54 protein-coding genes, 1 tRNA gene and 1 riboswitch (1 of these 56 only partly in view) are annotated in these 56,269 nt (G+C 63.7%); of the genes, 29 read left to right on the top strand and 26 right to left on the bottom strand.

Features of this window, described 5'->3' with window-relative positions; translation table 11 throughout:
- Positions 1 to 79 precede the first annotated feature (79 nt).
- From BLT09_RS15265 to BLT09_RS15230, 8 genes are all read left to right on the top strand, one after another.
- On the top strand, positions 80 to 1,279 hold the full coding sequence (locus BLT09_RS15265) for a winged helix-turn-helix domain-containing protein (RefSeq protein WP_091594315.1): 1,200 nt from the start codon (positions 80 to 82) through the stop codon (positions 1,277 to 1,279).
- A gap of 29 nt (positions 1,280 to 1,308) precedes the next feature.
- A riboswitch (cobalamin riboswitch) is annotated at positions 1,309 to 1,512 on the top strand.
- Positions 1,513 to 1,550: 38 nt separating this feature from the next.
- A complete protein-coding gene (locus tag BLT09_RS15260; protein WP_091594314.1) occupies positions 1,551 to 1,985 on the top strand; it encodes a DUF1636 family protein in 435 nt (144 codons plus the stop codon).
- A complete protein-coding gene (gene cobW / locus BLT09_RS15255; protein ID WP_091594313.1) occupies positions 1,982 to 3,019 on the top strand; it encodes a cobalamin biosynthesis protein CobW in 1,038 nt (345 codons plus the stop codon). Before BLT09_RS15260 ends, cobW begins: the two co-directional genes overlap by 4 nt.
- Positions 3,020 to 3,037: 18 nt before the next feature.
- Positions 3,038 to 6,724, top strand: coding sequence for a cobaltochelatase subunit CobN (locus BLT09_RS15250; RefSeq protein WP_091594312.1), 3,687 nt, complete (start codon positions 3,038 to 3,040; stop codon positions 6,722 to 6,724).
- Positions 6,721 to 8,205 (top strand): precorrin-3B synthase, encoded by a 1,485-nt coding sequence (cobG, locus tag BLT09_RS15245; RefSeq protein WP_091594311.1) that lies wholly within the window; start codon positions 6,721 to 6,723, stop codon positions 8,203 to 8,205. The genes BLT09_RS15250 and cobG overlap by 4 nt, the downstream gene beginning before the upstream one ends.
- On the top strand, positions 8,202 to 8,843 hold the full coding sequence (locus tag BLT09_RS15240) for a precorrin-8X methylmutase (RefSeq protein ID WP_413468428.1): 642 nt from the start codon (positions 8,202 to 8,204) through the stop codon (positions 8,841 to 8,843). The genes cobG and BLT09_RS15240 overlap by 4 nt, the downstream gene beginning before the upstream one ends.
- Positions 8,840 to 9,598 (top strand): precorrin-2 C(20)-methyltransferase, encoded by a 759-nt coding sequence (locus BLT09_RS15235; protein WP_091594310.1) that lies wholly within the window; start codon positions 8,840 to 8,842, stop codon positions 9,596 to 9,598. Before BLT09_RS15240 ends, BLT09_RS15235 begins: the two co-directional genes overlap by 4 nt.
- Positions 9,595 to 10,359: a precorrin-3B C(17)-methyltransferase gene (locus BLT09_RS15230; protein WP_091594309.1), complete on the top strand. Its 765-nt coding sequence runs from the start codon at positions 9,595 to 9,597 to the stop codon at positions 10,357 to 10,359. The genes BLT09_RS15235 and BLT09_RS15230 overlap by 4 nt, the downstream gene beginning before the upstream one ends.
- On the opposite strand, the gene BLT09_RS15225 is transcribed toward BLT09_RS15230, so the two are convergent.
- Positions 10,323 to 11,090, bottom strand: coding sequence for a cobalt-precorrin-6A reductase (locus BLT09_RS15225; RefSeq protein WP_091594509.1), 768 nt, complete (start codon positions 11,088 to 11,090; stop codon positions 10,323 to 10,325). The two genes, BLT09_RS15230 and BLT09_RS15225, sit on opposite strands and share 37 nt — an antisense overlap.
- 1 nt (position 11,091) lies before the next feature.
- Here BLT09_RS15225 and cbiE point away from each other — a divergent pair, with 1 nt between their 5' ends.
- The 9 genes from cbiE (at position 11,092) to BLT09_RS15175 (ending at position 18,786) form a co-directional block, all read left to right on the top strand.
- The gene (gene cbiE, locus BLT09_RS15220) at positions 11,092 to 12,333 is read left to right on the top strand and encodes a precorrin-6y C5,15-methyltransferase (decarboxylating) subunit CbiE (protein ID WP_091594507.1); all 1,242 of its coding nucleotides are present in this window, start codon (positions 11,092 to 11,094) and stop codon (positions 12,331 to 12,333) included.
- Positions 12,330 to 12,839 carry a cobalamin biosynthesis protein gene (locus BLT09_RS34910; RefSeq protein ID WP_236473677.1) on the top strand — a complete coding sequence of 170 codons (510 nt, stop codon included), beginning with the start codon at positions 12,330 to 12,332 and terminating at the stop codon, positions 12,837 to 12,839. The genes cbiE and BLT09_RS34910 overlap by 4 nt, the downstream gene beginning before the upstream one ends.
- Positions 12,836 to 13,600, top strand: coding sequence for a precorrin-4 C(11)-methyltransferase (cobM, locus tag BLT09_RS15205; protein ID WP_091594308.1), 765 nt, complete (start codon positions 12,836 to 12,838; stop codon positions 13,598 to 13,600). The genes BLT09_RS34910 and cobM overlap by 4 nt, the downstream gene beginning before the upstream one ends.
- Entirely contained in the window at positions 13,597 to 14,415 is an 819-nt protein-coding gene (cobA, locus tag BLT09_RS15200; RefSeq protein ID WP_091594307.1) for a uroporphyrinogen-III C-methyltransferase, read from the top strand. The genes cobM and cobA overlap by 4 nt, the downstream gene beginning before the upstream one ends.
- Positions 14,412 to 15,722: a cobyrinic acid a,c-diamide synthase CobB gene (locus BLT09_RS15195; protein WP_091594306.1), complete on the top strand. Its 1,311-nt coding sequence runs from the start codon at positions 14,412 to 14,414 to the stop codon at positions 15,720 to 15,722. The genes cobA and BLT09_RS15195 overlap by 4 nt, the downstream gene beginning before the upstream one ends.
- Before the next feature lie 41 nt (positions 15,723 to 15,763).
- Entirely contained in the window at positions 15,764 to 16,543 is a 780-nt protein-coding gene (gene cobS, locus BLT09_RS15190; protein ID WP_091594304.1) for an adenosylcobinamide-GDP ribazoletransferase, read from the top strand.
- 24 nt (positions 16,544 to 16,567) lie between these two features.
- The gene (cobT, locus tag BLT09_RS15185) at positions 16,568 to 17,578 is read left to right on the top strand and encodes a nicotinate-nucleotide--dimethylbenzimidazole phosphoribosyltransferase (RefSeq protein WP_091594301.1); all 1,011 of its coding nucleotides are present in this window, start codon (positions 16,568 to 16,570) and stop codon (positions 17,576 to 17,578) included.
- An 81-nt stretch (positions 17,579 to 17,659) separates the two neighbouring features.
- Complete coding sequence (locus tag BLT09_RS15180) at positions 17,660 to 18,196, top strand: MgtC/SapB family protein (protein WP_091594300.1); 537 nt, start codon at positions 17,660 to 17,662, stop codon at positions 18,194 to 18,196.
- A 350-nt stretch (positions 18,197 to 18,546) separates the two neighbouring features.
- Positions 18,547 to 18,786 (top strand): hypothetical protein, encoded by a 240-nt coding sequence (locus BLT09_RS15175; protein WP_091594298.1) that lies wholly within the window; start codon positions 18,547 to 18,549, stop codon positions 18,784 to 18,786.
- Between the two features lie 507 nt (positions 18,787 to 19,293).
- Here BLT09_RS15175 and BLT09_RS15170 read toward each other — a convergent pair.
- From BLT09_RS15170 to BLT09_RS15155, 4 genes are all read right to left on the bottom strand, one after another.
- Positions 19,294 to 20,529 carry a hypothetical protein gene (locus BLT09_RS15170; RefSeq protein WP_244529093.1) on the bottom strand — a complete coding sequence of 412 codons (1,236 nt, stop codon included), beginning with the start codon at positions 20,527 to 20,529 and terminating at the stop codon, positions 19,294 to 19,296.
- Positions 20,530 to 20,661: 132 nt separating this feature from the next.
- Entirely contained in the window at positions 20,662 to 21,123 is a 462-nt protein-coding gene (locus BLT09_RS15165) for a hypothetical protein (protein ID WP_091594296.1), read from the bottom strand.
- 174 nt (positions 21,124 to 21,297) lie between these two features.
- Positions 21,298 to 21,373: transfer RNA gene (locus BLT09_RS15160), tRNA-Lys, on the bottom strand.
- Between the two features lie 105 nt (positions 21,374 to 21,478).
- The gene (locus BLT09_RS15155) at positions 21,479 to 22,390 is read right to left on the bottom strand and encodes a PhzF family phenazine biosynthesis protein (protein ID WP_091594294.1); all 912 of its coding nucleotides are present in this window, start codon (positions 22,388 to 22,390) and stop codon (positions 21,479 to 21,481) included.
- Between the two features lie 126 nt (positions 22,391 to 22,516).
- Between BLT09_RS15155 and BLT09_RS15150 the strand changes: the two genes are divergently transcribed.
- From BLT09_RS15150 to BLT09_RS15135, 4 genes are all read left to right on the top strand, one after another.
- The gene (locus tag BLT09_RS15150) at positions 22,517 to 23,809 is read left to right on the top strand and encodes an efflux RND transporter periplasmic adaptor subunit (RefSeq protein ID WP_091594289.1); all 1,293 of its coding nucleotides are present in this window, start codon (positions 22,517 to 22,519) and stop codon (positions 23,807 to 23,809) included.
- Between the two features lie 4 nt (positions 23,810 to 23,813).
- Positions 23,814 to 24,518, top strand: coding sequence for an ABC transporter ATP-binding protein (locus BLT09_RS15145; protein ID WP_091594287.1), 705 nt, complete (start codon positions 23,814 to 23,816; stop codon positions 24,516 to 24,518).
- Positions 24,519 to 24,520: 2 nt separating this feature from the next.
- Positions 24,521 to 25,738, top strand: coding sequence for an ABC transporter permease (locus BLT09_RS15140; RefSeq protein ID WP_091594285.1), 1,218 nt, complete (start codon positions 24,521 to 24,523; stop codon positions 25,736 to 25,738).
- Positions 25,739 to 25,860: 122 nt separating this feature from the next.
- On the top strand, positions 25,861 to 26,103 hold the full coding sequence (locus BLT09_RS15135; protein WP_091594283.1) for a hypothetical protein: 243 nt from the start codon (positions 25,861 to 25,863) through the stop codon (positions 26,101 to 26,103).
- Between the two features lie 149 nt (positions 26,104 to 26,252).
- Here BLT09_RS15135 and BLT09_RS15130 read toward each other — a convergent pair whose 3' ends face one another.
- Together BLT09_RS15130 and BLT09_RS15125 are read right to left on the bottom strand one after the other, a co-directional pair.
- Positions 26,253 to 26,969 (bottom strand): hypothetical protein, encoded by a 717-nt coding sequence (locus tag BLT09_RS15130; RefSeq protein WP_091594281.1) that lies wholly within the window; start codon positions 26,967 to 26,969, stop codon positions 26,253 to 26,255.
- A 12-nt stretch (positions 26,970 to 26,981) separates the two neighbouring features.
- Positions 26,982 to 28,094, bottom strand: coding sequence for an endonuclease/exonuclease/phosphatase family protein (locus BLT09_RS15125; RefSeq protein ID WP_091594279.1), 1,113 nt, complete (start codon positions 28,092 to 28,094; stop codon positions 26,982 to 26,984).
- A gap of 159 nt (positions 28,095 to 28,253) precedes the next feature.
- Here BLT09_RS15125 and BLT09_RS15120 point away from each other — a divergent pair, with 159 nt between their 5' ends.
- Positions 28,254 to 28,820 (top strand): BA14K family protein, encoded by a 567-nt coding sequence (locus BLT09_RS15120; protein ID WP_091594277.1) that lies wholly within the window; start codon positions 28,254 to 28,256, stop codon positions 28,818 to 28,820.
- A 160-nt stretch (positions 28,821 to 28,980) separates the two neighbouring features.
- Positions 28,981 to 29,265: a PilZ domain-containing protein gene (locus tag BLT09_RS15115; protein ID WP_091594275.1), complete on the top strand. Its 285-nt coding sequence runs from the start codon at positions 28,981 to 28,983 to the stop codon at positions 29,263 to 29,265.
- Positions 29,266 to 29,375: 110 nt separating this feature from the next.
- Here BLT09_RS15115 and ilvC read toward each other — a convergent pair whose 3' ends face one another.
- Entirely contained in the window at positions 29,376 to 30,395 is a 1,020-nt protein-coding gene (gene ilvC / locus BLT09_RS15110) for a ketol-acid reductoisomerase (RefSeq protein ID WP_091594273.1), read from the bottom strand.
- A gap of 138 nt (positions 30,396 to 30,533) precedes the next feature.
- A complete protein-coding gene (locus BLT09_RS15105) occupies positions 30,534 to 31,184 on the bottom strand; it encodes a TetR/AcrR family transcriptional regulator (protein WP_413468430.1) in 651 nt (216 codons plus the stop codon).
- A 181-nt stretch (positions 31,185 to 31,365) separates the two neighbouring features.
- On the opposite strand from BLT09_RS15105, the gene BLT09_RS15100 reads away from it, so the two are divergent.
- Positions 31,366 to 31,794 carry an anthrone oxygenase family protein gene (locus tag BLT09_RS15100; protein ID WP_091594269.1) on the top strand — a complete coding sequence of 143 codons (429 nt, stop codon included), beginning with the start codon at positions 31,366 to 31,368 and terminating at the stop codon, positions 31,792 to 31,794.
- 36 nt (positions 31,795 to 31,830) lie between these two features.
- On the opposite strand, the gene BLT09_RS15095 is transcribed toward BLT09_RS15100, so the two are convergent.
- The gene (locus BLT09_RS15095) at positions 31,831 to 32,283 is read right to left on the bottom strand and encodes a MarR family winged helix-turn-helix transcriptional regulator (RefSeq protein ID WP_091594267.1); all 453 of its coding nucleotides are present in this window, start codon (positions 32,281 to 32,283) and stop codon (positions 31,831 to 31,833) included.
- Between the two features lie 98 nt (positions 32,284 to 32,381).
- On the opposite strand from BLT09_RS15095, the gene BLT09_RS15090 reads away from it, so the two are divergent.
- Positions 32,382 to 33,143 (top strand): glutathione S-transferase family protein, encoded by a 762-nt coding sequence (locus BLT09_RS15090; RefSeq protein ID WP_091594265.1) that lies wholly within the window; start codon positions 32,382 to 32,384, stop codon positions 33,141 to 33,143.
- Here BLT09_RS15090 and BLT09_RS15085 read toward each other — a convergent pair.
- Positions 33,127 to 34,344, bottom strand: coding sequence for an FAD-dependent oxidoreductase (locus tag BLT09_RS15085; protein WP_091594263.1), 1,218 nt, complete (start codon positions 34,342 to 34,344; stop codon positions 33,127 to 33,129). The genes BLT09_RS15090 and BLT09_RS15085 overlap by 17 nt on opposite strands.
- A gap of 81 nt (positions 34,345 to 34,425) precedes the next feature.
- Positions 34,426 to 34,836, bottom strand: coding sequence for a winged helix-turn-helix transcriptional regulator (locus tag BLT09_RS15080; protein ID WP_023798817.1), 411 nt, complete (start codon positions 34,834 to 34,836; stop codon positions 34,426 to 34,428).
- Positions 34,837 to 34,972: 136 nt separating this feature from the next.
- On the opposite strand from BLT09_RS15080, the gene BLT09_RS15075 reads away from it, so the two are divergent.
- Positions 34,973 to 35,863: an SDR family oxidoreductase gene (locus BLT09_RS15075; protein WP_091594261.1), complete on the top strand. Its 891-nt coding sequence runs from the start codon at positions 34,973 to 34,975 to the stop codon at positions 35,861 to 35,863.
- A gap of 109 nt (positions 35,864 to 35,972) precedes the next feature.
- Here BLT09_RS15075 and BLT09_RS15070 read toward each other — a convergent pair whose 3' ends face one another.
- Both BLT09_RS15070 and BLT09_RS15065 read right to left on the bottom strand, forming a co-directional pair.
- A complete protein-coding gene (locus BLT09_RS15070) occupies positions 35,973 to 37,886 on the bottom strand; it encodes a potassium transporter Kup (protein ID WP_091594259.1) in 1,914 nt (637 codons plus the stop codon).
- Between the two features lie 103 nt (positions 37,887 to 37,989).
- Positions 37,990 to 38,730, bottom strand: coding sequence for a pyridoxine 5'-phosphate synthase (locus BLT09_RS15065; RefSeq protein ID WP_091594257.1), 741 nt, complete (start codon positions 38,728 to 38,730; stop codon positions 37,990 to 37,992).
- Positions 38,731 to 38,842: 112 nt separating this feature from the next.
- Between BLT09_RS15065 and BLT09_RS15060 the strand changes: the two genes are divergently transcribed.
- Positions 38,843 to 39,247: a SpoIIAA family protein gene (locus BLT09_RS15060; protein ID WP_091594255.1), complete on the top strand. Its 405-nt coding sequence runs from the start codon at positions 38,843 to 38,845 to the stop codon at positions 39,245 to 39,247.
- A 58-nt stretch (positions 39,248 to 39,305) separates the two neighbouring features.
- On the opposite strand, the gene BLT09_RS15055 is transcribed toward BLT09_RS15060, so the two are convergent.
- The 10 genes from BLT09_RS15055 to BLT09_RS15010 all read right to left on the bottom strand — a co-directional run bounded on the left by BLT09_RS15055 (position 39,306) and on the right by BLT09_RS15010 (position 50,272).
- On the bottom strand, positions 39,306 to 40,433 hold the full coding sequence (locus tag BLT09_RS15055) for an ATP-dependent DNA helicase (RefSeq protein WP_091594503.1): 1,128 nt from the start codon (positions 40,431 to 40,433) through the stop codon (positions 39,306 to 39,308).
- A 136-nt stretch (positions 40,434 to 40,569) separates the two neighbouring features.
- Complete coding sequence (locus BLT09_RS15050; protein WP_167366439.1) at positions 40,570 to 40,971, bottom strand: nitrile hydratase accessory protein; 402 nt, start codon at positions 40,969 to 40,971, stop codon at positions 40,570 to 40,572.
- Positions 40,958 to 41,617 carry a nitrile hydratase subunit beta gene (gene nthB / locus BLT09_RS15045; RefSeq protein WP_091594253.1) on the bottom strand — a complete coding sequence of 220 codons (660 nt, stop codon included), beginning with the start codon at positions 41,615 to 41,617 and terminating at the stop codon, positions 40,958 to 40,960. The genes BLT09_RS15050 and nthB overlap by 14 nt, the downstream gene beginning before the upstream one ends.
- On the bottom strand, positions 41,614 to 42,219 hold the full coding sequence (gene nthA, locus BLT09_RS15040; protein WP_091594251.1) for a nitrile hydratase subunit alpha: 606 nt from the start codon (positions 42,217 to 42,219) through the stop codon (positions 41,614 to 41,616). Before nthA ends, nthB begins: the two co-directional genes overlap by 4 nt.
- Before the next feature lie 65 nt (positions 42,220 to 42,284).
- Positions 42,285 to 45,449 (bottom strand): efflux RND transporter permease subunit, encoded by a 3,165-nt coding sequence (locus BLT09_RS15035; RefSeq protein WP_091594249.1) that lies wholly within the window; start codon positions 45,447 to 45,449, stop codon positions 42,285 to 42,287.
- The gene (locus BLT09_RS15030; RefSeq protein ID WP_091594247.1) at positions 45,446 to 46,675 is read right to left on the bottom strand and encodes an efflux RND transporter periplasmic adaptor subunit; all 1,230 of its coding nucleotides are present in this window, start codon (positions 46,673 to 46,675) and stop codon (positions 45,446 to 45,448) included. Before BLT09_RS15030 ends, BLT09_RS15035 begins: the two co-directional genes overlap by 4 nt.
- Before the next feature lie 167 nt (positions 46,676 to 46,842).
- Positions 46,843 to 47,439: a LysE family translocator gene (locus BLT09_RS15025; RefSeq protein ID WP_091594246.1), complete on the bottom strand. Its 597-nt coding sequence runs from the start codon at positions 47,437 to 47,439 to the stop codon at positions 46,843 to 46,845.
- Between the two features lie 65 nt (positions 47,440 to 47,504).
- Positions 47,505 to 48,080: an acetolactate synthase small subunit gene (ilvN, locus tag BLT09_RS15020; protein WP_091594244.1), complete on the bottom strand. Its 576-nt coding sequence runs from the start codon at positions 48,078 to 48,080 to the stop codon at positions 47,505 to 47,507.
- 89 nt (positions 48,081 to 48,169) lie between these two features.
- On the bottom strand, positions 48,170 to 49,951 hold the full coding sequence (locus BLT09_RS15015) for an acetolactate synthase 3 large subunit (RefSeq protein WP_091594242.1): 1,782 nt from the start codon (positions 49,949 to 49,951) through the stop codon (positions 48,170 to 48,172).
- A 120-nt stretch (positions 49,952 to 50,071) separates the two neighbouring features.
- Complete coding sequence (locus tag BLT09_RS15010) at positions 50,072 to 50,272, bottom strand: hypothetical protein (protein ID WP_091594240.1); 201 nt, start codon at positions 50,270 to 50,272, stop codon at positions 50,072 to 50,074.
- A 138-nt stretch (positions 50,273 to 50,410) separates the two neighbouring features.
- On the opposite strand from BLT09_RS15010, the gene BLT09_RS15005 reads away from it, so the two are divergent.
- Entirely contained in the window at positions 50,411 to 52,213 is a 1,803-nt protein-coding gene (locus BLT09_RS15005) for an NAD(P)/FAD-dependent oxidoreductase (protein ID WP_091594238.1), read from the top strand.
- 160 nt (positions 52,214 to 52,373) lie between these two features.
- A complete protein-coding gene (locus BLT09_RS15000; RefSeq protein ID WP_091594499.1) occupies positions 52,374 to 54,212 on the top strand; it encodes an ATP-binding protein in 1,839 nt (612 codons plus the stop codon).
- A gap of 216 nt (positions 54,213 to 54,428) precedes the next feature.
- Here BLT09_RS15000 and BLT09_RS14995 read toward each other — a convergent pair whose 3' ends face one another.
- The gene (locus BLT09_RS14995; protein ID WP_027154966.1) at positions 54,429 to 55,220 is read right to left on the bottom strand and encodes a GGDEF domain-containing protein; all 792 of its coding nucleotides are present in this window, start codon (positions 55,218 to 55,220) and stop codon (positions 54,429 to 54,431) included.
- Positions 55,221 to 55,323: 103 nt separating this feature from the next.
- On the bottom strand, positions 55,324 to 56,269 hold the 3' portion of the coding sequence (gene miaA / locus BLT09_RS14990) for a tRNA (adenosine(37)-N6)-dimethylallyltransferase MiaA (protein WP_091594497.1). The gene runs 47 nt beyond the window's last position; the window shows 946 of its 993 coding nt (coding positions 48–993); its start codon lies beyond the right edge, outside the window; its stop codon occupies positions 55,324 to 55,326.

Genomic DNA, 56,269 nt, shown 5'->3' with positions numbered 1-56,269 from the left:
GATGCCGCCAGAACCCTGCTAGCATGGTGCGGAATCATCTCTCCCACCTTTGGTCGAACGCCGACAGAGTGCCGTCTGTATGAAGGAAAAAATCTCGCTCGCCATGGCCCGGCGCATCGCGCTTGCCGCACAGGGGTTTGCCGATCCTCGCCCTAACGGCACGCCCGATCGCCGCCATCTGGCCCGTGTGCTTGGCCGGACCGGTCTGCTGCAGATCGATTCCGTCAGCGCGGTGGTGCGTGCCCATTATATGCCGCTCTATTCGCGGCTTGGCCCCTACCCGCTCGCCCTGCTCGACAACGCCGCCGTGACGCGCAAGCGCAAAGTCTTCGAATATTGGGCGCACGAAGCCTCCTTTCTGCCGGTCGAGACCTATCCGCTGATGCGCTGGCGCATGGAACGGGCCGAACGTGGCGAGGAAATGTATAACGGGCTGGCCAAGTGGGGCCGCGAGCGCGCCGCCTACATTGAAGACATCTTTCGCGAGGTCGTCGAACGCGGCCCGATCGCCGCTTCCGCCCTGGAAGGCCAGAAAGGCTCAGGCGGCTGGTGGGGCTGGAGCGACGCCAAGCACGCTTTCGAATGGCTGTTCTGGGCCGGCCGCATCACCACGGCGTCGCGTCGTGGCTTCGAGCGGCTCTACGATCTGCCGGAGCGCGTGCTGCCGCCGGCGATACTTGCCCTGCCGGTGCCCTCGCCTGAGGATGCGCACCGCGAATTGCTGCGCATCTCAGCCCGCGCCCACGGCGTCGCGACAGCAGGCGACCTGCGCGACTATTTCCGCCTCTCTCCCACCGACATCAAAGGCCGCATCGAGGAACTGGTCGAGGCCGGCGATCTTTTGCCGGTGACCGTCGAAGGCTGGAGCAAGCCAGCTTATCTTCACAAGAACGCTCGTTTTCCGCGCAAAATCGAGGCGCGCGCCTTGCTCGCTCCGTTCGATCCGGTCGTCTTCGAGCGGGCGCGCACGGAACGGCTGTTCGACTTCCGCTATCGCATCGAGATCTACACCCCTGCCGAAAAACGCCAATACGGCTATTATGTGCTGCCGTTCCTGCTCGGCGAAAGGATCGTGGCGCGCATCGACCTTAAGGCTGACCGCCCGGCCGGCGTGCTGCGCGTCCATGCCGCCTATGCCGAGCCCGGCGCGCCACCGCAAACCGCCGCCGAACTTTTTGAGGAATTGCAGCTGATGCAGGGCTGGCTCGGCTTGGAACGCATCGAGGTGACGCCTGCGGGGGATCTGGGCTCGGCTCTCGCCGACATTGCGGCGTCGTAGACGTGCGTTGACACGACTGCCTCCACAAGCCTAAATCCGGTTCAGACGGTCTCCTCTCGGCAAAGGGAGGAGCCAAGAGGGAATGCGGTGCGAAATCTCGATTTCAAATCCGCGGCTGTCCCCGCAACTGTAAGCGACGAGCCAAGGCCGATAACCACTGGGAAAATCCCGGGAAGGCGGCACCAAGGCGATGACCCGCGAGCCAGGAGACCTGCCGTCTAGGACATAAAAATCCGATCGCCTGGCGGGTTTTCCGGGCAAGGAGCCTGATTTGGAACGCGACAGCAGTTTTTCGGCTGAGACAGCGGGCGTATTGTCCGGCGATGATGATGCTCTGGCCGACGTCACCGTGATCGTCTGCGCCTCCTGCCGTGACGAGACCGGCTCCGACGGCCATCCTCGCGCCGGCGAATTGTTGGCCGAAGACACGCGCCGCGCCGCCTCTGGCTTAAATATCCGTATCCGCAGCGTCGAATGCCTCGGCAACTGCAAGCGCCGCCTCAGCGCCGCTATCCTGCGCGACGGCTGCTGGAGCTATGTCTTCGGCGACCTGGCCGCGACCAGCGGCGCCGATCTCATCACCGGCGCAAAACTCTTCGCCACCTCGACCGACGGCCTCATCCCATGGCGCGGCCGCCCCGATTGCCTGAAGCGCGGCCTCGTTGCCCGCATTCCTCCCCTCGACCTTTTGAAGGACCAGATATGACCACTTCCGTCTCCCGCGTGCCCTGCACCGTCGTCACCGGCTTCCTCGGCGCCGGCAAGACGACGCTGATCCGTCATCTGCTCGAAAACGCCGGCGGCAAGCGGCTGGCCATCATCGTCAACGAGTTCGGCGATATCGGCATCGACGGCGAGATTCTTAAGGGATGCGGCATCGACACCTGCCCTGAGGAAAACATCGTCGAACTGGCCAATGGCTGCATCTGCTGCACCGTCGCCGACGATTTCGTCCCGGCGCTCGACCAGATCCTGTCGCTGACGCCCAGGGTCGACCATATCCTGATCGAAACCTCCGGGCTGGCGCTGCCCAAGCCGCTGGTCCAGGCCTTCCAGTGGCCGACGGTGAAGAGCCGGGTGACGGTCGACGGCGTCATTGCCGTGGTCGACGGACCGGCGCTGGCCGAAGGCCGAGTTGCCAACGACATGGACGCCCTGCAGGCGCAGCGCGCGCAGGACCAGACGCTCGACCACGACGATCCGGTCGAGGAGGTGTTCGAGGACCAGCTCGCATGCGCCGACCTGATCATATTGTCGAAGAGCGACCTGATGGACGCCGCCGGCTCGGCCCGCGCCAATGCCGTCATCGGCAAGCACGCCGCCCGCGCGGTGAAGATCGTGCCGGCCTCGCAGGGCAAGGTCGATCCCTCCGTGCTGCTCGGCCTCGGCCTTGCCGTCGAGGACGACATCGAGAACCGCAAGACCCACCACGACGACGAGCTTGACCACGAGCATGACGATTTCGACTCGTTCGTCATCGATATTCCGTCGATCGCCAATCCCGATGAGCTGGCTTTGCGTGTCGCCACGGCGGCAGAGGAAGAAAACGTGCTGCGCGTAAAAGGCTTCGTCGAGGTCGGCGGCAAGCCGATGCGGCTGTTGCTGCAGGCAGTCGGCCCGCGCGTCAACCACTACTACGACCGCGCCTGGACTGCCGACGACGACCGCCGCTCGCGCCTAGTCGTCATCGGCCTGAAAGGGCTGAACCGCCCGGCCATCGAGCGTATTCTCGCCGGCTGACCTCAGGCACGAGTCGCGATGCACATCCTCACCACCACATCCGCCTCGCTCGACGATCTCGCCGAGCCTGTCGATCTCAGGCAGACGCCTGCGGATGTCGTGGCGCTGTCCTTCACCGACAGCGACCTGGCCGGGCTGGCGGCGGCATGGAAAGCGGACGCGGATCGGCTGCCGTCGATGCGGCTGGCCGCCTTGCGCGATCTGCGCCATCCGATGTCCGTCGACCTGTGGATCGACAGCGTCGCCCGGCACGCCAGGGTTGTTCTGGTTCGCATCCTCGGCGGTTACGACTGGTGGCGCTACGGCTGCGACCAGCTCGCCTCGACCGCCCGCGCGCACGGCATAAAACTGGCGCTGCTGCCCGGCGAATGCCGCGACGAGGATTTGCGGCTGATCGAAGGCTCGACGCTGCCGCGCCAGGAGCTCGACGGCCTGCTCGGCTATTTCCGCGAAGGCGGCCCGGAGAATATGACGGCGCTGGTGCATCGGCTGGCAGGTCTCGCCGGATCAGATGTGGCGGTCGCGGAGCCGGTTGTCGTGCCGAAGGCGGGATTTTATGAGCCGGGACGCGGCGTCGTAGAGCGCGACGTCCCCCTCCCCCTCGAGGGGAGGGTCCGGCCGCAGGCCGGGGGTGGGGTCGCCTGTGAAGTGCGCCAACACTCTGAAGTGCGCCAACAGCAAAAAACGTCGAGTACTGCCGCAACGACCCCACCCGGCCCTGCGGGCCACCCTCCCCTCGAGGGGGAGGGGGACGTCGTGCCCATCCTCTTCTACCGCTCGATGCTGCTCGCCGCCGATGTCGCGCCGATCGAAGCGCTTTTTGAAGCGCTGCGGCAGCGCGGCATGGCCCCCGTGCCGATCTTCGTCTCCAGCCTCAAGGACCCGGCCTCGCTCGCCTTTGTCGAGACCGCGCTTGCCGCGCTGAAGCCTGCCGCGATCATCACCGCGACCGCCTTCGCCTCGGGTGCTGAGCCCGGCGTCGAAACCCTGTTCGACCGCGCCGGCGTTCCTGTCTTCCAGGTCATCGTCGCGACGACACGCCGCGATATCTGGCAAGACAACCAGCGCGGCCTGGCGCCCGCCGACCTCGCCATGCATGTCGTCCTCCCCGAACTCGACGGCCGCGTTCTCGCCGGCGCCATTTCCTTCAAGGGCGAAAGCGAGGTCGATCCAGCATTGGCTTTCCGCGCCTTCGCCAACCGGCCGCAGCCGGACCGCGTCGCGCAGGTGGCGAACCGTGTCGAGGCGTTCGTGCGCCTGCAGCGCACGCCGCGCGAAAAACGCAAGCTCGCCATCCTGATCCCCGACTATCCAAGCGCGCCCGGCCGCACCGGCTACGCCGTCGGCCTCGACGTGCCGTCCAGCGTGCTGGCGATGCTGCACGACCTGAGCGAACACGGCTATGGCGTTGAAGGGATTCCGCAAACGCCGCGTGCATTGCTGGAGATGCTGGAGTCGGTCGATCAAGGGTTGGCATTGAAGGAGTATCTGACCTTCTCGAAGGAATTGCCTGCTGAGGCAATGGCTGTGGTAGAGGCCGCATGGGGGAATGCTGAAGATGAGACAGGTTGGTGCGAGGCACCCCCCTCTGTCCTGCCGGACATCTCCCCCACTTGGGGGGAGATTGGCGGCTCCATTGCCGGCTCTCCTCCTGCAGCGTTGGAAATTGGCGAAAGCAGAGATGAGGGCGCAATCTCCCCCCAAGTGGGGGAGATGTCCGGCAGGACAGAGGGGGGCGCGACGGAGCACCAACCTTCGAGTCTGGCAAACAGCAAACATTTCCCCTTCCGCGCCGTCAGCTTCGGCAACATCACCGTAGCACTTGCCCCCGACCGCGGGCGCTCGGTCGACCGTCGCGCCGACTATCACGATCCGACCTTGCCGCCGCGCCATGCGCTGATCGCCTTCGGCCTTTGGCTGCGCAAGACGCTCGATGTCCATGCCCTCGTCCATGTCGGCGCCCATGGCACGCTGGAATGGCTGCCCGGCAAGACAGTGGCGCTCAGCGAAACCTGTTTTCCCGAGATCGTCACCGGGCCCCTGCCCGTCATCTATCCCTTCATCGTCTCCAACCCGGGAGAGGCGGCACAAGCCAAGCGGCGCATTGCCGCCATCACCCTCGGCCATTTGCCGCCGCCGCTGACCGGCGCCGGTCTGGACGAGAACCAGCAGCAGCTCGAGCGGCTGGTCGACGAATATGCCCAGGCTGAAGGGCTCGACCGCCGCCGCCGCGACCGCCTGGCGAGGCTGATCGTCGAAACCGCTGAAAAGACCGATCTCGCCTCCGAGGCCGGCGTCGCCGGAACCGACGCGCCCGACGAAGCGCTGCGCCGCATCGACGCTTGGCTCTGCGACCTCAAGGACTTCGCCATCAAGGACGGGCTGCACATCTACGGCCGCTCGCCTGAAGGCGAGGCCGATCCGCTGCGCCAGCAAAGTGCAGCAGCCGAGAAGTCAGCATTGATCGCGGCCCTCGACGGCCGCCATGTCGCTGCCGGTCCTGCCGGCGCACCGGCGCGTGGCCGGCGCGATGTGCTGCCGACTGGCCGCAACCTGTTCACATCGGATCCACGCACCATGCCGACGCCGACATCCTTTGATCTCGGCAGCGCGGCGTCCGACGAGGTCTTGCGCAGCTACATGCAGGCGCATGGCGACTGGCCGCGCTCGCTGGTCATCGACCTCTGGGGCTCGGCCTCGCTGCGCACCGGTGGCGAAGAGATCGCGCAAGGCCTGGCGCTGATGGGCTGCCGGCCGCAATGGGATGGCGCCACCGGCCGCGTCACCGGCATCGAGGTGCTGCCGCCGGCCACCCTTGGCCGCCCGCGCGTCGATGTCACCTGGCGCATTTCAGGCCTGTTCCGCGACATGTTCCCGACCCAGATCGCCCTGATCGATGCGGCCGCAAACGCCGTCGCCGCCCGCGACGAGGACGCGACGGAAAACCCGCTCGCCGCAAAAACCCGCGCCGATGGCAAGGTCAGCCCGCGCATTTTCGGCACCTCGCCCGGCACCTACGGCGCCGGTATCGAGGCGTTGCTGTCGAGCGGCGACTGGGCGGCGCGCGAAGAAATCGGTCGCGCCTATCTCGACGCCACCTCGCATGCCTATGGCGGCGCCGAGGGCGAAGCGATTTCGTCGCCCGGCGCGTTCGAGGGTCGCGTCGCCGAGGCCGACCTCCTCGTCCATGCCGGAGACGACCCCGGCCGCGATATTTTGGAAGGCTCAGCCGACGTCGCCTTCATCGGCGGTTTTTCAGCGGCGCTTGCAGCGCTTGGCAAGAACGCCGACGTCATCGTCCTCGACACCACGGATCCGCAAAAGCCGAAGCCGCGCTCGCTTGGAGAAGCCGTATCTCGGGTGGTTCGCGCCCGCGCCGTCAACCCGCGCTTCATTGCCGGCCAGATGCGGCACGGGCCGCGCGGCGCTTCGGAATTCGCCGAGACGGTCGACCGTCTCGTCGGTTTCGCCGAGACCACCCATGTCATCTCGGGCACGCTGATCGAGGCCGTGCACGACGCCTATCTCGGCGATCCCGAGGTGCGCGCCTTCATCCTGCGCGAAAATCCGGCGGCCGCGAAAATCATCGCCGAGCGTTTTTTGTCGGCGCGGCGGCGCGGTCTCTGGCACCCGCTGCGCAATTCCGTCGACGACGACCTCGCCGCCCTGATCGCCGAAGCCCGCGCGCTGGGGGTGGCGGCATGAACGCCTTCTCCCGACGCGGCGCCTGCCCTGCTTTGTCCGCGCCGATGCAGACCGGCGACGGGCTTCTGGTGCGGCTCAACCCGGTCGCTGGAGGACTCTCGCCGAAATCCTTGATCGGGCTCGGTGAATCCGCCTTGCGGCATGGCAACGGCATCATGGAAGTGACCGCGCGTGGCAGCCTGCAGATCCGCGGCCTGATATCGGCAAGCGCCCGGCTGCTGGCAATGGAGGTCGACGCGCTCGGCATCGCAGTGCGCACCGGCGTGCCGGTCGAGACCGGACCGCTGGCCGGGCTGGATCCGCAAGAAGTTGCCGATCCGCGCCCATTGGCGGAGCGGATTCGAAAAGCGATTGACGAAGCCGGGCTGGCACAGCGCCTTGGCCCGAAGGTTTCTGTCATCGTCGACGGCGGCGGACGGCTTGGCATGGATGCGGTTACGGCCGATGTGCGGCTGGTTGCAACGCGCACCAATGCGGGAATCAGGTGGCAGATGTCTGTTGCGGGTGATGGGCAGAATGCGAAGCCGCTCGCGACGGTGGGGGACGATGCGGCGCGCGATATCGCCATCGCGATGCTGAGGATGGTCGCCGAAAAGAGCCGCGATGCCCATGCAAGGGATTTGACGGAGAGGCAGTTAGTATCCCTCGCAAGCTGGCATTCCTTCACACCCCCCTCTGTCCTGCCGGACATCTCCCCCGCAAGGGGGGAGATTGAGCTCTCATCACCGCTTTCGCCAATCACTGGCCTTGCAGGACGAGCGGCGGCGTCGGAACTGCCGATCTCCCCCCTTGCGGGGGAGATGTCCGGCAGGACAGAGGGGGGTGCGCAGGGGCGCCTTCCTGTGCCGGCTCGCTTCCCCATTGGCGTTTTCGATCTGACAGCCGGCACCGCCCTCGGCATCGGCCTACCCTTCGGCAGCATGCCGGCGCAAAAACTCATCGGCCTCACCCGACACGCCCTCACCCTTGGCGCGACCGAAATCCGCCTCGCGCCACACCGCGCGCTGCTTTTGATCGGCCTCTCTCCGACCGCCTGCCGCTCGCTTCAGCAGGCCGCCGCCAGCCTCGGCTTCGTTACCGACGCTGCCGACCCGCGCACGAAAATCGCCGCTTGCCCCGGTGCGCCGGCCTGCGCCTCCGGCCGGATCGCCACGCGCGACATCGCCGAGACCATCGCCGTAGAAAACCGCGACCTCCTCGATGCCTCCGTCACCCTCCATATCTCCGGCTGTGCCAAGGGCTGCGCCCATCCCGGCCCGGCGGCGCTAACACTGGTCGGCGGCGAAAACGGAGCCGGACTTGTCGTGGACGGGACGGCAAAGGCCCTTCCTGCCGGATACAGGCCAGGCTATGACGCCGCGCGCGGCGTTGGCCGCATTGCCGCAGCGATCCGCGAAGCACGATTTCGAGGCGAGACCACCGCCGCCTGCCTGACGAGGCTTGGCGCGGCCGGTGTCACCGAACCCTACCGACAGGAATGAACATGCCCGCCCCCTACGACTACATCCATGACGGCACGGCGATCTATGAGCGCTCCTTTGCCATCATTCGCGTCGAGGCCGACCTGTCGCGCTTTTCCAGTGCCGAAGCCGATGTCGCCATCCGCATGATCCATGCCTGCGGCCAGGTCGAGGCCGCACGGCAGTTTGTTTTTTCCAGCGATTTCGTTGCCGCCGCCCGCGCGGCACTGGCGGCCGGCGCGCCGATCTTCTGCGATGCCGAGATGGTCTCGCACGGTGTCACCCGCGCCCGGTTGCCGGCCGGTAACGAGGTGGTCTGCACGCTGCGCGACCCGCGGACGTCCGACATAGCGAAAAAGATCGGCAACACCCGTTCGGCCGCAGCCATTGAATTGTGGGGCGAGCGCATGGCCGGTTCGGTCGTCGCCATCGGCAACGCGCCGACCGCACTTTTCTACCTGCTGGAGAAACTGCGCGACGGTGCGCCGAAACCGGCTGTCATCATCGGCATGCCAGTCGGTTTCGTCGGTGCTGCCGAATCGAAGGACGCGCTGGCCGAGAATTCCTACGGCGTTCCTTACGCCATCGTGCGCGGCAGGCTGGGCGGCAGCGCCATGACCGCAGCAGCACTCAACGCATTGGCGAGGCCGGGCCTGTGAACGCGATTGTAAAAGGCCGGCTTGTCGGCGTCGGCACCGGTCCCGGCGACCCCGAGCTGCTGACGCTCAAGGCCGTGCGCGCGCTGGCCGAGGCCGACGTGGTGGCGCATTTCGCCAAGCGCGGCAACAACAGCAACGCGCGCGCCATCGTCGGCGCGCATTTTCGTCCTGATTTGATCGAGTTGCCGCTGCTCTATCCCGTGACCACCGAAATCGACAAGGATCACAGCGATTACCGGTCGCAGATAGCGGACTTCTACGAGGAGTCGGCCGAAAAGGTCGCCGAGCATCTCAGCGCCGGCAGGATGGTCGCGGTGCTTTCGGAAGGCGACCCGCTGTTCTACGGCTCCTACATGCACCTGCATGTCAGGCTGGCGCACCGCTTTCCAACAGAGGTCATTCCCGGCGTCACTGCCATGTCCGGCTGCTGGTCGGCCACCGGAACGCCGATCGTCCAGGGCGACGATGTATTGACTGTGCTGCCGGGCACGATGAGCGAATTCGAGCTGACCCGCCGCCTCGCCGACACCGATGCTGCCGTCATCATGAAGGTTGGCCGCAACCTCCCCAAGATCAGGCGCGCGCTGGAGGCGACCGACAAGCTGGCGCGTGCCGTCTATGTCGAGCGCGGCACCATGCCGGGCGGCGTTTCGATGCGGCTGGCCGACAAGCAGGGCGACAACGCGCCCTACTTCGCCATCGTGCTGGTCGCCGGCTGGTCAGGCCGGGCCGCCGCATTGGGAGCCGAAACATGAGCGGCCGCCTGACCGTTATCGGCCTTGGGCCCGGCAATGCCGACCAGGTGACGCCGGAAGCGAGCCGCGCCGTCGCCGAGGCAAGATTCTTCTTCGGCTACAAACCGTATCTCGACCGGCTCGACCTGCGCCCGGACCAGACCCGCGTCGCCTCCGACAATCGCGAGGAGCTGTCCCGCGCCAAGGACGCTCTGGCAATGGCTGCGCAGGGCCACAATGTCGCCGTTGTCTCGGGCGGCGACCCCGGCGTCTTTGCCATGGCGGCAGCCGTCTGCGAGGCGATCGAGGCCGGCCCGGCCGAATGGCGTGCCGTTGACGTTTCGACGCTGCCCGGCATCACCGCAATGCTCGCGGTCGCGGCCCGCATCGGCGCGCCGCTCGGCCATGATTTCTGCGCCATCTCGTTGTCAGACAATCTAAAACCATGGGATCTCATCGAATTGCGGCTGCTGGCTGCGGCCGGCGCCGGCTTCGTCATCGCGCTCTACAATCCGATCAGCAAGGCGCGCCCCTGGCAGCTTGGCCGCGCCTTCGAATGCCTGACTGCGATCCTGCCGGGCACCACACCGGTCGTCTTCGGCCGTGCCGCCGGCCGTCCCGACGAGCGCATCGAGATTTTTCTGCTGGCGGACGCCGATTCAGAAAAGGCCGACATGGCGACCTGCATCATCATCGGCTCGCCGGAAACCAGGATCATCAAGCGCGGCGAAAGACCGGCGCTGGTCTACACGCCGCGTTCGGCGGCGGGCCCAAGAAAATGATCGACCATCGCGGCAAGGGCATCGACGGTTTCAGCCGACGCAACGTCCGGCAGCGCCGGCCTGCGGATCATCACCACCTCGACGCCGAGCGCCCGCGCTGCGGCGATCTTGCAGTAGGTCGCCTCGCCGCCGCTGTTCTTGGACACGACGACATCGATGCGGTGTTCCAGAAGCAGTGCACGTTCGTCGGCTTCCCGGAACGGCCCGCGCGCCAGGAGATAGGTCGCGTCGGGCACAGCGAGCCTTGGCTCGACCGGATCGACGCTGCGGATCAGATAATGATGCTCGGGCGCCGCCTCGAAGGCGGCGACCTCCTGCCGGCCAAGCGCCAGGAAAACGCGGCGTGGCGCAGCGGCCAGCGCCGTCACCGCGCCGGCAACATTGTCGACCAGCGTCCAGCGGTCACCTTCGGCCGGCTCCCAGCCCGGGCGCCTGAGCGCAACGATCGGCACGCCGGCCTCTCGCGCCGCTGCCGCGGCATTGGCCGAGATTTGCGCCGCATAGGGATGCGTGGCGTCGACCAGCAGCTCGATGCGAGTCTCGCGGAGGAAGGCAGCCAGCCCGCCGGCGCCGCCGAAACCGCCTACCCTCGTCGGCACGCCTTGCGCGACAGGATTTCCGGTGCGGCCGGCCAGCGACAGCGTGAGCGAGACATCGGCGCGCGCGGCCAGCTTTCCCGCCAGTTGCCGGGCTTCGGTGGTTCCGCCGAGGATCAGAATGCGGTGGGTCATCATGCCTGCTGAGGGTCCGCGCGCCGCCTGGCTCAACTCAAGATGGCTCACAATCGTCGGCATCGGCGAGGACGGTGTAGCGGGTCTCGGTGACGAGGCCAAGCGGCTGATCGCCGAGGCCGAATTCGTCTTCGGCGGCACGCGCCACCTTGCGCTCGTCGTGTCGCTCGCCAAAGGTGAAGCCCGTGCCTGGCCGACCCCTTTCGATGCCGAGATGCGCGACGTGCTGGCGCTTTCCGGCAGGCGAGTCTGCGTTCTGGCGTCGGGCGATCCGTTCTTCCACGGTGTTGGCGCCACGCTCGCCCGCAAGGTGAAGCCGCAGGAGATGCAGGTCATCCCCGCCGCTTCTGCCCTCTCGCTGGCCGCCGCCCGCCTCGGCTGGGCGCTGCAGGATATCGAGACCATTTCGCTGCACGGCCGCTCGCTCGACCTGATCCGGCCGTTGCTGCATCCGGGCAGCCGCATCCTTGCGCTGACCTCGGACGGCGATGCGCCAGCGGCGATTGCGCGTCTGTTGACCGAACTCGACTTCGGCGCCTCGCAGCTGACGGCACTTGAGGCGCTGGGCGGCCCGAACGAAAGGTTTCGCTCGGCGCGGGCGGACGCCTTCGTCCTCGAAAAGATCAATCCGCTCAATGTGCTGGCGGTCGAAGTTGACTCAACTTCGGAAGCACGCATCCTGCCGCTGACATCGGGCCTTGGCGATCATTTGTTCGAACATGATGGCCAGATCACCAAACGCGAAGTGCGCGCCATCACCCTGTCCGCCCTCGCCCCCAGGCGCGGCGAGTTGCTGTGGGACATCGGCGCCGGCTCCGGCTCGATCGGCATCGAATGGATGCTCGCCCATCCGTCGATGCGCGCCATTGCCATCGAGGCCGATCCAACCCGCGCCGCCCGCATCCGCCGCAACGGTTCCGCCTGCGGCGTGCCCGGTCTTGCCGTCGTCGAGAGTTCGGCGCCGCAGGCGCTGGCCGGATTGGAGACGCCGGACGCGATCTTCATCGGCGGCGGCGGCAGCGATACCGGCGTGCTGGAAACGGCCCTCGGGGCGCTGCGTGCTGGCGGCCGGCTGGTCGCCAATGCGGTGACGCTGGAGATGGAGGCGCTGCTTCTCGCCCGTCACGCGTCGCTCGGCGGCGATCTCACCCGCATCGCACTATCCCGCGCTTCGCCGGTTGGCTCGATGCAGGCCTGGCGGCCGGCCATGCCGGTCACCCAATGGAGCTGGGTCAAGCCATGATGGTCGCGGGCATTGGCAGCCGCAAGGGCGTGAGTGTGCAGGACGTTCTTGCCGCCATAGAAGCCGCGCTTGAAGTTCATGGGCTGGCGATGACGGCACTGTCTGCCTTGGCGACGACCGAATTCAAACGCAGCGAAGTGGCCATTCTTGATGCCGGCCGTAAACTCGATCTCCCGGTCATAGTGGTGGATGTTGCTGGCTCTGAACCGTCGCTCCCCCTCACCCGGCCTCCGCTTCGCTCGGCCGACCTCTCCCCGAGGGGAGAGGAGATCACGCACGCTGGCGCCAGTCTCTTCTCCCCAGCGGGGAGAAGGTGGCCCGAAGGGCCGGATGAGGGGGCCGCTTTGCTCAGCCGTTCCGACCTGTCGCAGGCGCGTGCCGGCACGCCGTCGGTTTCCGAAGCCTCGGCGCTTGCCGCTGCCGGAAAAGGCGCAAAACTGCTCGGGCCGCGCACCGTGCTTGGCCCGGTCACCTGCGCCATCGCCATCAGCGGAGACGCCGCATGACCGTCCACTTCATCGGCGCCGGACCGGGCGCGGCCGACCTCATCACCTTGCGCGGCAGCCGGCTGCTGGCAAGCTGCCCGGTCTGCCTCTATGCCGGCTCGATCGTCGCCCCGGAACTGTTGCAGCACTGCGCGCCCGGCACGAAGCTGATCGACACCGCGCCGATGTCGCTCGACGAGATCGAAGCGGAGTACCTGGCGGCCCACCAGGCCGGCCACGATGTCTCCCGCCTGCATTCCGGCGACCTGTCGGTGTGGAGCGCCGTCGCCGAGCAGATCCGCCGGCTGGAGAAGCACGGCATCGCCTATACGCTGACGCCGGGCGTGCCCTCCTTCGCGGCTGCTGCGGCAGCGCTTCGCCGCGAGCTGACCATTCCCGAAGTCGCGCAAAGCCTGGTGCTGACCCGCATCTCCGGCCGCGCGTCCAAAATGCCGCCTGGCGAAACCCTGGCCGGCTTCGGCCGCACCGGCGCGACGCTCGCCATTCATCTTGCCATCCACGCCATCGATCGGGTCGTCGCCGAGCTGACGCCGTTCTATGGCGCCGATTGCCCGGTGGCGGTCGTCTTCCGCGCCTCCTGGCCGGACGAGCGCGTGCTGACCGGCACGCTGGCGACGATCGAGGCGCAACTGGCCGCCGATCCGATGGAGCGCACGGCCATCATCTTTGTCGGCCGTTCGCTGGCGGCGGAAGGCTTTGGCGAGAGTTCACTTTACGACGCCCACTACCAGCGGCGTTTTCGCGGACGGGACGGATTGTGAACGACGGCACCGGAAACAGCGGTGGAAACACCACGATCGAACAGGCTTTGGCCCGGCTGAACTTCAAGCCGCGCCAGCTTGAGCCGGGCCATGTCTGGCTGGCCGGCGCCGGCCCCGGCGATCCCGGCTGCCTGACGCTGGAAGTGCTGGCCGCGCTTGGGCAGTGCGATGCCCTCGTCTACGACGCACTGGTCTCTCCCGATATCGTGGCAGTGGCGTCGGGCGCCGAGCTTTTTTACGCCGGCAAGCGTGGCGGCCAACCGTCGATGAAGCAGGACGACATCACCGCTTTGCTGGTGCGGCTGGCGCGCGAGGGCCGCCGCGTCGTCAGGCTGAAGGGCGGCGACCCTTATATTTTCGGCCGCGGCGGCGAAGAGGCGCTGGCGCTGGCGCGCGAAAACATCCCGTTCCGCGTGCTGTCCGGCCTGACTTCGGGCCTCAGCGCGCTTGCCGGGGCCGGCATCCCGGCCACCATGCGCGGCATCAACAAGGCGGTGATCCTGGCCACCGGCCACGCCGCCGGTACCGACGACGACCTCGACTGGGCGGCAATCGCCCGCACCGGCCAGCCGGTCGTCGTCTATATGGGCATGGCCAATCTGCCGCTGATATCAGCCTCGCTGCTTGACGGCGGCCTGCCGCCTTCGACGCCTGCTGCGGTGATCGTCGCCGCGACGACGCCGCAGGAGCGCATCGTCGTCGCCACCCTCGCCACCATCGCCGAGGAGGCGGCCGCCGCCGGGTTGACCGCGCCGGCGCTGATCGTCGTCGGCGGCATCGTCGCGATGCGCGCGGCACTGGCAGGCGAGCCATGACCCGCGCGATCATCATCGGCGCACCGCGCTCAGGCTCGGGCAAGACCAGCGTCACCATCGGTATATTGCGCGCGCTCGCCCGGCGCGGCCTCAAGGTGCGCGGCGCCAAATCCGGCCCCGATTATATCGACCCAGGTTTCCACACCGCCGCGACGGGCCTTTCCGGCGTCAATCTCGACAGCTGGGCGATGCCGCCTGATTTGCTCAACGCGCTGGCCGGCGACGCAACTGAAGATGCCGATTTCATCTTCCTCGAAAGCGCCATGGGCCTGTTCGACGGGATTCCGGCTGCTCCAGGCCGCACCGGCTCGGCCGCAGACCTTGCCCGGCTGTACGGCCTGCCGGTGCTGCTGGTGCTCGACGTTTCCGGACAGTCGACCACGGCGGCAGCCGTCGCCAAGGGTTTTGCCAGCTATGACCCTGATGTGCGCATGGCCGGCGTTGTTCTCAATCGGCTGGGCAGCGAGCGTCACCGCCGTCTCTGCGGCGACGCGATCGAGGCGATCGGCCTGCCGGTGGTCGGCGCGATCCTGCGCGATCCATCGCTCAACCTGCCGGAGCGCCATCTCGGCCTCGTCCAGGCCGGCGAATATGAGAATTTGATGGCGCATCTCGACCGGCTGGCCGACATGGTCGAACGCTCGCTCGACCTCGACGCCATCATGGCGCTGGCGGCGCCATTCGCGCCTGCTCCCGGCAGTTTCGACGACGCGCTGCCACCGCCCGGACAACGCATCGCACTGGCAGAGGATGCCGCCTTCACCTTCCTCTATCCGCATGTCGCCGCGCATTGGCGCAAGGCAGGGGCTGAAATCATCCGCTTCTCGCCGCTTGCCGACGAAGCGCCCGGCGAAAATTGCGATGTCTGCTGGCTGCCCGGCGGCTATCCCGAGCTTCACGCCGGCCGCCTTGCGGCGGCTGCGAAGTTCAGGGCCGGCATCGAGGCGTTTGCGGCAACACGGCCGGTGCATGGCGAGTGCGGCGGCTTCATGGTGCTCGGCGAAGCGCTGGAGGACGCATCGGGCGAGACGCACGCGATGCTCGGCCTGCTCGGTCACTCGACCAGCTTTGCCAAGCGAAAGATGAACCTCGGCTACCGCGAGGCGCGGCTGCGCGCCGATTGTCCGCTGGGAGACCGAGACGCGCTGATCCGCGGCCACGAATTCCACTATGCGCAGATGATTGCCACCGGCAGTGACGAACCCTTGGCCGACCTCGCTGACGGCCAAGGCAATCCGCTCGGCGCCTCCGGCTACCGCCGCGGCCATGTCAGCGGCACATTCTTCCATGCCATTGCGAGAGGCTAGAGCATGATCCCGAAAAGTGGGACCGGTTTTCGGAATAGATCATGCTCAAACTGCAGAACATGACACTCTCCACTCGGCAAATCCTCGATGACATCGCGCTCTGCGCCGTCTTCTTCACCCGGCTGCCGCTGCCGGTCGTCGATTTTCGCGACCGCAGCCTTGCTGCCGCGATCTGGGCAGCGCCGGTTGCCGGCCTTGCCGTCGCGCTGATCGGCGCCCTGGTTTACGCGGTCGGAACCAGGCTCGGCCTTGCCGCCGGCCCGGCAGCAGCACTGACCTTGGCCGCGACCTTGCTCGCCACCGGCTGCATGCATGAAGACGGGCTTTCGGATGTCGCCGACGGCTTTGGCGGCGGCAAAACGCACGAGAAAAAACTGGAGATCATGCGCGACAGCCGCATCGGCGCCTATGGCGCCTGCGCGCTCGCCCTGTCGCTGCTTATCCGCTGGAGCGTGCTTTCGGAATTCGCCGGCCCGGCCCAGATGTTCTGGGCTCTGATTGCCGCGCATGCCGCCTCGCGCGGTTTGTTCGGCGCTTTCATGCATCTGTTGCCGCCGGCGCGCAGCGACGGCCTCTCGGCCGATGCAGGCACCGTGTCGGCCGAAACCGCCATTGCCGGCGCCGTGCTCGGCGCCGTCGCGCTGCTGGTGCTAGGGTTCGGTGGCGCGGTCGCCGCGCTTATCCTGCTCGGCCTGTTGTTTGCCGCCTTCCGCGAGCTGTGCCGCAACCAGATCGGCGGCCAGACCGGCGATACGATCGGCGCGCTGCAGCAGCTTGGCGAGATCGCAATCCTGCTCGTCGCTTCCGCTTCCCTTTCCTGACTCTGTTTCGGAGATTTTTCCCCCATGCCTTTCAAATCGCTTGATGAATTGCGCGCGGCCTGCCTCGATCTGCCTGCCGGCAGCGACGCCGCGGCAAATGCTGTCGCCCGCCGCCAGGACACGCTGACCAAGCCGCAAGGCAGCCTCGGCCGGTTGGAAACCATAGCCGCCTGGCTCGCCCGCTGGCAGGGCCGCGACATGCCGCAGCTCGATCGCGTCAAAGTGTTCGTCTTTGCCGGCAACCACGGCGTCACCGCACAGGGCGTGTCGGCCTTCCCGTCGGAGGTCACCGTGCAGATGGTGGCGAATTTCGCCGGCGGCGGCGCCGCCATCAACCAGCTTGCCCGCATCGCCGGTGCGGAGCTCGACGTCATTCCGCTCGACCTCGATTATCCGACCGGCGATTTCACGCAAGCGCCGGCAATGGACGACGAGGCCTTCCTCGCCGCCGTTGAGGCCGGCTATGCCGCAGTGACCAAAGACCTCGATCTCGTTTGTTTCGGCGAAATGGGCATTGGCAACACCACGCCGGCGGCAGCCATCTCGGTCGCCCTTTTTGGCGGCGGCGCGGAAAAATGGGCCGGGCGCGGCACCGGCGTCGACGATGCCGGCCTGGTGCGCAAGATCACTGCCATCGAAGCCGGCCTCAAGCGCCACGCCGAGGCCCTTGCCGACCCGCTGGGGATCGCGGCAGCCCTTGGCGGGCGCGAACTCGCCGCCATTTTCGGTGCGACGCTGGCGGCGCGCCATTCAGGCGTGCCGGTGCTGCTCGACGGCTTCGTCTGCACCGCCGCCGCCGCGCCCTTGGCAAGGTTGCACCCCGCCGGCCTCGCCCACACCCTTGCCGCCCATGTCTCCGCCGAATCCGGCCATCGCCGGCTGCTCGAGGCGCTCGACCTGCCGCCGCTGCTCGACCTCGGCATGCGGCTCGGCGAAGGCTCCGGCGCCTGCCTCGCCGTCAACATCATCCGCTCGGCGCTCGAATGCCATGCCCGCATGGCAAGCTTTGCCGAGGCCGGTGTTTCAGAGAAGTAATCTCGTCAACCTGGAATCAAGTCTTGCCCTGGGGAACCTGGCCGGCCCGAGCACGTTGTGGCCGGTCAGCCCGGGTTACGCATGCAACAGCTTTTCCAGGAATTCGGCCATCCGACCTACGTCCCGTTTCCCGTTATTGCGGCGAGGCTTCTGCTGGCGTCGATCTTCGGTGCGGCGATCGGCTTCGAACGCGAATGGCGAAATCGGCCTGCCGGGCTTCGCACCCATATCCTGGTCTGCGTGGCAGCGGCTACCTTCGGTATTCTGACGATTGAAATCATTCACGCGCCGATGTTTCAGCAGGATTCCGTGAGGGTCGATCCGATTCGTGTTGTCGAAGCGGTTACCGCCGGCGTCGCGTTCCTTGCTGCCGGAACGATTTTGTTTTCGAAAGGCGAGGTTCACGGGCTGACGACCGGGGCTGGCATGTGGCTCTCCGGGGCAATCGGCGTGGCCTGCGGGCTCGGTCTGTGGCAAGTGGCGGCACTCGGCACGCTTTTGGTGCTGGTCGCGGCAGGCCTTCTCTATAGTTTTGCCCACAAGTCCGGTATTGGCGAGAACACCGGACCAGAAAAGCCCAAGTCGGAAGAAGACGTGCCCAAGCGGCCCAGAGGCTGAGGCTGCAATTGGAACCGAACGCGAATTGGAACGCAACCGTCAGGATTGGAGGCCGCAATCGGGGCTCGCTTTCCAGGCAGCGAAAAAGCAAGGAATATCCACGGATTAAATGGTGGGTGCGACAGAGATCGAACCTGTGACCCGCTGATTAAGAGTTTTTCAGTTTAGCTTTTACGTCCATCCCATAGTGTTTTAGTAAGGCCCCGGAACCGTTGAAAATTAAGGATTTTTCCCAAAATAGTTTTTCGCTCCGCTAAACGGTTTTACACAGCGCCCTTACTAGAAGCCTTAGTAAGGGAGAGCCGGAAACAGCGCCCTTTGAAAAAGAAATTCGCGAAAGTTTCCAGAGGATGACGGAGGCGCAGCGCAAGGACGCAATCAGTGATGCGTTCAAGCCCGGTGACAAGATGGTTTTTGGCGCGATCCTCCGCATGCCCCACTACGCGTCGGGCAACTCGAAGGCCTATTTGGAGATCAGCGGCATCGTTACCGGCAACAGTTTTCCCGGTCCAATACGAGCGCCATGGCCGGCTGAAAAAGGCACTCGCGGCGGCAGACGAGCAGGGCATGACGTTCATGCGGTTCGTTGACAACATGGCAAATTCGCCAGCCGTTGCTCTTGCTGAAGCTGCACGGCAGGCGCGTGAGGAACTGCAGGCCATCTATAAGGCGGCGGCGTAAAAATGGCACAGCCGCACATCGATGATGATGGTGTTTTCACCCTCCCGCTCCTGGTCGATTCCCTGGACGAGGTGCCCCACGATTTCAAAGCTGCTTACACGGCAGACGCCGAGTGCCCAGACAGGTAGACACGATAGAGGCAAGGCTGCTGGCAACTATTGCCTATGCTGGCGCCATGCCTGCCTCCTATCGTAAAGCTCTGTCGGCCCTGCTTCAGGAGGACAATAAGTTTGTGGTGCAGGCATCGGCAGTGGCCCGATCGTGATGGCTAAGACAGCGTACGCATATCCGATGGAGACTGTCGTCACCAACTTTCTGGAATCTGATGATGGGGTGGCCTTCCGGACAACCAAGCGCGGCGGCAGCGCGCCGCTCGCTAGTATGTTCACGCAGATGGCGAACAAGTTGGGGGCGCGCTAAGAGCCTTTTGTCGGTCCAAGGTGCATGTCAGGATAATAGGCGCTCAAAGGATTTTCTGCTGATGCCGGATCGTCCATGGCGCTCCGTATATGATTCGAAATTTCCAACCTGTATGTCTCGATCTTCGGAACAAATGAGTAAAGGTCTGTTGTGTCGAAAACTACCGTGCGATTCTGATTTATGTCGAACGGTATCCTGTCTGCCTTTCTAATCATCTGCACCGTGGGCAGGTTCCTTGCGTGTCTTATCGCCAACTCATAAAAAACGTTGGGATTGTGGTATGAGAGGTCTGCTATGGCGAGCCGACTCTTTAGAAGATACTCGAAGATCTGCTTGTTTATGAGACCCGGGTTGTGGATCTCATCCGCCCGTTTCACTTCGATGCCAAACTGCTCCATGGCCGGACGCACAAGCGTTTCCAGTATCAAATCCGAATGTTTACGCTGGTCCGAATCCGGATCGCCGATCGGGCCGATATAAAAGCAAATCCGGTCGAACTGCACATCCGAATGAACTGTCAGCGGATTCTCTGCAGAAGTTCTCGCTTGAACATGCTGCCTGCCCGCGGCGCTCGCGCCAGAGGGGATACTGTCCAACGCGTGGTCAACGGTCAGAATTCTTTCTGCCCCTGATAGAGTCTGGAGCAGACCGACAAATCGAAGATTGACGACGAAGATTTCAATGCACTCTTTTTTAAGATGCTCAGGAATTCCCGCCTCGACGGCGGCATCCTCCAAAATTGCAATAGAGGGCAATTTTTGGCCACTGTACTTGTCGGCGAGAGTTTTGAAAATCTCAACGGACTCGATTGCGAGTTTGATTCGAGCGCGTGCGCGCTCTCTTGGAGATACATCCGTGCTAGTTGCCACGTCTCCGTCAGGCGTCAACTGAAGAGTTTCCGACTGAACGCCACCTTTGATCAATCCATATTTTCCGGCAGCAACTATGAGCTGGCGGCTCGCACTACTTTCGGGACCTTTATTTAACTGATGAAAAACCGTTAGACGCCGCACCGTGTTTGAACCGGCCATTTTCTGTATCGCGGCGGCAAACTCCAACACTTCCTCAAATGAATAATGGGGATACGGTCGCTGAGCTGCTCTGCCACGTCGAGACACTTTAGCAGGCGTCGCGGGAGCAGCGGGCGCGGGCTTTGCACGGCGAGTTCTACTAGACGCGGCCTTAGCTGCCATCACAGCCATTCCCTCTACTTCTTCTGGTGACCGCGCCATGATTTTCCCCATGCCAGGCTATTGGCTCGGCCACTATAGGCGGCCCCTCAAGACATGGAAAGCGCCGCCCACACACTTGGGGCGACGCGCATTGCTCTGCGGCTGTAGGCGACGGCTTTGGCCGGCAATTCGCTATGGAAAGTGTGGCAATAGCGTACTAGACGATACCACATCTCCTGTAAAATAAATCAAACCGACCATAAACGAAAACACCACTAGGCCGATCATCACGAAAACGAAAAAGCGCGCCCAGATATTAGGTGGGGCAATCGCTAAATCAGATACCCATAACAAGATCACTTTCATTGTGTTGATAGTGATAACAGCCGTCATGACAAAAGAAATTGCTGCACATATGATCATTGAAATTTTGTAAGGAAAGCTTGACGTCGGTATCTTGTAACCAAAATACGCGGTAGCCAGCAAAAGAAAAGCGATTCGAATCACCATTCCCACAAAATCGGAAAATTTCTTTGCTTCAGAAAAAACTGCCTCATACTCTGCTTGAAGAGCTGCGGGCCTTTCCGCTGGCGGGAACATCATAAACGACTTCTTGTCAGGCCTCAAGAAAACTTGTTTTAGCCACTTCAGCATTAACCGTCCCCTCCCATTGATTCTGGATCAAGTACTAACACTGGAGAAAAATGGCGGGTTCAAAGGGAAGGACGGCTAAAGGCTCATCTAACCCTTACTAAACCACCCTTATTAAGCGCGGAGGAGGCCCAGATTGAGAGGCCTAAAAAGCAAATAAATACAATGCTTTAAGTATGGTGGGTGCGACAGGGATCGAACCTGTGACCCGCTGATTAAGAGTCAGCTGCTCTACCAACTGAGCTACGCACCCACTCGCCGGTAAAACCAGCGTCGGCGGGCATATAGCCGCCGCCATCCGCCATGTCCAGCCCTGCCGGATCCATTTCCCGACAAATCGCTGAAGTGCCGCACATCGTCAGACGAACAGCTTGCCTTCCGCCATTTTGACGGCATGGCCGCCGATGCGGGCGGCGGCGAGTTTGCCGCCTTCGACATTCAGTTCGAGGCGGATGCGCGAAGGCCGCCCCATCTCCAGCCCTTGTTCGATCCAACGCTGGGAAACACCCTCTCTCGGACCGTCGAAATGCATGATTGCGCCGGCGAAGGCGGCCGCCGCCGAACCGGTCGCCGGATCTTCATAGGATGGATTGCCCGGCACGATCATGCGGACATGAAAGGCGCTGTCGTGGTTCACCGTCTCGCGGCAATAGACATACGGGCTGGCGAGGGCCCAATCGCTCTTGCGGGGCGCCAGTTCCGACCACGCCTGGTTGTCCAGCCTTATCCGGGCCGCCGCCTCCAGATCGGCGACCGGAATGGTCACATAGGGAACGCCGGCCGACCAGAACGAGACGCGGTGGTTTTCGAAGCCGATTTCGTGCGGCCCCAGGCCAAGTGCCGCCCCGATCGCCTCCGGGTCGGCGGACAATTCCAGCTGCTCCGGCAGTTTGGCCAGGTCGAACTCGGCAAAGCTGGCGCCAGCGTGCTTGCTGACGGCGCAGCGCACCGGGCCGATATTTTCTTCCAGCACAAAAATGCCGGCGGTGTCGCCATCGCCAGCCATTTCGGCAAGTGCAATCGCAGCGCCCACCGTCGGATGGCCGGCGAACGGCATCTCATGGTCGGGCGTGAAGATGCGGATGCGGGCGCGGTGCTTGGGATTGTCGGGCGGCAGCACGAAAACGGTTTCCGACAGGTTGAACTCGCCCGCGATAGCCTGCATCGCGGCTGTGTCCAGTCCCTTGCTGTCAAGCACGACGGCCAGCGGATTGCCGCCCAGCCGCTCGGTGGTGAACACGTCGTAAAGTAAGTAATTCCGGGTCAGCATTGTAGAAAGCCTTCTGCCTCAATCCCAACAGGGGCCCAAACATGGGCGAAATTTAATTTGATATTTGAACCATTCGGCCTGATCAGTGCACCGGTTGGGACATCACTGGTATTATAGGGGTCCGGCGTGGACCAGATTGTCAATCTGCCAAAGACGGAATCCACTTCCGACATAAAGACGGCACTCGGGCTCGACCGCCTGGGTCTGAAGAAGAAACGGCGTCGCGGCTGGCTTTATGGCCTGCTTGTGCTGGTCGTCGTCGCCGCAAGCCTGGCGGGGTACCAATGGTATGCCGCGTCTCCCGCCAAGATCGACTATACCACTGTGCCGGCCGCTGTCGCCGACCTCACGGTCGAAGTATCGGCGACCGGCACGCTGCAGCCGCTCACCCAGGTCGACATTTCGAGCGAACTGTCCGGCGTCGTCCGCTCGGTCGCGGTCAACGAGAACCAGCAGGTGAAGAAGGGCGATGTGCTGGCGGCGCTCGATACGGCCAAGCTGGAGGTGCAGATCGAGCGCGCCGAGGCTTCCGCCAAGGCGGCGGCTGCCAATGTCGAGACCGCCACCGTAACCCTCACCGAAAACGAACGGGCGGTTGCGCGCGCGGCGGCGCTCACCAAGCGCGGCATGGCGACGGACCAGTCGCTTGAAGCGGCGACAGCGACGCGCGACCGCTCAAAGGCAGCGCTCGACAGCGCCAAAGCCAATCTGGCCATCGCCAATGCCGATCTCAAGGCGCAGCAGACGGACTTCGCCAAAAGCACCATCTATGCGCCCATCGACGGCATCGTTCTGACGCGCTCGGTCGATCCCGGCCAGACGGTTGCCTCCTCGCTGCAAGCGCCGGTGCTGTTCGTCATCGCCGCCGACCTCAGGAACATGGAGTTGAAGGCAGCGGTCGACGAGGCCGACATCGGCGCGGTCAAGCCCGGCCAGCATGCCCGCTTCACCGTCGACGCCTTTCCCGAGCGGCCGTTCGATGCCGAGATCCGCGACATCTCCTATGCCTCGGTCACCACCGACGGCGTCGTCACCTACGACGCGCGGTTCGAGGTCGACAACAACGAGCTTCTGTTGCGGCCTGGCATGACTGCCACCGTTTCGGTCGTCACCAGAGAGGCAAAAGGCGTGCTCACCGTGCCGTCGACGGCTTTCCGCTACCGGCCGGCGGCATCTGCTGCCCGAGCGTGGAGCCTGAGCGACCTGTTCACGGGCCGTATGGGCCGTCCACGCGGCAACCGCCAGCGCCAGGCGACGGCGCAGCCCACCGACGGCTCGCGCACGCTCTACGTGCTGGAGAATGGCCTGCCCCGGCCGGTCAACGTCAAGGTCGGCTCCACCGATGGCGAGCTGACCGAGGTCACCTCCGGTCTCGCAGAAGGTGCGCAAGTCATCACCGCCGCGCAGCAGCGGAGCTGAATTCATGTCAGGCTCGCTGCTCATCACCTTCGACAAGGTCTGGAAAAGCTATGGCCAGGGCGAGGCCACGGTGCATGCGCTGGCTGGCGTCGATCTTGCCATCCGCAGCGGTGAATTCGTCGCCATCATGGGTCCGTCCGGCTCGGGCAAGTCGACGGCGATGAACATCATCGGCTGCCTCGACACACCGACGGCCGGAACCTACAGCTTCATGGGCATCGACGCCGGCCGTCTCGACCGCAACCGCCGCGCCATGCTGCGCAATCTCTATGTCGGCTTCGTCTTCCAGGGCTACAATCTCCTGCCGCGCACCACCGCGGTGGAGAATGTCGAACTGCCGCTGATCTATCGCGGCGTCGCCGCCCGCGAGCGTCACGACCTCGCCATGAAGGCGCTGGCCGAGGTCGGCCTTGTCGGCCGCGAGCACCACACGCCGGCCGAGCTCTCCGGCGGCCAGCAGCAGCGCGTGGCGATCGCACGCGCCATCGTCACCAGGCCGACGCTGCTCGTCGCCGACGAGCCGACCGGCAATCTCGACACCGCACGTACGCACGAGATCATGGAGCTGCTGACGCGGCTGAACACCGAGCTTGGCCTGACCATCGCCATGGTCACCCACGAGGCCGATGTCGCTGCTTATGCCGAGCGCACAATTCGCTTCCTCGACGGCCACGTCGCCTCCAATGCTGTGAATCTCGAGGTGGTGTAACCATGATCTGGGAAACCGTCCGCCTCTCGCTGCTTTCAGTGCGCCGCAACGTGCTGCGCTCGTTTCTGACGCTGCTCGGCATCGTCATCGGCGTTGCCGCCGTCATCGCCATGCTCACCATTGGCTCGGGCACCACCGAAAAGGTAAAGGCCGACATTTCCAAGCTCGGCAGCAATTTGCTCGTTGTCCGCCCCGGCCGCCCGGCCGGGCCCGGCGGACCGGGAGGGCTCGACCAGGCCACACGTCCGCTCGGTAGCAAGGAACTTGCCGCGCTTGTCGCACATTTGAGCGGCGCCCGCGCCATCTCGCCCGCCTCGCAAAAGCAGGTCCGCGTCATCTTCGGCACCGAAAGCCTGACGTCGGGTGTCACCGGCACCGACAGCGCCTATCTCGATGCGCGCGACTGGAAGCTGGTCTCGGGCCGACCGTTCAGCGATTCGGAAATCCGCTCGGGCACCGGCGTCTGCCTGATCGGCGAAACCGTGCGCCAGCAGTTCTTCGGCGCCGGCGACCCCGAAGGCGAGATCATTCGCGTCAACCGCACCTCGTGCAAGATCATCGGCCTGCTCGAGCCGAAGGGCTATACCGGCTTCGGCCAGGACCAGGACAATGTCGTGCTGATGCCGCTCGCCGCCTACCAGCGCCGCATCGCCGGCAACCGCGACATCGACTCGATCTACGTCGCCGCCGACGACGGGACGGCGACCACCGAGCTGCTGCCGCGCGTCGAGGACATCTTGCGCGATGCACGCCGCATCCCGCCGGACCGCGAAGACGACTTCTCGATACGCGACATGACCCAGATCGCCGACGCCATGGCGAGCGCCACCACGACGATGACCGGCATGCTGGGAGCGGTCGCCGGCGTCAGCCTGTTGGTCGGCGGCATCGGCATCATGAACATCATGCTGGTGTCGGTGACCGAGCGCACCCGCGAGATCGGCATAAGGCTGGCGATCGGCGCGCATGAAAAGCACATCCTCATCCAGTTCCTGGTCGAGGCGACCGTGCTGTCGCTGCTCGGCGGCATCATCGGCATCCTGATCGGCCTGGCGCTGGCCGGCCTCGCCTCGCTGACGCTGGCGATCCCGTTTGCACCAAGCCCGGCGGTGATCCTGCTCGCCGTCGGCTTCTCGGCGCTGATCGGCATGGTGTTCGGTTTCTTCCCGGCGCTGCGCGGCGCGCGGCTCGATCCGATCGACGCGCTGAGGCATGAATAGCGCGGCGCAGCGTGCGTCGCCTTCAGATGTCCCCAAAATTTTGGCGCGGCCGTCGCCCTGCCCCTGTCGCGGAACAGCCCGCGGTGCTAGCAATCGCATTGGGGATATGGGGGAATAGTGGGATGAGCAAGAAAGAGCGAGTGGCTTTGGTGACGGTGATTATCGAGGCCGCATTGGCGGGCTTTTGGTGGTATTTGGCCAGCTACGGCATGGCCAACCCCGATCATGTCACCGCCGATTTCCAGCAGGTTGTTGGTCAGACGATGGGAACGACGATGGGTGCGCTGCTGGGTATCGGCGTCATGCTGTTTTTCGTCGCCGCCCGCAACGACCGCAAAACCATCGAAAACAAAATGCGTCATTAGAGCGACGTGCGTCCACTTGGACGCACAAGTACGCTCTAACACTTCGAAACAGCGACGTGCGTCCACTTGGACGCACAAAGTACGCTCTAACATTTTGAATCTGCGCGTCGTGCTTTCCGAAAATCGATTCCGATTTTCGGCCCGATGCGTTAGTCCTTGCCGGCAAAATGCCACTCGATCAGTGGCTTCATGTGCGGCATCAGCCCGTCCGGCAGGTCATCGGCACTGCGGATGACGACAGGCCCGTCGATCTCCGGCTCTGCCTCGGTGGCGACAAAGGCGCTGATGCGCTGCGCGACCTCGTCGGCGGATGCAATCTCGCGATAGCGGCGAAAGATCACCGTGCCGGTTGCCGTCGACAGGGCATAGTAGCGCCTGCCGCGCGCCGCGCCGGCAAGGTCGAGGCCGGTTTCTTCCCGCACCTCGCGGATCATGTTGAAGTCGACATCGACAAGGCCGTCGCGGAAATCGGTTGGCTCGAACGAGCCGGCGGCGAAGTAGACGCGACCGGCATTGACGGTGTGCGACGCCATGCGGATCGCCACCAGCGAATTGTCGCCGGCGACCAGCATGGCATGGGCATAGGCGTGCTCGGCCCCCGCCACCTGGCGATTGCCGCGCCAAAGCATGAAGGTCGAGTAGCGCACCGCATGGCAGCGGCCGACGAGGCTGCTGTCGCGATAGCGGAGCGCCGAAAGCAGCACCACGGTGCCGTCGAACAGCGCCGGGTTGGCTGCGGTCTCGCGCCGCCAATTCTCGGCGATCGCTTGCGCATTGTCGCGTTCGAACGGGTGCGGGCCGGGGTCGAGCCTGACATCGACGGCGTCGACCGGAAGGATGATGTTGCGCGGCAGGTCGAAGCTCAACGAAAACGATCCTCAGGTCATTTCAAGGGTCATCGCCACAGGACAGTGGTCCGACGCCTTCGGCCGGTCCCAGCCGCAACGCGGAAACCGGTCCACCTCCTGGCCTGCCGGAAAGATCGTGCGCCAGGGCTGGCCGTTGCGGATGATGTCGGGAACGGCGGTCGCGTTCCTGGCTGCCAGTGCCTTCGACAACAGGATGTAGTCGAGCTGGCACAGATGCCGCTCTTGCGGCCCGCGCGTATGGTACAAGGTCCAACGGTCCATTTCCGGGCGCCGCTCGACCGCATTCTCGCAAAAGCCGCCGGCGGTGAGCACGTTGAGGCAGGACTGGCTCTCGTCGATCACCTCGAAGCGGTAGCCGTCAAAGGCGTCGCCGGAGATCTTCACGCGCTGCCGATAGTCGTTCATGTCGCCGCAGATCGCCCAGTATTTGTCGGCGGCGTGATCCCCACCGAAACGCTCCTCGATGATCCGGCGCACCGCTTGCGCCTCAGCGATGCGCAGCGGCATCGTCGTCTGGCGCCCGTCGAGACCGTTGCGGGGCGCGCCCATCGACTTGAAATGCACCAGATAGAGCGTCAGCGGCACGCCACCGACGGTCAGGTCGATTTCCAGGCAGTCGCGCCGGAAGATGCGCTGGTTGGCCTGATGCCCGAACGCTGCCAGGTCCGGCGTGTGCAGGCCGAACTGCTCGAACGTGACATAGGCGTGGCTTGTCATGCGCACGAATTCGATCGGCTGGCCCTGCGCGGTCTCGTTGCGCATCATCACGGCGACGTCGATGCCGCGCGAATCGTTGCCGGCGGTGGTGTATTTCTGGCGGTAGCCATGCCCGACCATCCTGAACAGATAGCCGTGTTCGAAAGCCTTCAGCGCCTCGATATTGTCGACCTCCTGCATGCAGATGATGTCGGCGCGGGTGGCGGCGATGGCCAATGCCGTCAGCTGCCGCGTATCGTCGGATTGCGCGATCGCCCGCGCCTGCTCCAGCATCTTGTATTCGGCCTCGCTCTGGATGTCGAAGAGCGCCAGCGTGCGATCCTCGTTGAGCTGGTTGCGGTATCCGGAAAAATCAAACCTGTTCATCAGGTTTTCGACATTGAAGGTGGCGAGGCGCAGCGACATGGCGGTGACCTTTGCCCACAAGCGCGGCCGAAAACAAGGGCCCGCCCTGCCCGCGATGGTTGACGAAACCTTTCCGTTCATCCTCCGTTCAGGCGCGAAGCTGCATGAATGACATTCTTCATCGCCGGGCGTGGGGCCTGAGATCTCTTGGAGAGTGCAATGAACCCGCTCTTTTCTTTTTCTGTCAGATCCGGGCTGCTGGCTCTGGGTCTGATGGCCGGCCTGTCGGCCCCCGCGTTCGCCGGACCGATTGCCAAACCCGTGCTGCCGATGCCGGCCAACGCCGTCGCCGCCGAGGTTGTGCCTGTCCGCGAAAGCTGGGCCGGTGGCAACGACAGGCGGAGCGAATGGCGCTGGCGCAATCGGCACGGCGGCCGGGAGTGGCGCGGTGGCAATGATCGGAGATGGCGCGGTCGCGACGAAGCCTGGAGATGGCGTGATCACGACGACCGGCGCTGGCGCCACCGTCGTCATCACCGCCGTCACTTCAATGATTCCGCGATCTATTTCGGCCTGGGTCTCGGGCTGCCCGCCTACAACTACTATAGTGGGCCGAGCTATTATGAGCCGCGCTACTACCCGCCTCGGCGTCAGTATCGCACGGAACGGCTTTCCAGCGCCCATGTCCGCTGGTGCTACGACCGCTATCGGTCCTATCGCGCCTGGGACAATACGTTCCAGCCCTACGGCGGTCCGCGCCAGCAGTGCTGGTCGCCCTATAGCTGAGTGGTGCGACTGATAAACTCCAACGGCGCCGCGCCGCGCGGCGCCGTTTTCATCTGACCCACCCTTCTTCTGAAGTCCTTTGCGTCCTTTTCGCGACGATAACGCTATGTTTATCAGGCGGGCCTAATTATCCTGCCGATCGCACCAGGGATTATGCGCGATGGCTGAAGACGAAAACAGGGACAAACGCAGGCAGCGCGTCTTCAAGGGCGCGACGATCCTGACCGGCATCACCAATTCCGAGGTCACGTGCACGGTGCGCAACATGCATGACGGCGGCGCCGAATTGATGGTCTCGATCGACGCTCGCGTGCCCGACGAGTTCCTGCTCTATGTGCCGACCGACGGCATCGCCTACAAGGCAGTGGTCCGCTGGCGCCGCGAGAACCGCATCGGCGTGATGTTCACCGGCACCGAGCCAAAGCCCCACTGGCACTACGGCTAGATCCCCTGAGCGGCATTGTCCAACCAGCCAACCACACGGCCTTCATGTAAAAAAACCGGCGGAGCGCTCCGCCGGTTTTTCCTGTGCAATGACAAAATTGCGGATTTCGATCAGTTCTTGGCCTTGTCGACCAGCTTGTTCCTGGAAATCCACGGCATCATCGCGCGCAGCTTGGCGCCGACTTCCTCGATCTGATGGCTGTCGTTGTTGCGGCGGATGCCCTTGAAGCGCGACATGCCGGCGCGATACTCCTGCATCCATTCCGAGGTGAACTTGCCGGTCTGGATATCCTTCAGCACGCGCTTCATCTCGGCCTTGGTCTCGGCGGTGATGATGCGCGGGCCCGAAACATATTCGCCCCATTCGGCGGTGTTCGAGATCGAGTAGTTCATGTTGGCGATGCCGCCTTCGTAGATCAGGTCGACGATCAGCTTGACCTCGTGCAGGCACTCGAAATAGGCCATTTCCGGCGCGTAGCCGGCTTCCACCAGCGTCTCGAAACCGGCGCGGATCAGCTCGACCAGGCCGCCGCACAGGACAACCTGCTCGCCGAACAGATCGGTTTCGCATTCCTCGCGGAAATTGGTCTCGATGATGCCCGAACGGCCGCCGCCGACGCCGCAGGCATAGGACAGGGCGAGATCAAGTGCATTGCCCGAAGCATCCTGGTTGACCGCGACCAGGCACGGCACGCCGCCGCCCTTCTGGTATTCGCCGCGCACCGTGTGGCCAGGCCCCTTCGGCGCGATCATGACGACGTCGACCGAGGCCTTCGGCTCGATCAGGCCAAAGTGCACGTTGAGGCCGTGGGCAAAGGCGATCGCCGCGCCATCGCGGATGTTCGGCGCGATTTCGGATTTGTAGATATCGGCCTGCAGCTCGTCCGGCGTCGCCATCATCATCAGGTCGGCCCATTTGGCGGCTTCCGCCACGCTCATCACCTTGAGCCCGTCGGCCTCGACTTTTTGGGCGGTCGCCGAGCCGGCCTTGAGGCCGATGGCGATTTCCCCAACGCCAGAATCCTTGAGATTGAGCGCATGCGCCCGGCCCTGGCTGCCATAGCCGATGATGGCGACCTTTTTGCCCTTGATCAGGTTGAGATCGGCGTCGCGATCGTAATAGACACGCATTTTTCTTCCTTCCCGTTTTTGAATTCAGAGCATGATGCCGAAAAGTGTGAAGCGGTTTTCGGACGACATCATGCTCTATCTCTTTGATTTAGAGCCGGATTCAGAGTTCAGGTCGACTTGACCTGAAATCATCCGGCTCTAGAGGCCTTGCGGCCCGGTTTTTGCTCCGTGAAGAGCGAGAAACTGCTGCGTCGCCCGGACGGCATCGCCGCCAATCGCCGCATCAGTCAATTTTAGCCGGTCGCCGAGCAGCAGGCGGATCTGCACGTCGCGGGCGACCAGCCCGAAAAAGGTGCGGAATGCCGCTTCGGCATCCGAGAACTCGAGAAGCCCGGCCTGCCGACCGGCCTCCAGCACCGGCTTCAGGCGCCGGGCCAGCGCGAAACGCCCGTTCTCCAGCACGATGGCGCCAAGATCGTCATTGCCCGAGCCAGCACGGCCAATGGCGACGCGGTTCAGCGCGATCGATGTGTCGCTCGAAATCACCTTGAGCCAGTCCGAAGCGAAGCGTGCGAGGCTCACCGTCAGCGAAGCAAGGGTAAGCCCCTTGCCGTCGACCGGCACCACCCGCACCTTGGAGGCCTGCCATTGAACAATTGCCGTCAACAGCCCGTCGCGATCGCCGAACCATTTGTAGAGCGTTTCCTTGGAACAGCTTGCCCGCCGCGCCACCGCGGTCATGGTCAACTGATCGCCCTCCTCGACCAGCAGCCGAAGTGCGGCGTCGAGCACGGCTTTCTGCCGCTCGGTCAGCGCTTCGCTGGTGTCGATGTCGACGCTTGCCTGCAACAAACTCTTTTCCTGCTCGATAACGGCGGCGACCAGGGCCGTACCGTACGTTACGGTTCGGCGCGTCTATGACGTATTGTCGGACCCGGGGCAAGCCCTATCTCCGCTTTTTGACACTTCCAGGCCGGAACGGCCACCGCTCGTACCGCCACCGCTCGTACGGCATGTTGCGGAGAGAAAAATGCTCGTCGGCCTGCTTGCATTGACTGTTGCCGCCGCTTTCGCGGGCGCCGCCATCTATATCAGCGTTGCCGAGCAACCGGCGCGGCTTCGCCTTGACGACCGTGCACTGCTGCAGGAATGGCAGCTTTCCTACAAGCGCGGCGCCGCCATGCAGGCGTCGATTGCCGTCGTCGCCTGTGTTCTTGGTGTCGTTGCCTGGTGGCTAACCGGCAGTCTCGGCTATCTCATCGGGGCAGTGCTGATCATCCTGCCATGGCCATGGACGCTGATCGTAATGATGCCGACAAACCGGTTGCTGGCGGCGATGGACGCGGCCGCCGTCAATCTGCAAGCGCGGGCGCTGATCGTCAAATGGGGCAATCTGCATCTGGTTCGCGTCATGCTTGGCGTGCTGGCGGCACTGGCATTCCTCTGGGGCAGTGCCTGACGGCTGCAAGCGACCGTCAGCGCCAGCGGGACCACATCACTCCGGCATCGCCGGATGACGCAGCCGCCCGAGCAGAGCCGACAAGGTTTCCAGGTCATTATTGGAGAGCCTGGCGCCGACCAGCTCGGCGATCGATCGCCCGTAGACGGCCCACATCCGGCGGCGCATCTCGCGCCCCTTGCCGGTGATGCGGACCGTCTGTCCGCGACCGTCATCGGCAACCCTGAGCTTCTCGACCAGTCCGTCCGCTTCGAGCCGCGCCAGCAGCCGCGAGACGTTGTACTGCGCAAACAGGGTGCGCTCGATCAGCTGGAATGGCCGCAAGCCGCCCTCGCCGGCTTCGGCAAGCTCATGCAGCACGTCGTACCAGGCAAGCGGCGGCAAGCCGGCGTCCTTCAGCGCGTCTTCGGCCCGTTCCAGCAGCTGGCGCGAAACGCGCATCAGGCGCGCCCAGGCTTTGATGGCCGCCGGCGAAGGATTCTCCGTCATGATGCAGCATAGGCGATAGATGCAATTGCATCAAGCTTACCAATGGATGCAAATGCATCTATATAGATGCAACTGCATTTATATCGGAAGGCACTGCCATGAAACATGAAACCTGCGAGATCGTCGACATTCCGGAGACGGGCGGCCTGGTGACCGACAAGCTCGTTCTCGTCAGCCACCACCTTTGTCCCTATGTGCAGCGCGCGGCGATCTCGCTCGCCGAAAAGGACGTGCCGTTCGAACGCCTCACCATCGATCTCGCCAAAAAACCGGCCTGGTTCAAGGCGATATCGCCGCTCGGCAAGGTACCGCTGCTGCGCGTGCAGCAGGACGGCGAGGAAACGGTGATCTTCGAATCGGCGGTCATCCTCGAATTTCTCGAGGAAACGCTGGCCAACCCACTGCATCCTGCCGACCCGCTGGTCCGCGCCCGGCATCGCGCCTGGATCGAGTTCGGCTCGGCCATCCTCAACGCAATCGGTCGGTTCTATTCCGCACCGACCGAGGCCGCCTTTCTTACCGAAAGCAAAGCTCTGTCGGCAATGTTCGATCGTCTCGAAGCGGAACTGGCGGCTGGCCGGGCTGGGCGATGGTTTGCCGGCGAGCGCTTTTCACTGGTCGATGCTGTCTTTGGGCCAGTCTTCCGCTATTTCGACGCCTTCGATCGGATCGGCGCGTTCGGCATCCTGAGCGGAAAGCCGCGTGTCGAGGCCTGGCGAAAGCGATTGCACGAACGCAAGTCGGTGATGGACGCCGTCACCCCGGACTATCCACAGCGCCTTCATGCATTCCTGCAAGCGAAGGGTGCGCACCTTTCGAAACTCATCCGCCGCTGCGAGGCGGTCACTGCGCTTCCTTGATACCGATCCGCCTGAACGGATCGATCATGGTTCCAGCCACCATCGAGGCAAGGATGTTTGGCGCCGGCGGGATTCTTGCCACCGACGCCACCAGCCTGTCGCGGACGAACGGCATCACGGTCGAATCCGACTGGTAGAACGGCGTCAGCATCAGCGACAGCGCCTGAAAGACCCGGACATGCCATCGCCGCGCCCGGACATAGGCCTCCAGCGCAGTATCGACACGATCCGTTCCTATGAGCGCATAGTTGAGCGCCGCCGCGTCGAGCAGCGCCATGTTCGCCCCTTGCCCGAGCTGCGGGCTGGTCGAATGTGCCGCATCGCCGATGATCGCCCATCGCCGTCCGGCCGGCAGCTTGAGCGTGTGATGGCCGTAGCGCGCCAGCGAAAGCTGATCGAAACTGTCGATCTGGCGCGTGAACGCCTCGCATTCGGGCCACAGCCGAACCAGCCTCGCCTTCCAGGAGTCGAGGCCTGTCGCCCTGACCTGCTCTGCGTCCGCCGGCTTCAGGCTCCAGAAGAATGCTGCCATCTTCTCGGCAACCGGTTCCGGTCTGCCGATCGGCAGCACGCCGATCATCACGCTCGCTCTGTCGTAGCGCTGCAGCAGCGCGTGTTCGTCAAAACGGTCGCCGCGCCAGCCGAGCGACGCCCAGAACGCGCCATAGGCGAGCGGCCGCGGCTCCCCCGAATTCCCTACGCGCTGCCGCAATCTGGAGCGCGAACCGCTGGCATCGACGACCAGATCGAACGGCCCTATCCTTCGCCCGTTGCCGCAGATCAGCGTTGCCCGTTCGCCGGTTTCCAGCGTCTCGAGCTCGACGCCGGTTTCGATGGCGATCGCCTCGCGCCGGACGGCGCGGAAAAGCACGCCGAACAAGGCCGCCCGGTGCACCGCCAGCCCGAAACGACTGCGGCGCTGCGCATCATAGCGGACGTCGAGCACGGTGCGGCCGGTTTTCGCATCGGCGCCATGCAGCCGGTCGATGCGGCTGCCCAGCGCCAGGATGTCGTCGAGCACACCAAGATCGGCAAGCACCGTCAGCCCGGTCGGCTGCAGGATCAGCCCGGACCCGACCGGCTTTGGCTCGTCGAAGCGCTCGAAGATGGTGACCCGATGCCCGGCACGCTTCAGATAGAGCGCCGCGGCCAGCCCGGCCGGGCCGGCGCCGGCAATCGCGATGTCCAGAGAATTGCCCATTGCCGCCGAATCGTCTCGCCCAGGCCGGACAATCCTTCAGCGCTATCGGCAAATCAAGCCATCGCTCCTGGTATCGATGAGTCAGGTCTCGGCGGCGTCGAAAGCGTTCCGCGCAGCGCGCACCGCGCCATGATTGAGCTCGGCCCATTGGAGCAGCTGATGCAGGGGCCCGAACATCGAGCGTCCGAGATCGGTCAGACTGTATTCGACGCTCGGCGGCTTGGTCGGGAAGACCTCGCGATGGACATAACCGTCGCGCTGCAAATCGTGCAGCGTCTGGGTGAGCATGCGCTGGGAAATGTCGGGCACCAGCCGCCGCAATTCGCCGAACCGGTACGGCTTTTCGGCCAGCGCCATCATCAGCAGCGAACTCCATTTGTTGCTGATGCCCTGGATCACGTCGCGCACCGGACAGTCGGCAAGGTTGCCGCCGCCGCTGCACGCTTTGTAAATCTCGAGCTTCGACTTCAGACTGACGACCTTGCTGTCCATCGCTGGTTCCCTGCGCCTGCCTACCTCCCGCAAAACTGCCTTCTTTACGAGGGTCGGTCAATTCCTATTTTAGTGCTGGTCTCTTTTTGAGACTTATATAAGCACCCGCCGCTCCGGCGCAACGACAGGACTTCCCATGACCGATACCCTTCTCGTCACCGGCGCCTCCGGCCAGCTTGGCCGCGGCGTCGTCGATCATCTGCTGGACACGCTCAAGGTTCCGCCCGCACGCATCATCGCCGCCACCCGCAATCCGGAAAACCTCGCCGAGCTGGCAGCGCGCGGCGTCATCATCAGGCAAGCCGATTTCGATGACACCGCGTCGCTTGTCGAAGCATTCAAGGGCGCCGGCCGGGTCCTGATCATCTCGACCGGCGAGCTCGACCTTGGGGGCAAGCGGCTCAAGCAGCACGAAAATGCCGTCGCAGCCGCGCGGCAGGCCGGCGTTTCGCATCTGCTCTACACCTCGATGCCCAACCCTGAGCCGGGATCGCCGGTGCTGTTTGCGGGCGATCATTACGGGACCGAGCAGGCGATCAAGGCGAGCGGCATCCCCTACACGATTTTCCGCAACGGCTGGTATCAGGAGAACCTGTTCATGTCGCTGCCGCACGCCATTGCCTCGGGACACTGGTATACATCCGCGGCCGACGGCCGCATCGCCCATGGCGCCCGCGACGACATGGCCGCGGCGATCGCTGCCGGCCTTGCCTCGGGCGCCAGCGAAAGCACGACATACACGCTGACCGGTCCGCAGGCCCATACCGTCGCCGAGATCGCGGCCCTGGTGACGGACGTCACCGGCAAGCCGATCGAGGTCGTCCAGCTTTCGGACGAGGCGTTGACCGAGGGCCTGAAGGCTGCCGGCGTTCCCGAGGGCTTTGCCCCAATCGTCACGTCCTTCGACACCAACACGCGCTCCGGCCGCATCGGCATGGTGACCGACGCGATCGAGACACTGTCGGGCAGGAAGCCGCAATCGCTGAAGCAGTTTCTTGAAGCGAACAAGGCAGCGCTGGCCAGCTGAGCCAGAATAGAGTGCCGGACTTCCGAAGCCGGCGGGACAGCGCCCCCCTCTGTCCTGCAGGACAGAGGGGGGCGCGAAGGATCGCAACGGCTCAGTATTCGCGCCGCCCCTAAATCGCCACCTGCGTTCCGATCTCGACCACACGTCCGGTCGGGATCTGGAAATACTCCGTCGCATCGGCTGCCGTGCGCGCCAAGCCGATGAACAGCTTGTCCTGCCACACCGGCATGCCGGAGTTGGGTGATGCCTTGAGCGAGCGCCGCGACAGGAAGAAGGACGTCGTCATGATGTCGAACTTCCAGCCCTGCTTGCGGCAGATCGCCAGCGCACGCGGAATGTTGGGCTGTTCCATGTAGCCGAAGGTCAGTGTCACCCGCATGAACAGATCGTTGATCGTTTCCATCTTGACCCGGTCACTGTCGGGCACGACAGGCTGCTGCGCCGTCACCACCGAGAGGATGACGTTCTGTTCGTGCAGCACCTTGTAGTGCTTCAGGCTGTGCATCAGCGCGGTCGGCGCGCTGACCGGATCGCTGGTCAGGAACACGGCCGTGCCGGACACCAGCTGCGGTTTCTTCTTCAACAAATTGGCGGCAAGGAAATCGAGCGGAATCTCGTTCCTGCGCGTCTTGTCGAACAGATAGCGGCTGCCGCGTATCCAGGTCCCCATGATCAACCCCATGATGCAGGCCACGGCGATTGAAACCCATCCGCCTTCCAAGAATTTCACGATATTCGCCAGGAAGAAGCCGGTGTCTATCGTGCCAAACAGCAGCGCCAGCGCCGCAGCGAGCGCGGTCTGCCATTTCCATTGCCACCGCATCACCACGAACAGCAAGATCGTCGTCATCAGCATCTCGCCTGTCACCGAAATTCCATAGGCGGAAGCGAGCGAACTCGAACTGCCAAAGCCGACGACCAGCAGCATCACGCCGAGCGCGAGAAGGAGGTTCACGCGCGGCATGTAAATCTGGCCGAGTTGCATCTCGGAAGTATGCTGAACTTCGATTCTGGGCAGAAGATTGAGCTGCACCGCTTGCCGGGTCAGCGAAAACGCCCCGGAGATAACGGCTTGACTGGCGATGACAGTCGCTGCTGTTGCGAGCCCGACCATCGGTATCAGTGCCCAATCCGGCAGCATCTGGAAAAACGGATTGTCGGGCACGCCGCCATGGGCAAGAACGAACGCGCCTTGCCCAAAATAGCTGAGCAGCAGGCAGGGAAAGACGATCCAGAACCAGGCCAGCACGATTGGACGGCGACCGAAATGTCCGAGATCGACGTAAAGCGCTTCGGCACCGGTAACCGCCAGAAAAACCGCGCCGACGGTGAGAAACGCGCCCGCTTTGGCCTCGGCAAGGTAGGCGACGGCATAGTAGGGGTTGATTGCCAAAAGCACCGACGGATCGTCGCTAATGTGCACCAATCCGGCAATGCCGATCGCCAGAAACCAGAGCGCTGTCACCGGCCCGAAAACCGAGGCCACTCTGCCGGTCCCGAAGCGCTGCACGGCAAACAGGACGGCAAGAATCACCAATGTAATGGGAACCACATATGGATCGAACGCCGGGGTCACGACGCTCAGCCCTTCCACCGCTGACAGCACCGAAATGGCCGGCGTTATGATCGCGTCGCCGAAAAACAGTGCGGCTCCGCACAGACCGATGACAAGAATGATGCCGGAGCCAGCCGGATAGGCTTTCCGGGCCAGCGCCATAAGCGACAGGGTACCGCCCTCACCCTTGTTATCCGCCCGAAGCACGAAGGCGACATACTTTATGGTCACGATAATCGTCAGTGCCCAGACGATCAGCGACAGAATGCCCAGAACGGCACTGCGCGGATCGGTGCCCGACGAAGCATGCAGTGCTTCGCGAAGCGCATAGATAGGGCTGGTGCCGATATCGCCATAGACCACGCCGAGGGCGCCCAGCATCAAGACCTTGGTGCTGTGCTTTTCGACCTCAGGATGGCTGGACTGTTCGACTGGTTCTGCCTCACTACCACTGTTGGTAAGGGCCATGGACGACACTCCGATAAGCGCGCGGTGCTCTACGCTTGCTGCGATGCAATATCAAGTGCCCCAACGTGATGGCTGCCATGTCCGCAAAGCGACGCTTCCATCTCTACCACCCACAGGCCTTCAGAAATCTTTTGACCGTATTGGCCATGCCATACTCCAACGCATCGGCTGTCAACCCATGTCCGATCGACACTTCAGCCAATGCCGGGATGCGTTTTGCCAATGCCGGCAGGTTGTTCACCACCAGATCGTGGCCGGCATTGACCTGAAGTCCGGCGGCAAGCGCTGCATCCGCGGTCTTTCCCAATCTTTCCAGCTCATTCGCCGCTTTGGCCGAATCGGAATGAAAGCTGCCATACGGCCCCGTGTAGAGCTCGATCCGGTCGGCGCCGGTGTCGCGCGCGGCGTTCATCCCTGCCGGATCCGGGTCGGAAAACAACGACACGCGAAAGCCCCCCTTTTTCAGCCGTTTAACGATCGGTGTCAGGAACGCCGCCTCGGCGGCAAAGTTCCAGCCATGGTCGGAGGTGGCCTGGGCAGGGTCGTCGGGCACCAGCGTCACCTGCTCCGGCTGGTGCTTTTCCACGAGCGCCAGGAAATCCTCGCTCGGATAGCCCTCAATGTTGAACTCCGCCTTGGGGAATTCGTCGTCGATCAGCGCCCTGATCTGCGGCAGGTCGGAATGCCTGGTGTGCCGCTCGTCGGGCCGCGGATGCACGGTCAGGCCATGCGCGCCCGCGGCCAGCGCCAGGCGCCCGAGCCCGATGACGCTTGGCCACGGCAGGTCGCGCCGGTTGCGCAGCATGGCGATGGCATTGAGATTGACGGAGAGTTTTGCAGGCATGGCTTCTCGGGTCCGGACACAATCGCGGCCATCTATACCGCCTTTGGCGGGAACAGACAGGGGGTTTCCGGTGTTCCAGAGGGACGTATAATATCCAGCAAGAGGAAGACCCGTGAATTATCTTGAAGACGTGCCGGCGGTTCGCCGCATCGACACCGACCGCGACGACCTGTTCGCCATCGACGTCGTCGGCCATGTCACGGCGGCCGATGCGGAAAACCTGTTCGGATTGCTGGAGGCGGCCTACGCGCTGCACCCGAAAATCGATGTGCTTGTGCGCCTGATCGACCATGAAGGCGTCGATTGGGCCGATGTGTCGGACGAAACGCTTGAACAGGGCACGGCCCATGCCGTGGAGCATGTCGGCCGCTGCGCTGCGGTCGGCGAGCCGAACTGGGTACCCAGCGCGCAGAGCTTGCTGCCTGCTTCCTCATCCGTCGAGCTCAGGCATTTCGAGGCAGAGGACGAAGCATCCGCCTGGGAATGGCTCGACGCCACACCGCTGGCCCCACGCTGACGAAGGTCGACCCCGTGCCAGTCCCGGATTCCTGGTCCATGGGGGCTGCTCGACCGGCCTATCTGACGATCGTCAGCCGTTGCGCCGCGCGCGTGATTGCCGTGTAGAGCCAGCGCTGGCGGGTTTCCTTGAACGCCCAGCTTTCGTCGAAAAGCACGATCTCGTTCCACTGCGAGCCTTGCGCCTTGTGCACGGTCAGCGCGTAGCCATAGTCGAAATCGTCGAAGCGTTTTTTCTGCTGCCAGGGAATGTCGGCGTCCGGGTCCTCGAACGCCGCTTTGAGCAGCTTGATCTTGGCGACGCCGCGGTCCGGATCGTCCTCTTCCGGGGAGACCAGCAGATTGATGCCGGGTTTCACCGTCTCGCGCGACGAGGTCATCACCTTCCACAGCGAACCGTTGAGCAGTCCCTTGGCCGGGTCGTTGCGCAGGCAGACGAGCTTGTCGCCGGCCTGTGGATAGTCGGCATTGAACCCCTTCAGCTCGCGCAACCGCTGATTGTAGCGGCGCCGCGTCCTGTTGGTGCCGACCAGCACCTGGTCCGCCTTCAGCACCAGCTCCTGGGTGACGTCTTCCTTGCCGATCACCTGCGCCGCGCCATAGTCGCCACGCATGAATTCGCGGCCCTCGCGCACGTCGAGCGCCAGCCGGATGATCGGGTTGTCGCGCGCCTGCCGGTGGATCTCGGTGAGCAGAATATCCGGTTCATGGTCGGTGAAGAAGCCGCCGCCCGAGATCGGCGGCAACTGGCCGGGATCGCCGAGAACCAGGATTGGCGTGCCGAAACTCAACAGGTCGCGGCCAAGCTGCTCGTCGACCATCGAGCATTCGTCGATGACGACGAGCTTGGCCCGCGAGATCGGGCTTTGCCGGTTGAGCGAAAAGGTCGGCGACATCGACGTCTTGCCGGTCACCTCGTCCGAAACCGTCTCCTCGCCCTTCGGCCGATAGATCAGCGAATGGATGGTGCGGGCATTGACCGCGCCCTTGGAACGCAGCACCTGCGCCGCCTTGCCGGTGAAGGCGGCGAACTGCACCTGGCCGTCGACATGCTCGGCGAAATAGCGCGCCAGCGTCGTCTTGCCGGTGCCGGCATAGCCGAACAGCCGGAACAGCTGCGGCTTTCCGGTCTTGAGCCAGGTGGCGACCGCCTTCAGTGCATCGTCCTGTTGAGGAGAGAATTCCATCAGCGCGAGAGACCGGATTCGCGAGGGAAAGACAAGGCCGCCAACGATCATCGGCGGCGGGCCGCACCGCCTCCAATGACGCAATTTAACAGGCAGCGATCAGAACGTAAAGAGAACAAGCATGATTCGAGACGGTCTAGCCGGCCGTTCCGCCACGACCTTCGGTCGGGCCGCCACGACCTTCGGCCGGTCCGGGATCGTTCTCGAGCAGGATCGGCTTGCCGTGCGGCGTTGCATGCGCGGCGCGTTCCCAGGCGGCAGCGAGCGCATCGATTTCGCGCTTGCCGGCAACCCCTTTTGCCGACAGCAAATTTTCCAGCGCCGCCAGCCAGTGCTCGTAATAATCGTGGCCATCGCTTGCGGCACCAGGCTGCTTGACCTCGGCGGACAAGGCGTCCGCCCATTCGCTCCAGGAGAACACGCCGCTGTCGTGCAGCGCGACCGTCATGGCGAAGGCTTCCGCCTGCCACGGCTCGGCGAATACCTGCGCATCCGCCGGCAGCGTGGCGGTGGCTGACTTCGCCTCACGCCGGCTCAAGATAGCTCTCCCAGGCATCGATCGACACGGTCAGCGTCGGGTCGGCGCCCTCGCCCCAGATCTCGGCGCCGTCAAAAACCACCGTATAGACCCATTGCGGGTTTTCGCCTTGGCCATGTGCATTGGTGTCAGGGAAGACAAAACCAGCGCGCACCGCCTCGATCGTTCCCTGCTTGCCGCGTGCGTAGCGTGGCAACCTTGTGTGGCCGGTCGGATGGAAATTCTTCGTCCGCACCATTTCGCCTGCCTTGAACCGGGCCGGCGCGGCGATCGGCCGGTCGCATGGGCCGCCCTTGGCCAACACTGCCGGCACGTTTTCGGCCTTCAGCACCCGCTTTGGCGTCGCGGCAGGGTCGACCGCCTTGCCCGCGGCCAGATCGCGGTCGCTGACAAAACCATGTCGCTTCAGCAAGGTTTCGAGCGCCTTGATCCAGATCTCATAATAGCTCGAGCCATAATAGTCGGCGGGATGCAGCAATTCCCGCGCATGCCGGCTCTCGTCGATGGTCCAGGCGCCCATGGCGCCCGCGCACAAGGTCACGCCAAGCGCCCGCCTTTCCCAGGCGGCATGGAAACAGGGCTCGTCCTTTTCGGGTGCGACCGGCCCGAACCCCATCTGCCCGCCGAGATCCTGCGGCCCGTTCATGCCGGCTCCCGCGCCAGTCCGGTGCCGATCATCGCGTCGCGCGTCACCAGATCTGCCAGCCGCTCCTCGCTCCAGCTGTCGGTGCCCTTCGGCCGCATCGGCACGACCAGGTAACGCAGCTCGGCGGTAGAATCCCACACCCGGATCTTTGTCGTTGCCGGCAAGGTCAGCCCGAATTCCCCGAGCACGCCGCGCGGATCGATGACCGCGCGCGAACGATAGGGCGGCGCCTTGTACCAGACCGGCGGCAGGCCGAGCACCGACCACGGGTAGCAGGAGCACAGCGTGCAGACGACGAGGTTGTGCGTGTCCGCCGTGTTGAACACGGCCTGCATGTGCTCGCCCTGCCGGCCGGTGTAGCCGAGCGAGCCGATCGCCGCCGTCGCGTCGCGTATCAGCAAAACGGCAAAGTCCGGCTCGACCCACGCCTTCGCCACCACCTTGGCGCCGTTGCGCGGACCGATCTTTGTCTCATAGGTGTCGACGATCACGTCGATCGCGGCCGGATCGATCAGCCCTTTCTGGGTGAGGATCGTCTCCAGTGCGCGCACCCGGGCGGCAAAAGGATCAAGCTCGTTGTCGTGATTATGATCGTGGGACATGGCCGTAAATTACGGCTGCAAGCGTTCCACCGCAAGCGCCGCGGCTTGGGCCAGCCTGTCGGCTTCTATTCGGCCGCCGCCTTGTGCGGCTCGCCCTGCAACGCTTCTCCGTTCTCGAACAGCGACGGCTGGTCGACGGCCTCGACAGGTGGCTGCTCGTGCCGGCGCTTTGGCCACAGCCCGACAAGCCAGCCCGAAAAATGCTCCATGTAGACATAGATGACCGGCGTGACGAACAGCGTCAGCGCTTGCGAAGCGACGAGGCCGCCGACCACCGCCACGCCGAGCGGCTGGCGCAGTTCGGCGCTGGCGCCGGTGCCGAGCGCGATCGGGATCGTGCCCGTCAGTGCCGCCAGCGTCGTCATCATGATCGGCCGGAAGCGCATCAGGCAGGCCTTGTGAATGGACTCGAGCGGCGACATCCCCTCGCGCCTGAGTTCGAGCGCGACGTCGATCATCATGATGCCGTTCTTCTTGACGATGCCGATCAGCATCAGGATACCGATGACCGCGATCACCGACAGGTCCATCCCCGCAAGCTGCAGTGCAACAAGCGCGCCGAGCACCGCCGACGGCAGTCCAGTCAGGATGGTGAGCGGATGGATAAAACTCTCGTAGAGGATGCCGAGGACGATATAGATGGTCAGGATCGCGCCGGCGATCAGCAGGCCCTGGTTCGCAAGCGAATCCTGAAAAGTTTTCGCCGTGCCCGAAAAAGTGGTCGAGATCGTCGCTGGCATGCCGATCTTCTCCTTCAGCGCATCGATGCGGCTCACGCTGTCGCCGAGCGCGATGCCCTGCGGCAGGTTGTAGGAAATGGTCACCGCCGGAAGCTGGCCGAGCTGATTGACGGTCAAGGCGCCGGCGGTCCGATCGACGCGGGCAAAGGCGCCGAGCGGCACCAGGCTGCCGCTGGCCGTCCTTACCTTGATCGCCAGCATCCTTTCTGGCGACCACTCGATCCTCGGGTCGAGCTCCATGATCACCTCGTAGCTGTCGGCCGAACCGAAGATGGTCGAGACCTGCTCGGTGCCGAAACCGCCATAGAGGCTGGAGCGCAACGTATCGGTGTCGACGCCGAGCGTCGCCGCCTTGTCGCGGTCGATCACCAGCGACGCCTGCAGGGCGTTGTTCTGCAAGTCATTGGTGACGTCGGTGAAGGCGTTACGGTCGGCGGCCATCGCGTCGGTGAGCTTCTGCGCCCAGTTGTCCGCCGCGCCGATGTCGAGGCCCTGCACGACGAGTTGATAGGCGCTGGCCGAAGCGCGCGCGCCGAGCCGCAGGTTCTGCACCGGCTGCATGAAGGTCTCGATGCCGGGGACATTGGCCAGCTGCCGCCGCAGATCCGAGAGCACCTTGTCGATATCGGGGCGCTGGTCCTTGTCCTTCAATTGCACGTAGAGCCGGCCCTGGTTGAGTGCGTTGTCGCCGCTGCCCACCGACCACCCGACATGCGAGACATATGGTGAATGGGTAAAGACATCAGCCACTTGCCCCTGCAGCTTCACCATGGCGTCGAACGAGATGTCCTGGCGCGCGGTGGTCGTCACCGAAATCTGGCCGATATCCTCCTGCGGAAAGAAGCCCTTCGGCGAGGTCTGGATCAGCCAGGCCGACAGTGCGGCCGTCCCAATGAAGACGAGAAGAACCAGGAACCTGTGCCGCAGGCAAACTGTCAGCAGCCAGTCATAACCCCGCATGAAGAAATTGTGCCTGTGACCTTCGCCCTGCGCTGCTTCGCGCTCAGCCCTCGAAACCGACAAGAGCCGCGAGCACAGCATCGGCGTCAGCGTCAGCGACACGAACATCGAGGCCAGGATGGCGACCGTCACCACCACCGCGAACTCGTTGAAGATGCGCCCGATCACGCCGCCCATCAAAAGCACGGGGATGAACACAGCGACCAGCGAGATCGAGATCGAAATAATGGTGAAGCCGATTTCGCGCGCACCCTTGAGTGCCGCGTCGAAGGCCGAGAGTCCCTCCTCCTCCATGTGGCGAAAAATGTTCTCCAGCATGACGATCGCGTCGTCGACGACAAGGCCGACCGCCAGCGTCAGCCCCATCAGCGAGATGTTGTCGATGGAAAAGCCGAACAGGAACATGGCGCCGAGCGTGGCGATCAGCGAGATCGGCACCGCCACCGCCGGGATGATCGTCGCCGTTACCCGGCGCAGGAACAGGAAGATCACCATCACCACCAGCGCGATGGTGAGCAGCAGCGTGAACTGCACGTCGTCGACCGCCTCGCGGATCGACGTCGAGCGGTCGTTGAGCAACCGGATGCCGGCCGCCGCCGGCATCTGATCCTGGAAGGACGGCAGCATCGCCTTGACCCGGTCGACAACGTCGACGGTGTTGGCATCGGGCTGACGCTGCACCGCCATGATGATCGCGCGGGTGCCGTCGTACCAGCTTGCCGTCGTCGTGGTCTCGACCGAATCGATGACGCGGGTCACCTCGCCGAGCCGCACCGGACGGCCGTTCCTGGTGGCTATGATGATGTTGGAAAATCCCGCCGCGTTGTTCAGTTGGGTATTGGCGGTGATCGTCAGCTGCTGCTTGTCGTTCTGCAGCACGCCGAGCGGCGTGTTGCTGTTGGCCGAGGCGATCGCCGTCTGCAGCTGGTCGATCGAAATGCCTCGTGCGGCGAGTGCCGTCGGATCGATCTGGACGCGCACCGCGTATTTCTGCTGGCCGAAGATCGAGACCTGCGCCACGCCTTCGATCGTCGACAGCGACGGCGAGATCACATTCTCGGCAAAAGCATCGAGATCGGTCAGCGGAACCGTGTCGCTGACCAGCGACATCAGCAGGATCGGCGCATCGGCCGGATTGACCTTGCGGTAGCTCGGCGGGCTGGTCATCTCGGGCGGCAATTGCCGCTGCGTTCGCGCGATCGCCGCCTGCACGTCGGCGGCGGCCGCATCGATATCGCGGTTAAGCACGAACTGGATGGCGATCGAGGTCGAGCCGAGCGCGTTGGTGGTCGAGATCGAATCGATGCCGGCGATGGTGGTGAACTGCTTGATCAGCGGCGTTGCCACCGAGGTCGCCATGGTTTCCGGCGAGGCGCCGGGCAGCGAGGCCGAGACATTGACCACCGGAAACTCGGCGCTCGGCAGAGCGGCCACCGGCAGGAACCTGTAAGCGAACAGCCCGCCCAGCACGAGCGCAAACGACATGAGCAGGGTGGCGACAGGTCTGCGGATGCAGAATTCGGAGATCATGGCCGCGTCCCGCCCGCCTTGCCAGCCTCGGCAACCCTGGGAGGCGCCCGATCAACGGCATCGCCTTCGCGGACCGGCGCGCCGTCCTTCAGCTTTGCCTGGCCCTCGACGACGACATTTTCGCCGCTTTTCAGCCCCTCGCCGATAGCGCTGTTGTCGCCTTCGGTCAGTGCGACCTGCACGGGCCGCACCTCCACCGTGTTGTCGCGCTTGATCACATAGACGAACGGCCCCTTCTGGCTTGGCTGGACCGCAACCGTGGGAACCGAGGTCATTTGCGGCATGATGCCGGCATCGAGCACGACATTGACATACTGGCCCGGCCACAGCGAAAGATCGGGGTTGGGCACGCTGGCCCGCGCTGCAATCGTGCCGGAGGCGGTGTCGACGCTGGAATCGACGAAATCGAGTGTCCCCTTGCCGATCGGTGTCGGGTCGCCGTCCCTGGTCAGCGTGACTGCGCCTTGCCCTGGCGCCGCCAGCGCCTTGTGCAAAAGGGCAAGATCGCTTTCCGGAAGATTGAAGTTCACCCGCAGCGGGTCCATCTGGGTGATGGTCACCAGCGGGATCGACGTGCTGCTGCCGCTGTTGGTGGTGACGAGATCGCCGATCGCGACGCTGACCGCACCCAGCCTGCCGGAAATCGGCGCCGTGATCGTGGCAAAGTCGAGTTGGACCTCGTCCGCTTCGATCGTTGCTCTGTCGGCATCGACCGTGGCCGCAGCGGACTTCTGCGCGGCGATCGCCTGGTCATAGGTCTGCTGCGTGCCGGCCTGCCTGGCGACAAGAGCCTTGGCACGCTCAAGATCGGCCGTCGCACTGGCAAGCAGCGCCTGGTCCTTGGCGAGCGTCGCCTGGTCACGGGCCAGTTGCGCCTTCAGCGCGCGGTCGTCCAGCGAGAACAGAAGGTCGCCGGCCTTCACCATCTGCCCGTCCTTGACGGCGATCGATGTGATCTGGCTCGAGATCCGCGCATTCACGCTGACCACGGCGGGCGAGGATACAAAGCCGATATCGTAGCGCCGGATCGGGAAATCGGCCGTCGAAGCGGTGGCGGCAACCACCGCGGTCGCACGTGCGGCATTCGCGGCAGCCGCCGGTTTGTCAGGCGCCTGACCCGCTGACAGCATCTGCCGGGCCTTGTCCGTTGCCGCGGGCGAAAGATAGAGCCCAGCCGTGACAAGGCAGGCGACCGCAAGCATCGCAAGCACGATCTTTCCACGCATCGCCAAAGACCTTCCACCCGACACGCCGTGGTTCGGTGGTCATGTCTGGGTATAACTCGCAGCTTGATGCCGCGGTTTCACCAAATAGATAGAGGGCGCCGAGGGCAAAAAAGGGCCAAAACCCGGGATTACGAAGATTTCATGTGCAGTGCACAATAAAACGGCAGCTACCGCAGCATCGGCCACAACGTCGCTGCCAGCAGCACGCCCATGGCGATGTTGAACCATTTCAGCCGCACCGGGTCCGACAGAAAACCGCGCAGCGCCGTGCCGAAACCTGCCCACACCGAAACGCTCGGCAGGTTGACGACGGTGAAGGCTATCGAAACCAGCGCCACCGACAGAAACGGATGCTCCGGAACGGCATAGACGGCCATGGCGGTGATCGCCATCACCCACGCCTTGGGATTGACCCACTGGAACGCTGCCGCATCGATGAAGCGCATCGGTCGCGCCTTGGCCTCGCCCTTGCTGCTGAGCGAACGCGACATGGCGATCTTCCAGGCGAGATAGAGCAGATAGACGCCGCCAGCGATCTTCAATGCAGTGTCGAGAACCGGAAACGCAATCAGCACCGCGCCAAGGCCGAAGCCGACGGCAAGCAACAGCACGAGGAAGCCGATGCTGATGCCCAGCATGTGCGGAATGGTTTTGGCAAAACCGAAATTCACGCCGGAGGCCAGAAGCATGAAGTTGTTCGGCCCCGGCGTGATCGAAGTCACGAAGGCATAGACCAGCAGGGCAAGAAATGCATCGAAAGACATCGGCTTCCTTCCAGTCGACCCAACACGTTCCGGCATGAGGCTGACGATCAGGATCGCCAGCCTGCTTACATCCCTTGCGGGCCGCGATTCATCGCCGCCACGCCGGTGCGGCAGATCTCGACTAGGCCGAGCGGCTTCATGATGGCGATGAACTGGTCGATCTTGGAGCCCTTGCCGGTGATCTCGAAAATGAAATGCTCGGTGTTGGCGTCGATGACGCTGGCGCGGAAGGCATCGGCCAGCCTCAGCGCCTCGACGCGGCCCTCGCCGGTGCCGGCCACTTTCACCAGCGCGAGTTCCCGCTCCAGCGGCCGTTCCTGGCCGAGCTCGTGCGAGCGCACGGTGAGGTCGACGACACGGTGCACCGGCACGATGCGCTCGAGTTGGTGCTTGATCTGCTCCAGCACATGCGGCGTGCCGCGCGTCACGATGGTGATGCGTGACAGATGCTTCTCGTGCTCGGTTTCGGAAACGGTCAGGCTCTCGATATTGTAGCCGCGTCCGGAAAACAGGCCGATGACCCGGGCAAGCACGCCCGGCTCATTGTCGACCAGCACGGAAAGCGTGTGGATTTCCGGTCTTTCCGTCTCCTTGGCGATGAAGTAGGCGGAACCGGTGGGTTGAAGGTGCTGTGCGTTCATGACATGAATCTCGTTTTCAAACTTTGAGCTGTTTTTCTGTTTCCGCACGGCTTCTTCCGACAGCCCTGCCTCGGCTCGGGCGTTAGGGGTTACACCAGTTCCCTGCCCTTGGCGTCGATGGCGTTGGCCACCGCCTCGTCGGTCGCCTCGTCCGGCAGCAGCATCTCGTTATGCGCCTTGCCCGACGGGATCATCGGGAAGCAGTTGGCAAGCGTGGCGACCCGGCAGTCGAAGATCACCGGCTTCTTCACCGAGATCATCTCCTTGATGGCGTCGTCCAGTTCGTCCGGCTTCTCGCAGCGGATGCCATGGCCGCCATAGGCTTCGGCGAGCTTGACGAAATCCGGCATCGCTTCGGTGTAGGAATGCGACAGCCGGTTGCCGTGCAGAAGCTGCTGCCACTGCCGCACCATGCCCATATACTGATTGTTGAGGATGAAGATCTTGATCGGCGCCTCGTGCTGCACCGCGGCGCTCATCTCCTGCATCGTCATCTGCACCGAGGCGTCGCCGGCAATGTCGATGACCAGCGCATCCGGGTGCGCAATCTGCACGCCGAGCGCCGCCGGCAGGCCGTAGCCCATCGTGCCGAGCCCGCCGGAGGTCATCCAGCGGTTCGGCTTCTCGAAATGATAGTGCTGCGCCGCCCACATCTGGTGCTGGCCGACCTCGGTGGTGATGTAGGTGTCAATGTCCTTGGTCAGCGCATAGAGCCGTTGGACGGCATATTGCGGCATGATGACGTCGTGGTTCATCTTGTAGGCAAGCGAATCCCGCGCCCGCCATTTCGCGATCTGCTCCCACCACGGGTGCAGCGCCTTCTTGTCGGCCCTGGCGGTGGCCCGCCACAGCCGCACCAGATCCTCCAGAACCCGGCCGACATCGCCGATAATGGGCACATCGGTGTGGACGTTCTTGTTGATCGACGACGGATCGATGTCGATATGGATCTTTTTCGAATTCGGCGAGAACGCGCTGAGCCGGCCGGTGATGCGGTCGTCGAAGCGCGCGCCGATGCAGACCATGACGTCGCAATCATGCATCGCCATGTTTGCTTCATAGGTGCCGTGCATGCCGAGCATGCCCATCCAGTTCTTGCCCGAAGCCGGATAGGCGCCAAGACCCATCAGCGTCGAGGTTATCGGGAAGCCGGTCAAGTCGACCAGTTCGCGCAGCAAATGGCTGGCTTCCGGGCCGGAATTGATGACACCGCCGCCGGTATAGAGGATCGGCCTTTTCGCGTTGGCCATCAGCTCGACCGCCGCCTTGATCTTGTCCAGGTCGCCCTGGACCTTGGGCTGATAGCTCGTGCGCGGCGCCGTCTGCGGCGGCACATAGGTGCCCTTGGCGAACTGCACGTCCTTCGGGATATCGACGACGACCGGACCGGGGCGTCCTGTCGTCGCGACGTGAAAGGCCTCATGGATGATCGCCGCGAGCTCGTTGACATCCTTCACCAGCCAATTGTGCTTGGTGCAGGGCCGCGTAATGCCGATCGTGTCGCACTCCTGGAACGCATCCGAGCCGATCAGCGAGGTCGGCACCTGACCGGTCAGGCAGACCAGCGGGATCGAATCCATCAGCGCATCCTGCAGCGGCGTGACCGCGTTGGTGGCGCCCGGCCCCGATGTCACCAGCATGACGCCGGCCTTGCCGGTCGACCGCGCATAGCCCTCCGCCGCATGACCGGCACCCTGCTCGTGACGGACGAGGACGTGCTCGACCTCGTCCTGTTGGAAGATTTCATCATAGATCGGGAGAACTGCGCCGCCCGGATAGCCGAAAACATGCTTGACGCCATTGTCCTTCAGCGCCTGCACCACCATTTCGGCACCGGTCATTTCGCGCCGCTCGTTCTGTCCACTGCTCATCGGTCTGGTCCCGTATTGTCCGCCATCGGGCGATTGCTGGTCGTTTAGTCGTGTTTCGGGCAATAAAAAAGGCCCCCGAGGGAGCCTGTGTCTTGCGCATGGGGGGTTTTCGCCCGGCGGTTACACCGCCTTGCCCACACGCTTTCCTACTACGAGAATGAGTGCCGTTTTCATGGTGGCGGACAATAGAATTGGTTTTGCGCCGCTGTCAACGGCGAATATGAAAGACGCCAGACGGTTCGGGCCAGGCAGCCCGGTTGCACCCATCGCCTCGAACCACCGTTCCGCATGATCGCCGGCAGGATCAGTGTCCGCGATCATCCAGATAAGCCATTGAAACCGCGCCAAACTATTTGACGACGTGACGCGGCACGCCGTTTGCCGCGATACTCCGGTCGACCGGCCTGGGAGGGGCCGGCAAGCCGCGATGACGACCAGCACTTCACGGGAGGAAGTTTGATGCTCGACAAGGCCCCAGCCAAGAAACTATCCGACGTGCTCGACCAATTCAGCGCAGCGCTCGCCGCCGGCGACATCGACGGAGCGGTCGGGTGCTTTCAGGAAGACTGCTACTGGCGCGACCTGGTGACCTTCACCTGGAACATCAAGACCATGGAAGGTCGCGACCAGGTCCGCGATATGCTGATGAGCCAGTTGGCGACGATAAAGCCATCGAACTGGGCGCTTGCGAAAGGCGAAGACGCCACGGAGAGCGATGGGCTGCTCGAAGGCTGGATCAGTTTCGAAACGGAGGTTGCGCGCGGCTTCGGCCATATCAGGCTGAGGAACGGCAAGATCTGGACGCTGCTCACCACCATGGTCGAGCTGAAGGACCATGAGGAACCCGCCGGCTTCGCCCGGCCGATGGGTGCCAAGCACGGTCACGGCAAAAACCGGCCAACCTGGAAGGAGGAGCGCGAGAAGGAAGCCGCCGAACTCGGCTTTGTCAATCAGCCCAACACGCTGATCATCGGCGGCGGCCAGGGCGGCATCGCGCTCGGTGCCCGGCTGAGGCAGCTCGGCGTGCCGACCATCATCGTCGAGAAGAACGAGCGTGCCGGCGATTCATGGCGCAAGCGTTACAAGTCGCTCTGCCTGCACGATCCGGTCTGGTACGACCATCTGCCCTATATCGACTTTCCTCGGAACTGGCCGGTCTTCTCGCCCAAGGACAAGATCGGCGACTGGCTGGAAATGTACACCAAGGTCATGGAGCTGAACTATTGGTCCTCCACTGAGGCCAAGAGCGCCACCTATGACGATCAGAAGAAGGAATGGACGGTCGTCGTCCATCGCCACGGCAAGGACATCACGCTGAAGCCGAAGCAGCTGGTGCTGGCCACCGGCATGTCGGGCCGACCCAACATCCCGCAGTTCAAAGGCATGGAGAAATTCAAGGGCGATCAGCACCATTCCTCGAAACATCCCGGTCCAGACAGCTGCGTTGGCAAGAAAGTCGTCGTCATCGGGTCGAACAATTCCGCGCATGATATCTGCGCCGCACTATGGGAAGCCGGCGTCGACGTCACCATGGTGCAGCGATCGACCACGCATATCGTCAGATCCGACACGCTGATGGATATCGGGCTCGGAGCCCTCTATTCGGAGCAGGCCGTGCAAAACGGCATGACCACGGCCAAGGCCGATCTCATCTTCGCCTCGCTGCCCTACAAGATCCTGCACGAATTCCAGATCCCGCTCTACGAGAAGATGAAGGAGCGTGATGCCGCATTCTACGAGGGCCTGGAAAAAGCTGGCTTCATGCTCGACTGGGGCGACGACGGTTCGGGCCTGTTCATGAAATATCTCAGGCGCGGTTCCGGCTACTATATCGATATCGGCGCCTCCCAGCTGATCATCGACGGCGCCATCAAGCTGAAGAGCGGCGTCGACGTGAAGGAGATCAAGGAACATTCGGTCCTGCTCAGCGACGGCACCGAGCTGCCGGCCGATGTCGTCGTCTATGCCACCGGCTACGGATCGATGAACGGCTGGGCGGCGGAGCTGATCTCGAAAGAGGTCGCCGACAAAGTCGGGAAATGCTGGGGGCTCGGCTCGAACACCACCAAGGATCCCGGTCCCTGGGAGGGCGAGCAGCGCAACATGTGGAAGCCGACGCAACAGGAAGCGCTCTGGTTCCACGGCGGCAATCTGCACCAGTCACGCCACTACTCGCAGTTCCTGTCGCTGCAGTTGAAAGCACGGCACGAGGGCATCGCGACGCCGGTCTACGGGCTGCAGCAGGTCCATCACACAGGATAGACGATCGAGGCTGTCGCCGGGACTCGCCGCCGGTCGGTTCAATTTTCGCGACCGGCTTAATCGTCCCTACACCATCCGACCTCACCCCCCCTTAACCGCGTCGGCGTAAGGTCGATCGCCTTGGGGAAAATGGAAAAGGGAAATGGGGAACAGCCTGTCCATGTTCGTCGACCGCGACGCCTCCGTTGGAGAGCCGACATTGCAGGAGCGCCGCAAGGCGGAGCAGAGCGACAAGCGCGTTCTGGGCAATGTCGTCCAGTGCGACGGCGCGCGCGCCACCATCAGCGCCCATGCCGCCGATATCCTAGGCACGGTCACCGGCCATTGGAGCGTCGGCAAGATGATCTCCATCAACCTTGGCAACACGCGAACCGTCGGGCTGGTCTACGCGGTCGGCAAGTCGGATCGCGCCTGGCACGATGAGGGCCAGAACCCGATCGAGGTCAGTATCGAGCTCATCGGCGAGGTGCGCGACGGCGCCGAGCCCGGCGCCAAACCGGTTTTCGACCGCGGTATCACCACCTATCCACATATCGGCGCCATTGCCCACCGCATCCGCAGCCGCGACCTGCAGGCGGTCTATGACCTGGCCGGGCGTCACTCGATCACCATCGGCACGCTGTCACAGGATGAGGAGATCGACGCCAACATCGCTATCGACGACACGCTGGCGCGCCATTTCGCCATTGTCGGCACCACCGGCGTCGGCAAATCCACCGCCGTCTCGCTGCTTTTGCGCAAGTCGATCGCCGCTCGACCCGACCTGCGCGTTCTCATCCTCGATCCGCACAACGAGTTCGCCGCGTCCTTGCCAGAGCACTGCGTCAGGGTCGATTCGGCGACGCTGGACCTGCCCTTCTGGATGTTCAAGCTCGAGGAGTTTGCCGAAGTGCTGTTTCGCGGTCGAGAGATCGTGCCGGAAGAGATGGACGCCTTGCGCGATCTTATTCCCGCGGCCAAAAACCTTTATCGCAACCCGAATTCGGGCACGTATCTCAGGCGCGGCAGCGATGCGCTGACCGCGGACACGCCGGTGCCCTATCGCATTGTCGATCTCATCAAGCAGATCGACGAGCGCATGGGACTGCTGGAAAGCAAGAACGACCGCCCCACCCTCAAATCGCTGAAGACGCGCATCGAATCGGCAGCCTCCGATCCGCGCTACCGCTTCATGTTCAACTCGCGGCTGATCGAGGACACCATCCACGAGACGATCGGCAACATCTTCCGCGTGCCGCATCACGGCCGCCCGGTGACCTGCTTCGAGATGGCAGGCATGCCTTCGGAAGTGGTCAATTCCGTCTGCTCGGTGCTGGCGCGTCTGGCCTTCGACCTGGCGCTGTGGAGCGAAGGCCGGCTGCGGCTGCTTTTGCTGTGCGAGGAAGCGCACCGCTACATGCCGGCCGATCCGCGCCTTGGTTTCGCGCCGACCCGGCACGCGCTGTCGCGCATCGCCAAGGAAGGCCGCAAATATGGTTGTTATCTCGGCATCGTCACACAGCGCCCGGGCGAACTCGACCCCACCATCCTGTCGCAGTGCTCGACCTTTTTTGCGATGCGGCTCGCCAACGAGCAGGACCAGGCGATCATCCGCTCGGCGATCGCCGATTCCTCGGCCTCGACACTGGCATTCCTGTCTTCGATGGGCCAGCGCGAAGCCATCGCCTTTGGTGAAGGCGTGGCGACGACCATGCGAATGAAATTCGAAAAACTGTCCGAGGGCCTGATCCCGGGCACGGCCAAGCGCGAGGAAGCCTTGCCGTCCAAGCTTGGCGATGATGTCGATCTGGTGGCGATCGTCGAAAGGCTTCGCAACGTGCCAAAACCGCAGCAGGCGATGGCCTTCGCCGAAGTCGTGGATTCGAGCCGGCAGGCCGGCGATCCCGACTATCGCAAGCCGCCCGCCCCGACTGTCGCACGCGCCCAGCCGGATGACGATTTCGACATGCGTTATGGCCTGAAACCCGCAACCTTCGGCCTGCGCTCGCAGAACGATTGAGCCGGGCGGCTTTAGCCTGTGAGGCTAAGGCGCTTCCAAAGTTAAAACTATGTCACCCTAGGAAACCAGGGCAAATCCCGGAAGGGAATTCATCAGGCCGGATCGAATGACGTGGCTTTCGAGAACCCGGCGCGGAGTGGACATTTGAGTCCATGAGCACCGGAAGTCGAGAAAGCTGCGTCAGTCGGCCGGCCTCCTGAATTCTTCTCCGGGATTTCAGGCGCAGACGCGGTTGCGGCCTTGCCTCTTGGCTTCGTAGAGCTGGCGGTCGGCGCGGCGATAGAACTCTTCGGCGGTTTCCTTGCGGTCCCAGATGGCAAGGCCGACGCTGGTGGTGATCTTCAGCCGGACATTGCCCGATAGTATCGACATGTTGGCGATCGCCTTGCGGATGCGCTCGGCGAACCTGGACAGCAGTTCAGCATCCATGTTGGGCGTGACCACCGCGAACTCCTCACCACCCAGGCGCGCCACCACGTCGTGATAACGCGTCATGTCCTTGAGACAATTGGCGACCGCCCGCAACACCTGGTCGCCGACGTCATGGCCGTGGGTATCGTTGACCTGCTTGAAATGGTCGAGATCAAGGATCATCAGCCCGACCGGCTTGTCGATGCGACGGAATTCCTCGAGATATTCCTTCAGTGCATCGTCGAAATAACGCCGGTTCTGCATGCCGGTCAGGCCGTCGGTCAGCGCCGCATGCTCCAGCGTTTCCGAACGGGCGCTGAGCGAAACCGTCATGGCGCGCAGCTTGCCTTCTTCCGTCGCCTGCTTGCGGATCAGCGGGTAGATGAAGAAAATGCCAAAGAACAGGGCAGTCGCCAAAAGGACGCCGGTCCCAAACAACAGCTTGTTGAGATAAGTGGTCTTCTCAATCGCGGCAGGCGTAGTGATCTCCGCCGCGAGCGCCTGCAGAAGCCCATAGGCGTGAAGCGTCACCAGGCCGGCGGCCAGGATCACGAAGATGAAGACGAAAAAGGCTGATTCCGCCTTGTGAAAACGCATCTGCTCCCCGTTGCAAAACCCCAAAGACGTTATGGCATCGACGGCCTTACGGAGGGTTAATTGGGACAACTTCAACGGGAGGTCTTCCCTTAAAGTCAACTTTTCAGGTTGCACTCGAAAAGGTATCCAAGATCGTGGATTCCACACGATCACCAGGGCGCAATCTCAGCCATTCCGGACCCAACTGATGCCTGAACCAGGTCGCCTGGCGCTTGGCATACTGTCGCGTCGCGATCTTCGCGCGCTCGATCGCTTCGGGAAAACTCAGCTCGCCGGCCATTGCGGCCTGGAGTTCGCGAACGCCGATGGCTTTCATCGCAGGCAAGTCGGGATCGAGGCCAAGATCGGTGATCTGCGTGACCTCGTCGAGGGCGCCCTTCTCCAGCATGCGGTCGAACCGCGCCTCGATCCGCTCCACCAGCTCCGCTCGGCCCGGCTCGATCACAAGGAAGCGCGTGCTGGCTCTGTCGATCAGTGGACGGCCGCGCGCCGCCTGCCATTCCAGGATGGAACGGCCCGATGCGTCGAGCACCTCCAGCGCCCGCACGATGCGCTGGCCGTCGGTCGGCTTCAGCATCATGCCGGCTGCAGAATCCCTGCGCAGCAGGATACGGTGCAGCTTGGCTGCGCCCTGCTCCTGGAGTTCGTAGCGCCAGCGATCACGGATCGACTGCGGAATGTCGGGCATTTCCGAAATGCCCTCCGCAAGCGCCCGGAAATAAAGCCCGGTGCCGCCGACGAAAATCACCGGCCGTTCGAAGAACGTGCCGACCGGACGTTCGACGAACGCGCCGTCGTCGATGAGATTCATCACGTCGCGCAGCCAGGCGCCAGTGGAATAGGCGGTGGAGGGATGGACATGTCCGTAGAGGAAATGCGAGACGCGAGCGAGTTCGGCAGCAGTCGGCCGCGCCGTCAGCACGTCGAGCACCGAATAGACCTGCATCGAATCGGTGTTGACGATGACGCCGCCGTTGCGCTCGGCGAGGGCGAGCGCAAGGGCGGACTTGCCGCTGGCGGTCGGCCCGGCTATCAGGATCGCGTTCTTA

The sequence above is a fragment of the Mesorhizobium muleiense genome (assembly GCF_900099905.1).
GTDB lineage: Bacteria > Pseudomonadota > Alphaproteobacteria > Rhizobiales > Rhizobiaceae > Mesorhizobium > Mesorhizobium muleiense.
The sequence above is the reverse complement of the archived record's forward strand: the minus strand, read 5'-3'. Positions and strand labels throughout refer to the sequence as shown.

Bases quoted from the DNA above. Each gene is read 5' to 3' on its own strand.
- BLT09_RS15265 (WP_091594315.1), top strand. From the start codon at position 80: ATGAAGGAAAAAATCTCGCTCGCCATGGCCCGGCGCATCGCGCTTGCC.
- cobW (WP_091594313.1), top strand. From the start codon at position 1,982: ATGACCACTTCCGTCTCCCGCGTGCCCTGCACCGTCGTCACCGGCTTC.
- BLT09_RS15250 (WP_091594312.1), top strand. From the start codon at position 3,038: ATGCACATCCTCACCACCACATCCGCCTCGCTCGACGATCTCGCCGAG.
- cobG (WP_091594311.1), top strand. From the start codon at position 6,721: ATGAACGCCTTCTCCCGACGCGGCGCCTGCCCTGCTTTGTCCGCGCCG.
- BLT09_RS15240 (WP_413468428.1), top strand. From the start codon at position 8,202: ATGAACATGCCCGCCCCCTACGACTACATCCATGACGGCACGGCGATC.
- BLT09_RS15230 (WP_091594309.1), top strand. From the start codon at position 9,595: ATGAGCGGCCGCCTGACCGTTATCGGCCTTGGGCCCGGCAATGCCGAC.
- BLT09_RS15225 (WP_091594509.1), bottom strand. From the start codon at position 11,090: ATGACCCACCGCATTCTGATCCTCGGCGGAACCACCGAAGCCCGGCAA.
- cbiE (WP_091594507.1), top strand. From the start codon at position 11,092: ATGCCTGCTGAGGGTCCGCGCGCCGCCTGGCTCAACTCAAGATGGCTC.
- BLT09_RS34910 (WP_236473677.1), top strand. From the start codon at position 12,330: ATGATGGTCGCGGGCATTGGCAGCCGCAAGGGCGTGAGTGTGCAGGAC.
- cobM (WP_091594308.1), top strand. From the start codon at position 12,836: ATGACCGTCCACTTCATCGGCGCCGGACCGGGCGCGGCCGACCTCATC.
- BLT09_RS15195 (WP_091594306.1), top strand. From the start codon at position 14,412: ATGACCCGCGCGATCATCATCGGCGCACCGCGCTCAGGCTCGGGCAAG.
- cobS (WP_091594304.1), top strand. From the start codon at position 15,764: ATGCTCAAACTGCAGAACATGACACTCTCCACTCGGCAAATCCTCGAT.
- cobT (WP_091594301.1), top strand. From the start codon at position 16,568: ATGCCTTTCAAATCGCTTGATGAATTGCGCGCGGCCTGCCTCGATCTG.
- BLT09_RS15180 (WP_091594300.1), top strand. From the start codon at position 17,660: ATGCAACAGCTTTTCCAGGAATTCGGCCATCCGACCTACGTCCCGTTT.
- BLT09_RS15175 (WP_091594298.1), top strand. From the start codon at position 18,547: ATGACGGAGGCGCAGCGCAAGGACGCAATCAGTGATGCGTTCAAGCCC.
- BLT09_RS15170 (WP_244529093.1), bottom strand. From the start codon at position 20,529: ATGGCGCGGTCACCAGAAGAAGTAGAGGGAATGGCTGTGATGGCAGCT.
- BLT09_RS15165 (WP_091594296.1), bottom strand. From the start codon at position 21,123: ATGCTGAAGTGGCTAAAACAAGTTTTCTTGAGGCCTGACAAGAAGTCG.
- BLT09_RS15155 (WP_091594294.1), bottom strand. From the start codon at position 22,390: ATGCTGACCCGGAATTACTTACTTTACGACGTGTTCACCACCGAGCGG.
- BLT09_RS15145 (WP_091594287.1), top strand. From the start codon at position 23,814: ATGTCAGGCTCGCTGCTCATCACCTTCGACAAGGTCTGGAAAAGCTAT.
- BLT09_RS15140 (WP_091594285.1), top strand. From the start codon at position 24,521: ATGATCTGGGAAACCGTCCGCCTCTCGCTGCTTTCAGTGCGCCGCAAC.
- BLT09_RS15135 (WP_091594283.1), top strand. From the start codon at position 25,861: ATGAGCAAGAAAGAGCGAGTGGCTTTGGTGACGGTGATTATCGAGGCC.
- BLT09_RS15125 (WP_091594279.1), bottom strand. From the start codon at position 28,094: ATGTCGCTGCGCCTCGCCACCTTCAATGTCGAAAACCTGATGAACAGG.
- BLT09_RS15120 (WP_091594277.1), top strand. From the start codon at position 28,254: ATGAACCCGCTCTTTTCTTTTTCTGTCAGATCCGGGCTGCTGGCTCTG.
- BLT09_RS15115 (WP_091594275.1), top strand. From the start codon at position 28,981: ATGGCTGAAGACGAAAACAGGGACAAACGCAGGCAGCGCGTCTTCAAG.
- ilvC (WP_091594273.1), bottom strand. From the start codon at position 30,395: ATGCGTGTCTATTACGATCGCGACGCCGATCTCAACCTGATCAAGGGC.
- BLT09_RS15100 (WP_091594269.1), top strand. From the start codon at position 31,366: ATGCTCGTCGGCCTGCTTGCATTGACTGTTGCCGCCGCTTTCGCGGGC.
- BLT09_RS15095 (WP_091594267.1), bottom strand. From the start codon at position 32,283: ATGACGGAGAATCCTTCGCCGGCGGCCATCAAAGCCTGGGCGCGCCTG.
- BLT09_RS15090 (WP_091594265.1), top strand. From the start codon at position 32,382: ATGAAACATGAAACCTGCGAGATCGTCGACATTCCGGAGACGGGCGGC.
- BLT09_RS15085 (WP_091594263.1), bottom strand. From the start codon at position 34,344: ATGGGCAATTCTCTGGACATCGCGATTGCCGGCGCCGGCCCGGCCGGG.
- BLT09_RS15080 (WP_023798817.1), bottom strand. From the start codon at position 34,836: ATGGACAGCAAGGTCGTCAGTCTGAAGTCGAAGCTCGAGATTTACAAA.
- BLT09_RS15075 (WP_091594261.1), top strand. From the start codon at position 34,973: ATGACCGATACCCTTCTCGTCACCGGCGCCTCCGGCCAGCTTGGCCGC.
- BLT09_RS15070 (WP_091594259.1), bottom strand. From the start codon at position 37,886: ATGGCCCTTACCAACAGTGGTAGTGAGGCAGAACCAGTCGAACAGTCC.
- BLT09_RS15065 (WP_091594257.1), bottom strand. From the start codon at position 38,730: ATGCCTGCAAAACTCTCCGTCAATCTCAATGCCATCGCCATGCTGCGC.
- BLT09_RS15055 (WP_091594503.1), bottom strand. From the start codon at position 40,433: ATGGAATTCTCTCCTCAACAGGACGATGCACTGAAGGCGGTCGCCACC.
- nthB (WP_091594253.1), bottom strand. From the start codon at position 41,617: ATGAACGGGCCGCAGGATCTCGGCGGGCAGATGGGGTTCGGGCCGGTC.
- nthA (WP_091594251.1), bottom strand. From the start codon at position 42,219: ATGTCCCACGATCATAATCACGACAACGAGCTTGATCCTTTTGCCGCC.
- BLT09_RS15035 (WP_091594249.1), bottom strand. From the start codon at position 45,449: ATGATCTCCGAATTCTGCATCCGCAGACCTGTCGCCACCCTGCTCATG.
- BLT09_RS15030 (WP_091594247.1), bottom strand. From the start codon at position 46,675: ATGCGTGGAAAGATCGTGCTTGCGATGCTTGCGGTCGCCTGCCTTGTC.
- BLT09_RS15025 (WP_091594246.1), bottom strand. From the start codon at position 47,439: ATGTCTTTCGATGCATTTCTTGCCCTGCTGGTCTATGCCTTCGTGACT.
- ilvN (WP_091594244.1), bottom strand. From the start codon at position 48,080: ATGAACGCACAGCACCTTCAACCCACCGGTTCCGCCTACTTCATCGCC.
- BLT09_RS15015 (WP_091594242.1), bottom strand. From the start codon at position 49,951: ATGAGCAGTGGACAGAACGAGCGGCGCGAAATGACCGGTGCCGAAATG.
- BLT09_RS15010 (WP_091594240.1), bottom strand. From the start codon at position 50,272: ATGATCGCGGACACTGATCCTGCCGGCGATCATGCGGAACGGTGGTTC.
- BLT09_RS15005 (WP_091594238.1), top strand. From the start codon at position 50,411: ATGCTCGACAAGGCCCCAGCCAAGAAACTATCCGACGTGCTCGACCAA.
- BLT09_RS15000 (WP_091594499.1), top strand. From the start codon at position 52,374: ATGTTCGTCGACCGCGACGCCTCCGTTGGAGAGCCGACATTGCAGGAG.
- BLT09_RS14995 (WP_027154966.1), bottom strand. From the start codon at position 55,220: ATGCGTTTTCACAAGGCGGAATCAGCCTTTTTCGTCTTCATCTTCGTG.